Genomic DNA, 56,919 nt, shown 5'->3' with positions numbered 1-56,919 from the left:
CGTTTCACCCACCACTCGCGTGCCGGTCTCGACTTGCTCGTCGGCGCTCTTGGCGGCCATCGCGGCGCGGGCCGCAAAGTTTGCGACTTCACTGACAGTCGCCGCCATCTGATTGATGGCAGTCGCCACCTGCTCAGCCTCTGCGGACTGCTGCTGAATCTGCTGACTACTGTTGGACGATGAGGTAAGCAGTTCTCCCGACGCGACACCCAGCCCGTCTGCGGCAGCACGAACCTCGGCAATGATGCCGGTCAATCGACCGGCCATCTTCGCAGTCGCCCCCATTACGCTATCTGGATAGCGAGTTAGGATCACCTGGCCGAGATCGCCGTCAGCAAGGTTACCAATCACCCGCGCCACTTCATCAGGCTCAGCACCAAGGGTCGATCGCAACTTGCGGATGATCAGCATGGCGATAGCTGTGCCCAGCAAAATCGCTAGACCAGTGACCGTGATGATGAGCATTAGAAAGCCGCTAGCTGTATCGCGTACCACCGTCACCTGCTCGCTTATGGACGTTTCTTGGTGGTCGATAAAGGCATTGATCAGCCGAAGCCACTCGCTGTAAGCGCCAGCGACATTTTCCAAGAGAAAGGCGTATGCCCGCTCCGAGCCTTGAGCGAACCGCATGTCGATGACTTTTCGGGTCAGGTCGTTGGTCTTCGCTTCGATCGCTTCGATCTGCCCCATCAGCTGAAGCTCGACCGGGTCAGCCGTGCGCTGCGCAAGCATTGCCTTCATCGGGCCAGCGGAGTCGGCATATAACTTTGCAAGATGATCGATCTCCGCTACCCGACCTCGTGCGAAATCAGCGTCAGCCGCGCTAACCGCGTCCCGTACGGCAATTGCGCGATCATGAACGCTTCCCCGGAAGTTGATCGCGTAGCGCTGCTTCAGACCCGCCTGAGCGCTGATGCTCTTCATGGTCCGATCGATCGTGTCGACCTTGAGCGCACTGACCATGGCCACGACTGCCATCAACGCGAGAATGACGAAAAACCCGAGACCGAGGCGCTTGGATACTGACATCTGCTTGTTCATTGAGAGTCTCTGCATACGTGCTGCGCGGCAGCCGGGGATTAATGTCGTTACGCCGCGGCAAGAGAAAGCTCTAGGCCACCCATAACTTGTACAGCAAGATGTCACAATGACATACCTTTGTACAAGTATTTTGCTCTGACAACCCAAAACAGCCGATTTTTCGGCGCTAGAACACCTTCCAAGCAGTGCAAAGCGCTACTTTAAACCTGCGATGTACAACTTTTGAGGGTCGTCGGAGTTGACGACATGCAAGCGCATCGCGGCCAGACGCAAGCGCCCACGTTCGATGAAGCGAAGAGGAAATACAGACGATAGAAACGAAAAAAGCGGCCCTAAGGCCGCTTTTCGCGTGGCTTCCGCAGAAGGGAAGCAAATATGGCGCAGCGGACGGGACTCGAACCCGCGACCCCCGGCGTGACAGGCCGGTATTCTAACCGACTGAACTACCGCTGCGCGTCGGCTGGACTTTCGTCCGACTCGCAAGGCGTTTAGTGTCAACCGTTAAGGCTGATGGCTGATCGCCCTGCGAGGCGCGCAATTTACGCACCAAGGGAAATCAAGTCAACAGTGTGTCGCGATTTTTTCAAAATTATTCCGAGCCCTCGTGGCCCCATCGCTCATTCCACGACCTCCGGGCACCTTTTGCCTGAAAAACAGTCAGTTGCACTGGCATACTCAAGTGCTTCTTTGTCATGGTCCGGGTCTACACTGGCAGCCAAGCCCGCTGTTCATATATTCAGCAACCGCCGCCGCGAGTCAGCGTTCATGACCATCAAACATTTGGTTTCACGGAGTGCCTAGCTTGGCTTCCCCCGCAGCACTGCAGAAAATTCGCCGGTTTGCGCCCCTGATCCTCAGCGCAGTCATTGTCGTGCTATTTGGTCTCTACCTGGGCAGTCAGGTCATGGCCTGGCTCAGACTGACCCAAACGCCGCCTGCAGCCATCACGGACAGCAGCCAACCCGCCGGGGCCGCGCCTGATTTGGAGCGAATGGAAGGGTTGTTCGGATCCCCGGCCTCGAGCGGACAAAGCTATAGGCCCGGCGAATCGAGTTCTGATTTAACCTTGCTAGGCAGCTTCGTTCATGCCGACCCGGCTCGGTCGACTGCGATCATTCAGTTAAATGGCCAACCGCCACAGCTTTATCGGGTCGATCAAGAACTGGAGTCAGGGGTACGCCTGTACAGCGTTGAACCCGACAGGGTTGAGGTAAAGCGTGGCGGTCGTATTGACAGCCTATTCTTCCCAAGCGTCCGTTCTCCCACGGCCGTGCCCGATAGTCTGCCCGACTACAGTGAACCAGCGGAGATGGAAGCTCTCGATCCGCAAGCGGAGATGCTTCACCAGCAAATGGAAGCACTCCGGCAACAAATGGAAGGGGCTACAAGCCCGCCAGAAACCATGCCCTCCGACGAACAGACCACGGAAGACAACTGACCGATGCTGCCTTTTTCCTCCCGCCCGCTCATTGCATTGCTCGCCGCCGGTCTGCTCGCCGCCCCCCTGCCCCTGTACGCGGCCGATCCCGGAATCGAACCAAGCGAGACCCAACAGGACGGCTGGACGATCAACCTTAAGGACGCCGACATTCGGGCCTTCATTGACCAGATCAGCCAACTGACCGGACAGACCTTCATCGTTGATCCTCGCGTAAAGGGTCAGGTGAGCGTCGTATCGTCTACGACCCTCTCGCTGGAGGAGGTCTACCAATTGTTCCTGTCGGTCATGGCAACTCACGGCTACAGCGTACTCACGCAGGGTGAGGTCGCCAGAATCGTGCCGAACGCGGAAGCGAAATCGGAGGCCGGTGGCGGCCCGACTGGAGGGGATCTGCTGGAAACCCGCGTCATCCAGGTCCAGCACACATCCGCGACCGAGCTGATCCCACTGATCCGCCCACTGGTTCCACAGTACGGGCATCTCGCTGCGGTCAGCTCGGCGAACGCGTTGATCATCAGCGACCGTAGCGCCAACATCGCACGCATCGAAGAGCTGGTCCGACAGCTCGACCAAGCCCAGAACGACGATTACTCAGTGGTGAATCTGCAATATGGCTGGGCCGTCGACATCGCTGAAGTGCTGCGCAATACCCTGGCACGCGGCGAAGCTAAGGACACCGCAGGTGCGCAGATCATTGCCGATTCGCGCACCAATCGCCTGATCTTCACCGGACCGGAACTGGCGCGCCAGAAGCTGGCCAGCCTGGCCAAGACACTCGATACGCCCAGCACGCGCTCAGCCAATACGCGGGTGATTCGCCTGCGCCACAATGACGCCAAGTCGCTGGCCGAGATGCTCGACGATATTTCCGAAGGCCTCGCCGAACAAGGGGATGGCGAGGTCCAAGGGGGAGCGGGACGTCAGCAGAACATACTCATTCGCGCGGACGAGAGCCTCAACGCACTGGTCATGCTGGCGGAACCCGAACTGATCTCGACTCTCGAATCAATCGTTCGCCAACTCGATGTACCACGGGCGCAGGTGATGGTGGAGGCGGCCATCGTTGAAGTATCCGGCGATATCACCGACGCCCTTGGCGTGCAGTGGGCCGTAGATGCACGAGGCGGCACGGGCGGCGTAGGTGGAGTCAGTTTTGGCAATACAGGCCTTTCCATTGGTACCGTGCTCAACGCCATCAATGACAATGAAATCCCCAACAATCTTCCTGACGGCGCGATCATCGGCGTTGGCACTCGTAGCTTTGGTGCACTGATCACCGCACTTTCCGCCAACAGCAAAAGCAACCTACTCTCCACCCCGAGCTTGTTGACGCTGGACAATCAGGAAGCTGAGATCCTGGTTGGCCAGAACGTGCCGTTCCAAACCGGTACCTACACAACCGACGCTTCCGGCGCGAACAACCCGTTTACGACCATCGAGCGGGAGGACATTGGCGTCACGCTCAAGGTGGTTCCGCATATCAATGAGGGCGCCACGCTACGCCTGGAAATCGAGCAGGAAATCTCCTCGATTGCGCCATCCGCCAGCCTTTCTGCTCAGGCCGTCGACCTGGTCACCAACAAAAGATCCATCAAAAGCACCATCCTCGCTGAGGATGGCCAGGTCATCGTACTGGGTGGATTAATTCAGGACGATGTGACCCGAACCGATTCGAAGGTGCCACTGCTTGGCGACATCCCACTGCTAGGAGCGCTGTTCCGCTCAACGCAGGAAAGTCATATCAAACGCAATTTGATGGTGTTTTTGCGACCGACCGTGATCCGCGACCGCGCAGGTCTGGCAGCATTATCGGGCAAGAAGTACAGCGACATCCGAGTCATCGAAACCAACCCCGGCAGCCCGACCATTCTTCCGGCCACCCCGGAAGGTTTATTCGATGGACAGGGACAACCAGCCCCGGCAATCGACCTGCGCTCCAACGAGCCCGAGCAACGCAGCCGCATGCCCTCTACTCCCGCAACGCAACGTGCACCGCATAGCTTCACACCGCAAACGCAGCCGCCAATCCAGGCGTCCTCTCGCTCAGGCTGGGCAGTGCAACTAGCAAGCCTGCAAAACGGTGACAGTGCTCAGGCGCTGGTGAGCAAGCTACGCGAGGAGGGCTTTGACGCCTACCTGCGCATTACCGGCCGTACGCATCGGGTGTTCGTGGGCCCGATAGACAGTCGCCAGGAGGCCACTCGGATTCGAGAAGAACTGGCGACCGAACAGCGTCTTGACGGTTTCGTGGTGAACTTCGAGCCGGCAAAGGACTGAAGAGCCGGCAAAGGACTGAAATCGCAATTTCAGCCCCCCGACGCCCGCACTGATCCGGGTTTCATAAAAATGACCCTACTCTTAGCGGGGTCATTTTTTGCTCGAGCGTATTGTTTTAGAGCGCCGCCAACCCTCGGGCGAGATCAGCTTGTAGATCAACCACGTCCTCGAGCCCCACTGCCACCCTTATCAAGCTATCGCGAATGCCTGCTTTGGCACGGTCGTCGGCAGAAAGTCGCCCGTGGGTGGTCGAGCCAGGATGGGTGATGGTGGTCTTGCTATCGCCCAGGTTCGCCGTGATGGAAATCAAGCGGGTGGCATCGATGAAACGCCAGGCACCCTCCTTGCCCCCCGCTACCTCAAAGCTCAGCACCGCGCCAAAGTCTTTCTGTTGACGCTTGGCCAATTCGTGTTGAGGGTGGCTGGGCAAGCCTGCGTAGTAGACTTTCTCAATCCCCGGCTGTTGCTCCAGCCACTCGGCTAACGTACGAGCACTGGCGCAATGGGCCTGCATACGCAGGCGCAGCGTTTCCAGGCCCTTGAGAAATATCCAGGCGTTGAACGGGCTGAGCGTTGGTCCTGCGGTGCGCAAAAAGCCCACGACTTCCTTCATCTGCTCCGCACGACCGGCAACCACACCGCCCAGACAACGGCCCTGACCATCTATGTACTTCGTGGCGGAATGAATGACGATGTCAGCACCCAGTGCCAAAGGCTGCTGGAGAACTGGCGTACAGAAACAATTATCCACGGCGAGCATCGCACCATTGCTGTGACACAACGCCGCCAGTTCAGCGATGTCGACCAGCTCAGCCAGCGGGTTGGATGGCGACTCGACGAAGACCAACTTGGTGTTGGGCTTGAATGCCGGCGCCCAGGCTGCAAGCTCGGTAAGCGGTACGTAGTCGACCTCGAGCCCGAAGCGCTTGAGATATTTTTCGAACAACGAAACCGTAGCACCGAAAACGCTGCGCGACACGAGCACATGATCGCCAGCAGAACACAAGCTCATCACCATGGCCAGAATCGCCGACATCCCAGAGGCGGTCGCTACCGCTTGCTCGGCGCCCTCCATAGCAGCGATACGCTCTTCGAACGCTCGCACGGTGGGATTGGTATAGCGTGAATAGACATTACCCGACACCTCACCGGAAAAACGTGAGGCAGCGTCAGCGGCACTTCGGAACACATAGCTGGAGGTGAAGAACAGCGCTTCGCCATGTTCACCCTCAGGCGAGCGGCGCTGGCCCGCTCGAACAGCCAGCGTATCCATGCTCGCACCAGACAAATCACTGTCCAGCCGGCCTGCGTCCCAGTCGGTTGTCATAGTCGTTTTCCACCTTGAACCGAGGCGGCATGGCCGCCAGGTTGACGATCAGTTGTTATAGAGGTCGATTATCGCGCTGCCAGCGACACCCTTGCTCTTGCTGAGGTCATTGCGGGCCTGTTCGATCTTATGCAAATAGACATCATCGATGTCGCCAGTTACATACTTACCGTCAAACACTGCGCAATCGAAGTTCTCTATCTTTACCTTACCGCCACCAACTGCATCGATCAGGTCCGGCAGATCCTGGTAGATCAGCCAGTCGGCGCCTATCAGCTCTGCGACCTCCTCGGTGCTGCGATTGTGCGCGATGAGTTCGTGTGCACTGGGCATGTCGATTCCATAAACGTTCGGGTAGCGAACGGCGGGCGCTGCAGAACAGAAATAGACGTTTTTCGCCCCGGCTTCCCGGGCCATCTGGATGATCTGCTTGCAGGTCGTACCCCGGACAATGGAGTCATCCACGAGCATGACGTTCTTACCGCGGAACTCAAGGTCGATGGCGTTGAGCTTCTGCCGTACCGATTTCTTGCGTGCGGCCTGGCCGGGCATGATGAAGGTCCGGCCGATGTAACGATTCTTGACGAAGCCTTCGCGGAACTTCACGCCCAGTCGGTTGGCAAGTTCCAATGCAGCCGTACGGCTGGTGTCGGGAATTGGAATGACGACGTCAATATCGTGCTCGGGCCGCTCCCGGAGGATCTTGTCGGCCAGCTTCTCGCCCATGCGCAAGCGCGCTTTGTACACGGAAACGCCATCCATCAGCGAGTCTGAACGCGCAAGATAGACATGCTCGAAGATACAAGGCGCGTAGCGCGGATTCGGCGCGCACTGACGGGTGTGCAGCTTGCCATCTGCTGTGATGTATACGGCCTCGCCCGGTGCCAGATCGCGGATCAGCGAGAAGCCCAGCACGTCCAGCGCAACGCTTTCGGAGGCAATCATGTACTCCACACCCTGATCGGTGTGCCGCTGCCCGAACACGATCGGACGGATTGCATGCGGATCGCGGAAGCCAACGATGCCATAGCCGGTCACCATGGCCACCACTGCATAACCACCTACACAACGCTCATGCACCTTGGCCACGGCAGCAAACACATCCTCCTCGGTTGGCTGCAGCTTGCCCCGCACTGCCAGCTCATGGGCGAAGACGTTGAGCAGCACTTCCGAGTCGGAATTGGTGTTTACATGGCGCAGGTCGGACTCGTAAATCTCCTTGGTCAACTGGTCGACGTTGGTCAAGTTGCCGTTATGCGCCAGTGTGATGCCATAAGGCGAGTTCACATAAAACGGCTGTGCTTCCGCGGAGCTAGAGCTGCCCGCGGTGGGGTAACGCACGTGACCGATACCCATGTTGCCCACCAGTCGCTGCATGTGACGCTGCTGAAACACGTCCCGAACCAGCCCGTTGTCCTTGCGCAGAAACAGCTTGCCGCTGTCGCTGGTCACGATTCCGGCTGCGTCCTGCCCACGATGTTGCAGAACGGTAAGCGCGTCATACAACGCCTGATTGACGTTCGACTTACCGACAATGCCGACAATGCCACACATGCAAGGAACCTCTCAGTTGTTACAGGCTGATCCGGACGTCACACAGGTCTTAGCCGTGCAGAGTCCTTCTAAAGATTGCTCGTCTTAGCTTGAAGCATCGAGCGAGCCGGCCACCCACTGACTCCCAAACCCAAGGATTAGGTTCTTCGACCAGTCGGCAACCAACAGAAAATGCGGCAGCAATGTTGACTCTCGCCACCAGGGATCTTGCTGAACAGGGGCGAGGCTGAGAAGACCAACCAACACCACCACCAGCAAGCCCCCTCGAGCTGCCCCGAATACCATTCCAAGGAAGCGATCCGTACCGGAAAGGCCGGTGACGCGCACCAACTCTCCGACGAGAAAATTAACCAGCGCGCCAACTAGTAACGTCACTACGAACAGAATTACGCACGCTGCGATGACTTGAAAGGAAGGTGTGCTGATGAAGCCCGCGAGATGGTGCGAAAGCGCACCACCGAACATCCAGGCGATGACGCCGGCAATGATCCAGGTGAGCAGGGAAAGCGCTTCCTTGACGAAACCGCGTTTCAAACTGATCAGGCTGGAAATGACCACAACGGCGATGAACGCCCAATCGACCCAGGTGAATGCCACAGGGTTTCCTGCAAAGGAGAAAGGCGGCGCATTTTACCAGAGCGCAAGCCAGGGAGTAAGCACCGCGTAGGTGCCCACCCAGCTGCCGCTTAAACGAACTGGAACGCCGTTATATGTCAGCCTTGCTCTGGCTTGAAACGTACAACGAACCCGTCGAGCTTCTGCTGTCGCTGCAATTGGTCCCGCAGACGATTGGCTTCCGCCCGCTCCACCAAAGGCCCCACGAACACCCGGTTCATTCCGTCAGCAGTACGTATGTAGGCGTTGTAGCCTTGAGATCGTAGTGTTTTCTCGAGCTTGTCGGCGTTTTCACGACTGGAAAGACTGGCCAGCTGAACGGACCAACTGACCGGTAGATTGGCCGCGTCCAACCGCTGCTCATCATCCGCTGTCGGCTTGACCGATGGCGGCGGAGCGATTGCCGACTCGGGAGTGACCGGGACAGGCTGTGAACCCACAGGAGCAGGATTGATGGGGTCCGCTGGACTATTGGATTCAGCTACAGGCCCTTCTTCGATAATTTCGTAATTTTCTGGGAACGGATCGACCTCTGGCTCAGGTACCTCTACAGGCTGTGTCTCGATTACCGGTGTAACCGGTGCTTCTGGCATTACGGGCGCATCGACGGCAACCTGCTGGCCGGCATCATCGCGATTGAAAAGCATCGGCACGAATATCACTGCCAGCGCAACAAGCACCAACGCGCCGACGATACGCTGCAACAATCCTCTATCCACCAAGAGCATGCCCTCCACTCGATGCGTGACGATCAAGCCAGGCCAGCGCCTCAGCCACGCAATAAAAAGACCCAAACACCACTATCTCATCGCCCTCGCGCGCCTCATCACATTGCCGTTGGAGCGCCTCGGATATGCCAGTGTAGATAGTGACTGCCTCGCCGCGCTCCATCAATGCCGAACGCAACCCGTCCGCAGAGCGCGAGCGATGGGTGGGCAATGGTGCGACTGCCCAAGCATCAAAAACAGTCGTCAGCGCGTCAATGACGCCCACCAGATCCTTGTCAGCCAAAAGACCAAAAACCGCGAGGCGGCGGCCGGACTTCGACTCCCGAAGGAGCTGCTCAGCCAGATAGGCAGCTGCGTGCGGGTTATGCCCAACGTCTAGCATTACCGAAAGCTCAACGCCGCGGCAGTAGACGGTGCGGCGGTCCAGGCGTCCGGTAACTCGGGTGCTTTGTAGCGCCTCGACAAGTTGCTCAGGCCGCCAAGACGGCTCGAGCAATGCAAACGCCTGTAGCGCGAGCGCAGCATTATCCAGCGGCAGGGTGAGCATCGGCAGATCTAACAGCTCTCGGACGGCGCCTTGGGCGTCTCTGCCACGCCAATGCCAGCAGGTTGCTTCCCTACGCATGTCGAAATCGCGCCCACGGACCATAAGCGGCACAGCGGACCGAGCCGCACTTTCCAGCATCGATTCTGGAGGATCGGCGTCACCACATACCGCGGGCTTTGTAGCACGAAATATCCCGGCCTTTTCAAACGCCACGCTTTCGCGGGTCGTTCCAAGCCATTCGGCATGATCCAAGCCGATATTGGTTACCACAGCCACGTCGGCATCCACGATATTTACCGCGTCGAGCCGCCCACCAAGCCCGACCTCCAATACCACAGCATCAAGCGCCTCACGCTCGAAAAGCCAGAAAGCAGCCAGCGTGCCCATTTCAAAATAAGTGAGAGAAACAGAGCCACGCGCTTGCTCTACCACCTCGAACGCTTCGCACAATGCCTCGTCTGTCGCATCGACTTGGTTGAAACGAACCCGCTCGTTGTAGCGCAACAGATGCGGCGAGCTGTAGACACCCACCGTCTTGCCCTGCCCCGCCAACATTCGAGCAATGAAGGCGCAGGTGGATCCCTTGCCATTGGTACCGGTAACGGTGACGACCTGGCGAGCTGGACGCGTTAGCCCTAGCCTCGCGGCCACCTCTTGGCATCGTTCAAGGCCCATATCAATGGCAACGGGATGCAGCTGTTCAAGGTATCCGAGCCAGTCCTCCAGGCTCCGCTGGGTCATGCGTCAGCCGTGACCAGAGCGGGCTCACCTGGAGTAGGCATTTGCTGCAGCTGAGCCAGAAGACGCGACAGACGAGCGCGCAATTCGGAACGAGGAACGATCAGGTCAATAGCGCCGTGATCAAGCAAGAACTCACTGCGCTGGAACCCTTCCGGTAGCTTTTCGCGCACAGTCTGCTCAATCACACGCGGGCCAGCAAAACCGATGAGCGCTTTGGGCTCCGCGACAATGACATCTCCCAGCATGGCCAGGCTCGCGGATACGCCACCATAAACCGGGTCGGTGAGGACGGAGATAAATGGCAGTCCCTCTTCGCGCATACGAGCCAAGACAGCGGAGGTCTTGGCCATCTGCATCAACGAGATCAGCGCCTCTTGCATACGAGCACCACCGGATGCTGCGAAGCAGACCAGAGGGCAGCGTTGCTCAAGCGCCGCGTTCGCAGCACGCACAAAACGCTCCCCAACTATTGCTCCCATGGAGCCGCCCATGAAGGAAAACTCGAATGCACAGGCTACTACTGGCATATGCATCAAGGTTCCACGCATCGCAATCAGAGCATCCTTTTCCCCGGTTTGTTTCTGCGCAGCGGAGAGGCGATCCTTATACTTTTTGCTGTCCCGGAATTTCAATCGGTCAACAGGCTCGAGGTCTGCAGCTATTTCCTCACGCCCTTCCTTATCAAGGAAGATGTCCAGACGGGTGCGAGCGTCAATCCGCATGTGATGCTGACACTTTGGGCAAACGTCCAGAGTTTTTTCAAGTTCCGGCCGATAGAGGACTGCCTCACACGACGGGCATTTGTGCCACAGCCCTTCGGGCACTGAGCTTTTCTGCGTTTCCGAGCGCATGATCGAGGGGATCAGCTTGTCTACCAGCCAGTTGCTCATGCTTTTATTCTCCACAGCTTGTCAGTCCCGCGCGTAACGTCTGCACGCACCGGCAAATTCATCGTTGCGACCGGTCTCCAATCGGAGCTCACTGCGTCGCGTAAGCGATAGGCCGTAAGGCGCTGTCGCTGAGACTCGAGTCATCGCGCATCAACGGCGATGCATGAATGGCGGCTCGCCAGCACAGCGAACTGTAACTGGACGGCAAACGCCTTAGGTTCGTCACATCGACGCCCTTATCAACCGAACGAATTCCCTCACACAATCGGGATCTTTAATGCCTTTGCTGAGTTCCACTCCACCGCTGACATCGACGGCGAATGGCCGCACTCCGGCCACAGCTTGCTGGACGTTTTGGCACGTGAGCCCTCCAGCGAGTATCAAGGGCTTGGGCAGATCAGCCGGAATCAGTGACCAGTCGAAAACTTCTCCAGTCCCGCCTGGAACGCCTGCAACGAAGGTGTCGAGCAGAATGGCACTGGCTCCAGCATAGCGCGCAGCCTGTCGTCGAACATCCTCGCCTGCCTGGACTCGGAGTGCCTTGTACCAAGGCCGAAAGAACCCTTCGCAGTCGGCAGGTGCTTCGTCACCGTGAAACTGCAGCATGTCCAGCGGCACCGCTTCTAACGTTTCGTTGATCTCGCAACGCGACGCGTTAACGAACAAGCCTACAGTGGTGACGAACGGCGGCAGTGCGGCAACGATTCTCTGCGCCTGCTGAATGCTGACGGCCCGAGGGCTCTTGGCATAGAACACAAGGCCGATTGCGTCCGCCCCGGCATCAGCTGCGACAAGCGCATCCTCGACGCGGGTTATTCCACATATCTTGCTACGAACGATAGGCAACGGCGGACACCTGCAAAAGAAGACCCCGGATGGTAACAAAAGCACCAAAGGCTGCAACCTGCATCGTTCAGCCGGATCAACACCTGCACCGCGCCAGTTTCAGTTTGGACTTTTTACCTCAGCGCGGGAGTGCCCGTACATCCGGCAGACCGGACAGGAAGTGCGGCCCCAAATAGCGTTCAGGTAATTGGAACTGATCGGGATAGTCCACCTGGACGAGATACAGCCCGAAGGGATGAGCCGTCACCCCACCAGTTCGCCTTACGCGCGACTCCAATACGTCCCGCGCCCATGTCACTGGTTGCTCGCCGGCGCCGATTGTCATGAGAACGCCAGCGAAGTTCCGGACCATATGATGCAGAAAAGCGTTGGCACGTACGTCGAGCACAATAAGCCTGCCATGCTGGAGCAATTCAAAATGATGAATCGTCTTGATGGGCGACTTTGCCTGACATTGGCGCGCCCGAAATGCGCTGAAGTCATGAGTTCCGATGAAGGTTTTCGCCGCTTCACGCATTAGTGCGACATCCAGGGGACGGTGATTCCAGGTCACCTCCTCTGCTAGGTGAGCAGGCCGGATATGATCGTTGTAAATCACGTAACGGTAACGGCGGGCCATGGCACTGAACCGTGCATCGAAGCTGCTCGGCATTTCCTTGGCCCAGGTGACGCTGATATCGTTGGGCAGGTTTTGATTCGCACCCATCACCCAGGCGTGCATGGATCGTTTTACCGGCGTATCGAAATGCACGACCTGGGCACACGCATGAACGAGCGCATCGGTACGTCCAGCACAACTCAACGTGACCGGATGCCCTCCGGCGACCTTGCTCAAGGCGTCTTCTAAAGACAGCTGAATGGAGGGTACGCCGTCACGCTGCCTTTGGAAGCCACGATACCGGGCGCCTTTATATTCAACCCCGAGGGCAATTCTGAAAACGTCAGCGGCAGCCGATGAGGCTGCCGCTTGGTGTACTGCTTCGATCATAGTCAGGCTAGTTTAGCGAGCATCTCTCGCGCTTCTTGCTGCTGGTTGTCACTTCCCTCGCTCATGACCTCGTCAAGAATATCGCGAGCGCCCTCGGCATCGCCCATATCGATGTAGGCCCGCGCAAGGTCCAGCTTGGTGGTGGTTTCGTCGGTATCGGCAAAGAAGTCGAAATCATCATCCAGCGCCTCAGCCGAAGACGCGCTCGGTTCAACTGCGCTTTCCGTCACTACTGGCGATGGATCAAGCGTCTCATTGAAATCCCGTGAAAGATCCTCAAGCTCGGCTTCGACCACTCCCACCTCTGAAGAGAACGCTTCCGGCGCCGACTCTGCAACAGGCTCGTCATCCAATGAAAGATCAAATTCGTCAGGCATACCAGCAGGCTGCAGAGGATCAGCAAGCCCAAAGTCAAACTCTTCCACCGGCTCGGGTGATGCTGCCTTCGTGTCATCCTCTAGACCCAGCATCAGATCGTCGCCGCGAGCGGGACTGGTCAATTGCTCGTCAAGGTCAAGAGAGTAGCCGGCCAGTTCATCATCCATGGATTCATTGCCGGCTGTCGCTGGCTCGTCCAGATCGAAAGAAAAATCCTCGGCAGCTTGCTCCTGGCCTGCCGCATCGAGACTGAACTCTTCAAAGTTGACTTCATCCAGCTCCGCGGTGGCTTCGCTAGCTGGCGCTACGGGTGCAACCGCCAGGTCCTCGTCCAGCTCGAGATCATCGAGGTTCAGATCGAAGTCATCGTCCGCCTTTTGCTCCGTCACAGGGGCTGGCTCTTCCAGCTCGAGGTCATCCAGACTGAAGGTGTCAAAATCATCGCTTGTAGCGGCAGAGGCAGCCGCAGCACCAAAACCGGCCGCCGCCATCGCCGGATAACGCGCCTTTGTCTGCTCGATCTCCGCAAACGAACCACCTATTTCGCGAAGCTCAGCCTCTTGCCGCGCGAATCCATCTCGATCGCCCAGTTCGGCATAGACCTCCATGAGCTTCAGCCGCAGGTCGCTACGCTGCGGCTCGTCGTTCAACGCGTTCTGTAGCAGTTCGGCAGCCTGATTAAAACGACCGTAAGCAATATAGATATCCGCCTCGGCCAAGGGATCATTACCCGCGCCAGCAAGCGAATCTGCTGATACCTGTTCAGCATCGTGCGCGGCGCCTAGATCGGCCGAATCGCTCTCAGACGACTCCAGCTCCCCCTGAGCGACATAAAAATTATCAGTCGAATTGTCGGCAAGAAGGCTTTCCTGCAGTTCGGCCTCTTTCATCGCGTTACGACGTGACAGCACCATTAATCCGACCAGCAACAGCAGCAACGCGCTGCCGCCCAGAACGCCGAGCAGAACGGGACTGGCCAACAACTCGTCGATGTAGCCATCGGTCTCTGGATCTTGCGGAGCGACAACCGGCGCGGCCGGCGAAACAGGCGCCTGCTCGGCCGGCTTAGAAGGCTCTATGGCTTCGCCCTGAGGAGCCTGCGACGCTGCGTCCGGGCCAGCATCGGCCCCAGCGCCAAGTTGAGGATCCGCTTCAGTCGCGTCGGGCGCAAGCTCAGCGCTGGTGCCTGCCTCGTCGACCGAAGGGGTCAGGGGCGCAGCGACACCTGCCCCTGCTTCCGTCCCAGCCGCGAGCTGAGCCTGCAATTTTGCTAACTGGTCGTCTTTCAGTTGCATCAGACGCTGCAGCTTGTCCAGCTGCCCCTGCAGGTCGTTGAGACGATCCTTTAGGTCGAGATTTTCGCGACGGCTGGAATCGAGGCTCTCTTCGCTAACAGCTAGCTTGTCGCGCAATGCGGCCGCATCACCACCAGCCCCTTCATCACTTCCAATGGTTGACTTGCCAGGTTCTGGGGCAACTAGCCGGAGATTGTCACCCTGGTCGCTGCGCGACGGCGCAGCACCTGCCGAGCCACGCTGAGTGGCGTCGAGCTGACGAGCAGCAGGTGCTGCCGAGCCTGAAGCCTGGCGCCAGCTCGCGTTCTGCTGCGCGACCTGCTGAATCGCCTCGGCTTGCGAACGACTGCCAATTTGCTCGGCGTTAGGAAGACGGAGCACCTGACCATTCTTCATGCGGTTGATGTTATTGCCAATAAAGGCGTTGGGATTAAGATCCTGAATGGCCAACATTGTTTGATGGACCGTGCCGCCCTGGCGTGCACGCTCAGCAATCTCCCACAGCGTGTCGTTAGGCGTGACCTTGTACTGGTCGCTTGACGACGCAGCGCTGGAGGCGGACGAGGAAGCAGGTCGTGTCGCGACTTGCGGGGCTGCCGCAGGCCGGGAAATCGGAGCAGCAACAGGCAGTTGCGGCGCGACCGAAGCGGCAATCTCCGGCGAGTAAAGTGGTGGGTCCAGAAGCAACGTGTACTCACGCAGGAGCCGCCCGCTTGGCCAGAGCACTTCGATCAGGAAATTTAGATAGGGTTCGCGAACCGGTTTGGTCGAAGACACCCGAATGACGCTTTTGCCGTCTGGGCGCAAAATCGGGGTAAAAGTCAGGTCCGTCAGGAAGTATTGGCGATCGACACCTGCCCGATTGAAGTCTTCAGCGGACGCCAGAACCGGCACAACTTCACCGGGCGCTAACGTTTTCGCGTCCAGCAGTTCGATTTCAGCCACCAGCGGTTGATTCAGCGAGGACTTCAGCGTGACCTCGCCCAAACCCAGCGCATAAGCCATTTCGGAAGTCAGCGCGGTAGCAGCCGCGATTGCCAGCACCAGATTGCGAACCCGAACCATTGTGTAAATCCTTGTTTTTTAACTTTTCTCGGATCTTCGAGAGGGTCTTATAGTCACTGCCTGCGCCCGCCAGGTGGCGGTCCCCGTCAGCGATAAGCCTAAACAGCGTTGTTAGCTAGAATAATTCTTCGAACTTCCAGCAAGTATCTTTTACAGATAGTGTTTTATCAACAACTCACCAGACCAGGCAGCGTTGCCCACTACGCCTTTTCGCACGTTATCAGACCCAATCCACAAATTAGCTCCGCGAGCTTCAAGCAAGTCGCAACTGCTGGCGACCCGCGCTCGCCGAGTGCCGACTTTTCAAACCACCTAAAGCGCATCACTGTAGCGGAAAGTATTCTTGACACTGAACATTCGAGACTTAACCCGACGAAATACCAGAGAAACGCCACCTCGGCCATGCCAGCCCGCATGAGTCTCGGTGGGGTTCGGCACAAAAAAAGCGCCGCGGGGGTTGCCGAGGCGCTTCTGGTATCGCTTTTGTCTAGGATTAGCGCTCTAGGAGAATGCGCAACATGCGGCGTAACGGCTCGGCCGCCCCCCACAGCAGCTGATCGCCTACGGTAAATGCACCGAGATAATGCGAACCCATGTTCAGCTTGCGCAGGCGGCCGACCGGGACACTCAATGTTCCAGTCACCGAAGTCGGACTCAGCTCCTGCATGCTTGTGTCACGATGGTTCGGAACAAGCTTTACCCAAGGGTTGTGCTGGCTAATCATGCCTTCGATATCGGAGATAGGCACGTCCTTGTTCAGCTTGATGGTCAACGCTTGGCTGTGGCAACGCATGGCGCCGACACGAACACAAATACCATCCACCGGAATCGGGCTTTTGAATCGACCCAGGATCTTGTTGGTTTCCGCCTGGGCCTTCCATTCTTCGCGGCTCTGCCCGTTCGGTAGTTCCTTGTCGATGTAAGGGATCAAGCTACCGGCCAGTGGAACGCCGAAGTTATCGACCGGGAACGCCTCCGAGCGCTGGCATTCGGCAACTTTTCGATCGATGTCCAGAATGGCGCTAGCCGGGTCGGCAAGCTCGTCAGCGACCGAAGCATTGATGCTACCCATCTGTTTGATCAGCTCGCGCATGTTCTGCGCACCGGCACCAGACGCAGCCTGATAAGTCATCGCACTCATCCAATCGACCAGCCCATGCTCGAACAGACCACCAAGCCCCATCAGCATCAAGCTGACGGTGCAATTGCCACCGATATAGTTGAGTGTGCCAGCATCCAGCTGATGGTCGATGACCTTGCGGTTCACCGGGTCCAACACGATAACCGCGTCGTCGTGCATGCGCAGCGTGGAAGCCGCATCGATCCAGTAACCCTTCCAGCCCGCCTCACGCAGCTTCGGGAAGACTTCACTGGTGTAGTCACCACCTTGGCAAGTGAGAATTACATCGAGAGTTTTCAGCTCGTCGATGCTGTAGGCATCCTTCAGCGGCGCTATTTCCTTGCCGATCGAAGGACCCTGACCGCCGACGTTGGAGGTGGTAAAGAACACCGGCTCGATCAGGTCGAAATCCCGCTCCTCCAGCATCCGCTGCATGAGCACGGAACCAACCATACCGCGCCAACCGATCAGACCTACACGTTTCATCGCAACTACACCTATATATGTGGCCCGCGTGACAGGCCGTCGATAAACAAAGACGCTTTCGGGTTCGAAAGCGCGGGCGCGTTGTTCCTACACAGCAAACACCACGCCTCGCACTACTCGGCGTTTCCGCCTAGCCGTCGCCCACTAGCGCTATCAACGGCCGGTGCAATGGGGCCAGAGAGATTACAACTTCGCGAGCGCCGCGACTACCGCATCGCCCATCACCTGAGTATTCGCTTTTTCACAACCTTCGGACCAGATATCACCTGTGCGCAATCCCTGGTCTAGCACGTTGCTGACTGCCTTCTCGATCGCATCTGCGGCAGCGACCTGGTTGAAGCTGTAGCGAAGCATCATCGACACCGAGAGAATCGTTGCCAGCGGATTGGCGATACCCTTGCCAGCTATATCCGGCGCTGAACCATGGCAAGGCTCGAACATGCCTTTGTTGTTCGAGTCGAGAGAAGCAGAAGGCAGCATGCCGATCGAGCCGGTCAACATGGAAGCTTCGTCCGACAGAATGTCGCCGAACATGTTGTCGGTGACGATCACGTCGAACTGCTTCGGCGCGCGTACCAACTGCATCGCTGCGTTGTCGACATACATATGGCTAAGCTCTACATCGGGATAGTCCTCGCCGACCTCCTCCACAACAGCGCGCCACAGCTGACTGGATGCCAGTACGTTCGCCTTGTCCACCGAGCAGAGCTTCTTGCCTCGAACAAGAGCCATGTCGAAACCGACCTTGGCTATGCGGCGAATCTCGCTTTCGCTGTAGGGCAGCGTATCGAACGCCATACGCTCGCCATTTTCCAGCACTTTGCTCTCACGGGGCTGACCGAAATAGATGCCGCCAGTCAGCTCCCGGACGATGAGAATATCCAGACCGGATACGATCTCCGGCTTCAGACTAGAGGCGGCCGCCAGCTGCGGGTACAGCAACGCCGGGCGCAGATTCCCGAAGAGGCCCAGCTGGGAGCGAATTTTCAACAAGCCACGCTCGGGGCGGATGGCCGGATCAATGGCGTCCCACTTCGGCCCGCCAACCGCGCCCAGCAGAATGGCATCCGCTGCACGAGCACGCTCCAGCGTCTCGTCAGCCAGTGGTACGCCGTATTTATCGACCGCCGCGCCACCCAGCTCGTCATAGCTCAACTCGAAATCGAGTTGAAACTTGCTGTTGGCCAGCTCCAGCACCTTGACCGCTTCGGCCATGATTTCAGGGCCGATACCGTCGCCCGGAAGAATTAAAATCTGTTTGGACATTGAAGGATTTCCCTTTGGAATAACTGAAAGCTGCGAGTAACTTGCCTGTGTTCGCCGCTTCTTTATTTACTTAATAGCGCCAAACAGCCAGGGCTGCTTCTGTTGATGACGGGTTTCAAATGTCTTGATGGCCTCAGCGTCTTGCAGAGTGAGGCCGATATCATCCAAGCCGTTAAGCAGGCAGTGCTTGCGAAATGCATCGACGTCGAAGCTGTACTGAACACCGTCCGGACGGGTAACTGCCTGAGCAGCAAGGTCTACAGTGAGCTGATAACCCTCACTGGCCTCTGCCTGTTCGAACAGTTCGTCGACCTCTTCTTCCTTCAGGACGATCGGCAGCAGGCCATTCTTGAAGCTGTTGTTGTAGAAGATGTCGGCAAAGCTCGGCGCGATGATCGCCCGGAAGCCATATTCTTCCAGCGCCCAGGGCGCGTGCTCACGGGATGAACCGCAACCGAAGTTCTCACGCGCAAGCAGGACGCTAGCCCCCTGATAACGAGGAAAATTCAACACGAAATCCTGGTTCACAGGGCGAGCCGAACAATCCTGGTTGGGCTGCCCAACGTCCAGATAGCGCCACTCATCGAACAGATTGGGTCCGAAACCGGTGCGTTTGATCGACTTGAGAAACTGCTTGGGGATGATCTGATCGGTGTCGACGTTGGCGCGGTCGAGCGGCGCGACGAGACCGGTATGCTGGGTAAATGCTCTCATGGTGGTCTCCTCAGGCCTGCATCAATTCACGAACGTCTACGAAACGACCAGTCACCGCAGCCGCGGCCGCCATTGCCGGGCTCACCAGATGCGTCCTGCCACCGGCACCCTGCCGACCCTCGAAGTTGCGGTTGGAGGTGGACGCGCAGTGCTCGCCACTGCCCAGCTTGTCCGGGTTCATCGCCAGACACATGGAGCAGCCCGGCTCGCGCCATTCAAAGCCTGCCTCAAGGAAGATCTTGTCCAGCCCCTCCTCCTCGGCCTGCCGCTTGACCAGCCCGGACCCCGGCACCACCATCGCCTGCTTGACCGTTGCGGCAACCTTACGACCCTTCGCCACTTCCGCTGCGGCGCGCAGGTCTTCGATCCGGGAGTTGGTGCAAGAACCGATGAAAACGCGATCGAGTTGAATGTCAGTAATCGGTTGGTTGGCTTGCAACCCCATGTACTTCAACGCGCGAGTAATGGAGTCACGCTTGACTGGGTCAGCTTCGACAGCCGGATCCGGCACGTTCTGGTCAACCGCCAGCACCATTTCAGGTGAAGTACCCCAGCTAACCTGTGGCTTAATGTCTTCGGCATTCAACTCCACGACCGTGTCAAAAACGGCGTCTTCGTCGGAAACCAGCGTCTTCCAGAGTTCGACAGCCCGCTCCCAATCGGCGCCTTTGGGCGCAAAGGGCCTACCTTCCACATAATCGATGGTTTTCTCGTCTGCAGCTACCATCCCAACGCGCGCCCCGGCCTCGATGGACATATTGCAGATGGTCATGCGCCCTTCCATCGAAAGGTCACGGATGGCACTGCCAGCGAACTCCAGCGCATGACCGTTGCCACCGGCCGTACCGATCTTGCCGATCACGGCCAAAACGATGTCTTTGGCGGTCACGCCAAAGGGCAGCTTGCCCTCGACCCGCACCTGCATGTTCTTCATTTTTTTAGCGACCAGGCACTGCGTGGCGAGTACATGCTCGACCTCCGAAGTGCCAATGCCATGGGCCAGTGCAGCGAAAGCGCCATGCGTAGAGGTGTGCGAGTCGCCGCAGACCACTGTCATCCCCGGCAGGGTTGCGCCCTGCTCTGGGCCGATCACATGAACGATGCCCTGACGAACGTCGTTCATCTTGAACTCAAGAATGCCAAAGTCATCGCAGTTCTCGTCCAAAGTCTGCACCTGGATACGGGAAACCTCATCGGCAATCGCTTCCAGGCCGCCCTGACGCTCGCCCTTGGTAGTCGGCACGTTGTGATCCGGGGTGGCAATGTTGGCATCGATGCGCCATGGCTTTCGCCCGGCCAGGCGAAGCCCTTCGAACGCTTGCGGTGAGGTCACTTCGTGCAGGATATGACGGTCGATATAAATCAGTGACGAGCCATCATCGCGACGCTTGACCTCGTGCATTTCCCAGAGCTTGTCGTAGAGCGTTTTGCCGGCCATCGGACTTTCCTCATCAGTGCGTTGGGCAATAGCCCTTTTGCTTATGAGGGCATGCTAGGGACTTACAATGGATTACTCAAATTCATATTTTTCATCTTACTCATTCCTTGCTGGAATGCAGACACCTATCCTTAGGCCTATAACGTCTGTCAGAAACGATGACCGGAGCCAGCCATGGACCTCGCCAGCCTTAACGCTTTTATAGCAATCGCCGAGATGGGCAGCTTCTCCCTCGCCGCTGAGCGTCTGCATCTGACTCAGCCAGCCGTGAGCAAGCGCTTGGCTTCGCTGGAATCACAGCTGAGCGTGCGACTGTTTGATCGGCTTGGTCGGGAGATCGGGCTGACTGAAGCTGGCCGCGCGCTGCTACCTCGCGCTTATCAGATCCTCAACGTGCTGGACGATACCCGTCGTGCACTGACCAACCTCAACGGCGACGTCAGCGGACAACTAAGTCTGGCCACCAGTCACCACATCGGGCTGCATCGTCTACCACCGTTGCTGAGAGCATTCACGCGTGCCTATCCGAAGGTGAATTTGGATATTCGTTTCCTTGATTCGGAGGTCGCTTACGATGAAGTTCTGCACGGCCGAGCCGAACTGGCCGTAATCACGCTGGCACCGCAGACTGCATCGCCGATTCGCGCGGTCAAGGTCTGGGACGATCCACTGGACTTCGTCGTCGCCCCCGAACACCCGCTAGCCCAGAAGCCTGACATAACGCTGGCCGACGTCGCCGGCTTCCCCGCGGTATTTCCAGGCGGCAACACGTTCACCCATCACATCGCCCACCGGCTGTTCGAACGTGAGAGGCTGACGCCCAACATCACGATGAGCACCAATTACATGGAGACGATCAAGATGATGGTTTCGATTGGGATCGCCTGGAGTGTGTTGCCCCGCACGATGCTTGATGATCAGGTCGTACGATTGCCCCTCTCGGGCATTCAACTGGCGAGGGAGCTCGGCTACATCATCCATACCGAGCGCACTCTGTCCAACGCGGCAAAGGCCTTCATGTCGTTGCTGGAGGCCGACTAAGCGCACTTGCACTTTGCCATTAGCTACGGATAAGTTCGCGGGACAACAACAAGATCCAAGAGAGCCATGAGCATCGCATACCGTCGAAACATCACGCAGACCCAGCTCTTCGAGGCCGCTCATGTTGCCGCCTGATAACACGGCCAATGCCTCCCCAAGCGGCGCACCACAACCATGGCAGGACGTTGCGCGCCTATTATCGATGCTTGACGGTGCAGGGCTCGGCCTGTGGTCCTGGAATGTTCAACGCGGCGCCATGCATTGGTCCCTTGGCACGGGGAAGCTGTTCGGCCTGAGCGCGCCGCTCTTAGAGCTTTCTCCAGATCGGTATCTCGAACTCATCGTCCCTGAAGACCGGCCGCATATCCAGACTGCAGTATGTTCGATGCTCACTGGCGCCGAATCACGATTCAGCTTCCGCCATCGCGTCTGCTGGCCAGATGCTAGCGTGCGATGGCTTGAAATCGATGGGCAACGACAGGTCAATGAGGATGGGCAGACGGTACTGGTGGGCGTCATCCGCGATATCACCGACCGCCACATTCAGGCGCAGGCGCTTGAAGACAGCCAAGAACGCCTTGAGCTGGCACTCGCCTCCGCAGAGCTGGGCAACTGGGAATGGCACATTCCAAGCGACCGGCTCTATGCCTCTTCCAGGGCATCCGAGCTGCAAGGTCTGGTAGAAGGCCCATTCGATGGATCGTTTCGTGAGTTTTTCCGCAGCGTCGCTGCGAACGACCGCAAGACCATGCGGGCGGCATACAGCGACCTCCTCGCCGGGCGTCGGCAAACCTATCAGGCCACGTACCAGGCCAACCATCCAGACGGCACGATTCGGCACCTCGAAAGCACCGCCAAGCTCTACCGAGACGAGCGTGGCACGCCCTTGCGCATGGCCGGAATTATCATCGACGCCACCGAACGGGTCTTACGTGCGCAACACCTGGCGGCGTCGGAAGCGAAGTTCTCAGCTTTGTTTCAAGGCAGTCCAGACCCGATCTCCCTGTCCCGCATCCGCGACGGAGTTTTCATGGAGATCAACCCGAGCTTTAGCGTGGTGTTCGGCTGGGAGAGTGCCGATGTCGTCGGCCGATCTGCTCCGGAAATCGGCATATGGCAGGACGAACGGCAGCGAAAATATCTGTTCGAGCAACTGATGCGTGATCAGCGGCTGGAGAACGCCGAGGCACAGTTCCGCACCAGGACAGGACAGTTCGTGACTTGCGTGGTTTCCAGCCGGTTCATCCGAGTCGACCGCCGCCTGTGCATCGTCACCACTTTTCGTGACATTACCAAACGACAACAGGCCGAGGCGGCGCTGAAGGCCAGCGAGGTTAAATTCGCCAAGGCATTCCATTCGAGCCCTGACGCCATCATCATCAGCGAGCGCGGCACTGGACGATTCATCGAGGTTAACGAAGGCTTCCAACGCCTCTCAGGCTACAGTCCCGAAGAAGCCATCGGCAGAACCTCATACGAATTGGGCGTCTGGCCCAGCACGCAGCGCCAGGAAATTCTCGAACGGCTCGAACGTGACGGCCGGGTGACGAACTGGGAGATGGTCGGCCAGGATCGTCACGGTCGTTTAAAGCACATTGAAGTGTCGGTAGAGCCTATCGTGCTGAACAACACAGACTGTCTGCTGTTATCCGCACGGGACATCAGCCAACTCAAGGCCGCCCACGCGCAAATTCACCACCTGGCCTATCACGACCCGTTGACTAACCTGCCTAACCGAACGCTGCTGATGGATCGCCTAACTCAGCAGACGGCGTTGCATAAACGCCACAAGCTGCGTGGCGCCCTACTGTTTCTCGACCTCGACCATTTCAAACACATCAACGACTCGCTTGGACATCCGGTCGGTGACGCTGTATTGAAGATGATCACTGCCCGCCTCGAGGCCAGCATCCGACAGGAGGACACCGTAGCCCGCCTGGGTGGCGACGAATTCGTTGTGCTACTCACTGGTTTGACTGGCAAGCGCTCGGAGGTGACCCGCCATGTCCGCCAGGTTGCCGAAAAACTTCGCACCCTTCTCGCCGAGCCTATGGTGTTCGAAGGCAACAGGCTGCAGGTAACGCCCAGTATCGGCATCGCCTTGATGCCTGATCACGGCGAGACGCCTGCCGATCTGCTGAAGCGCGCCGACATTGCGCTCTACCGGGCAAAGGACGCCGGACGCAATGCGATTCAGCTGTTCCGCACCACAATGCAACAAGCCGCCAGTGCACGCCTGCAGCTTGAGAGCGAACTGCGTCTTGCGCTGCAGCGCAACGAATTCGAGTTGTACCTTCAACCACAGGTCGACGCGCGCTCCGCCAGGGTGATAGGCGCCGAGGTCCTGTTGCGCTGGCATCACCCGGTGGATGGCGTGCGTTCTCCTGCCCAGTTTATCGACGTGCTCGAAGAAAGCGGCCTGATTGTCGAAGTGGGCAATTGGGTCATCAGGGAGGCGTGTCGCATCGCCGCATCGCTCTTGGTCGACGGCGTCGTTGATTCGGACAGCTTCAGCCTCTGCGTCAACATCAGTCCACGGCAGTTCCGCCAGAGTGATTTCGTCGAGCGGGTTCTCGAAGCGCTCAAAGCCGTTAGCCTCCCGCACGCGATGATCAAGCTGGAAATCACCGAAGGCATCGTTATCCAGAACCTGGACGACACCATTGCCAAGATGCGCCGCCTCTGCCGACAGGGCGTGAGCTTCGCCATGGACGATTTCGGCACCGGCTATTCTTCCCTCACCTACCTGAAGCGGCTACCAGTCGATGTCCTTAAGATCGACCAGTCCTTCGTTCGCGATGCACTGGATGATCCAAACGACGCCGAGATCATTCGCGCCATCGTCGCAATGGCTCGAAGTCTAAGGCTGGAAGTGATTGCCGAAGGGGTCGAACAACAGGCGCAGCTTGAGCTGCTCCAAGCGCAAGGCTGTCACCTGTATCAGGGATATCTCTTCAGCCGCCCTATTCCACCGGCAGATTTCGGAGAACTGCTCAAAACTCATTCACTCAGCTGAAAGGCGTTGCCAGAAAACGAAAACCCCGCCGTGCGAACTGCGTAGGCGGGGTTACTGTTCAAGCTACGTGCTGGCGGCTCGCTCAGCCCTCCAACGCCAAACGCTCACCGTTAATTGGGATGCGCTTGGGTTTGGCCTCCTCTGGCACGACACGCTCGAGCTCGATGCTGAGCAGCCCATTTCTCAGCTCTGCGCCCTTCACTTCAATATGGTCGGCGAGGCGGAACGAGAGCTTGAAAGCACGCTGGGCGATACCCTGATGCAGGTAGGTAACGTTTTCGCCACTGCTCTCACGCTTGCCACCGCTCACGGTCAGCACGCCTCGCTCGACCTGCAAATCCAGATCGGACTCCTGGAACCCAGCGGCGGCTACGATGATGCGGTACTGGTCATCGCCGTGCTTTTCCACGTTGTAGGGCGGGAACGAGCCGTTTGCATCATTGCGCAGCGCGGACTCGAACAGATCGTTGAATCGATCGAAACCAATGGACTGACGAAACAGTGGGGCCATCGAAAAACTAGTCATTTTGCTATCTCCTGATATTCAGCGAGTGGTTCATACAGGACCCGAATTCGGCATCCTGTGATGCCCTAATTAGGACCTACTCGCCTGTTTTCAAGACCGGTCGTCGAGGATCTTTTATGTCGAAAGTGATGTTGATAACGGGGGCCAGCCGTGGCATCGGCGCTGCCACACCAGGCTCGCAGCGGCTGAAGGCTACGCGTTGTGCTTGAACTTTCGATCGCGCCAGGACGCAGCCGACCAGCTACTGAACGAGCTGCGCAGCCGGGGCGCGCGCGCAATTGTGGTCGAAGCGGACGTAGCGGAGGAGTCGCAAGTCATACGCTTGTTCGAAGCGCTTGATGCCGAATTCGGCAGGCTCGACGTACTAGTCAATAACGCCGGCAGGCTCGAACGCCAGACGCGCCTCGAAGACATGGACAAAGCACGCCTGGAACGCGTATTCGCGGTAAATGTATTCGGTAGCTTTCTCTGCGCCCGCGAGGCGGTCAAGCGCATGTCCACTCGCAACGGTGGTACCGGCGGTGCCATCGTCAACGTCTCCTCAATTGCAGCCAAACTCGGCGCGCCCAACGAGTACATCGACTACGCGGCCGCCAAGGGCGCGATAGATAGCATGACCCTCGGGCTGGCCAAGGAAGTCGCTGCAGAGGGCGTCCGGGTCAATGCCGTACGGCCCGGCGTGATCCATACAGAAATTCACGCCAGCGGTGGCGAGCCTGATCGCATCGAGCGCGTAAGGAGCAGCGTGCCCATGGGCCGGGGTGGTGAAGCGAAAGAGGTCGCTGAAGCGATCCTCTGGTTGGCCAGCGACAAGGCCAGCTACACCAGCGGCGCTCTTCTTGATGTGAGCGGAGGACGCTAAACAGCCGCCTTAAAACCCTGCGCGTTTACGTCTAGACCCAGCAGTGCGTCGAGCCGATCGCAGCCGTTTTCCCGCCGAACCTGAGCGAACAGCGTAACGGCTTGCGGATAGTTACGGGTAAGCAGGGATAACCATTGTTTGAAACGACCTGGCGCATAGCGCGGAGACATCTTGCGTCGCGCCTGCATCCAGAAATCGGCCAAAATCGGTTGCAGATCTTCCCAACTCAGCGGCTCGAGCAGCGCACCGGCCTTTGCCGCCGCGATCTGCCGAGCCAGATCCGGCCGACAAACCAGTCCGCGGCCTAGCATGATGTCCTCAACTCCGCTGACCTCACGGCAACGTCGCCAGTCCTCGACCGACCAAATATCGCCATTGGCAAACACCGGCACATTGACGACGTCCCTAACCTTAGCCACCCACTCCCAATGCGCTGGAGGTTTGTATCCCTCGACCTTGGTCCGCGCATGCACAACCAGTTGCGCAGCACCGCCATCAACCAGTGCACGGGCACAGTCGAGCGCGCCGTCCTTGTGGTCAAAACCCAAACGCATCTTCGCGGTAACCGGTATCTGCGCCGGAACCGCCTTACGTACTTCGAAAAGGATGGAATGAAGCAGATCCGGCTCCCTGAGCAGAACGGCGCCACCGCGGGATTTATTGACCGTTTTGGCTGGGCAGCCGAAATTGAGATCGATTGCAGGGGCGCCGAGGCTACACGCGAAGGCCGCATTGTCAGCCAGGCAGAGCGGATCCGAGCCCAGCAACTGCACACGCAACGGCGTACCTGCGCGGGTTGCAGCGCCGTGTTCAAGCTCGGAAGCAAGCTTAAGAAAACTGGATGCCGGTAACAGACGATCCGACACTCGGATGAATTCGGTCACGCACCAGTCAACAGCGCCAACACGGGTGAGAACGTCGCGGAGAATGTCATCAACGAGCCCTTCCATAGGCGCCAAGGCGATCTGCATTAGAAACGACCCAACCGAGAAAGCGCTGCATTGTACGGACGCCAGCCATGGTAAGAAATGTCCGCGTCACGCCAATCGGCAGAACATCCGACGCCAAGCGATAAGCAAAAGGGTACTAGGGTTGAGCCTGCAAACGCGGACGCTTTATCTCAGTCACAGGGAATCAAAGTCCGAGTCTGGCCGCGCTGGCCTTGTAATGTTCGGCCTGCTGCACGTCTCGTGCGAGCCCATGGCCGCCCGCCATGTACAGCTGAGCCAACCTGGCCGCCGCTAAGGGGTGCCCTGCGTCGACGGCAAGCTTCCACCAATGCGCGGCCTTGGCGCCGTCTGGGCCGTGAGTAGCGTCTTCGCCCAGGCTGATGACACCCATCTGGTAAGCGGCCTTGGCATCGCCCTTTTCGGCGGCCAGACGCAGCAGACGTATGCCCTCTTGCCTGGCACCAAATCCCTGTCCTCTAAACAGCAGAATATGGCCGTAAAAGCTTTGCGCCTTCGAATCGCCAATCGCAGCCATACGCGAAAATTGGCCCTCCATCCAGCGCCACAGTTTCGGTTGCCGAACGGCCCAACGTGAGCTCATCAATTTGCGAGCAAACAGATAACCGACTCGCGCACGGATGTTATTCAGCATTACGGAATCCCTGGATAATCAAACTCGAACACTCGCGCAACCTCACCTGCGTGCCAGGATGCGGCAGCAGAACCGTCTGCCGGACCAGAAAAGCGCCCGAGGCGAGTAGCACATTCGAAAAAACCGGTTCTTGGCAGACGACTTGCCCCTTGGCTCACCACTAATGCACTACGTAGCGGCCGATCCGCACGGGCATCCAGGGCAGCCAGATGTTCCAGCGCGGCTGTCAAGGTTTGCATGGCCGGCGCCGGTAACTGGAGCCGCTCGACCAACGCGCGGTAAGTAACCAGATGGCGCTGTCGCCGGACCTCAGCCAACTCGTCCAACAATGCCTGCCAATGTGGACGGCTGATGCGAATTGACGCTGCGGTGCCTGTCACGCCTCCTGCTGCCATCCTTCGATCTCCAATGCGCGGGCGAGTGCGCGACGTATCGCATTATCGGGATCGCGTTCACCGCTTTCGATGAGGGCGAGATAAGCAGGGCTGATACCCACCGAGCGCGCCAGCGCTTCTTGGCTCAACCCCTTAGCCTCCCGCAACATCGGCAACGTTCCGAAAGTTGGCAATGCGCCTAGAGCAGTATCACTTGCTTCCACTGGCTTTGCGGCGCTTACGTTACGCCCGTTCGTCAGCAGAGCCTGATACTCCTCCCAAGGCAGCACGGCATACTCTGGCTTACCGTCCCGCATGATGACTTGAACACTCATCCGCTACCCCGACCGTAGTCTCAAATTGGAAAGTCGGGATCTTACCAGTCCGCGCGTCTATTTTTTCGACACCAGCCGGTCGCACCAAAGAATGAGGAAAGGGGCTGCACGAGCCATTCGAAAGAACTAATCCAGGGTCTTTTTAGCGCCCGACATTCCGCCCGTTGCTAACGTCACTATCCATTGGCTCGTCCAGGGTGGGTAACCGGTCGATACTTGCTCGTATATCCGCTGACTGGCTGTCTCTCCAGGTCCGAAACGCCTGCAACTCGCCAGACCACTTGCGGATTATCCAACCCAGTACTGCTAGATCATCAACGAAGCCAAGACCTGGAATCCAGTCTGGGATAGCGTCCAAGGGGGACAGGAAATACAACAAGCCAGCCACCGCAGCCACCAGTGCGGGCCTGCTGACCTGCCGATATTCGCCTCTCCACCACGCCACACACAGTTGCTGCAGCAAACCAAGATCTTCACGCAGACCTTTCATCAACCCACCCTGAGCCGAGCGTTTGCGCGCGACCGCAAGTAGCACGATGGGCAACCGGCCCCGAGCGAGCACACGTTGCGCCATCGGTAGGTATTTAAAGAAATTCCAAGGTGTTTTCATCAGATACCTCCGACTAGAGCTGCTTTGCTCGTTCTCTGAAAATATCCACAGAACCTGTGGATAAGCTTGTGAACAGCGGCTGGATGACTGGCTGGAACGCCCGCGTGACGTGCCTCTAAACAGATCGGCGGTTTTTTACTCAGCGAAAATAATCTTTTACAATCAGTAAGTTAGCAAAACCCAGTGAGTTGCTGCGCCGCGTACAGGCGTCTTCTCAGAAAAGACGGTATCAATGTGAATAACCGTAACATGTCAACACCTTTTTAAGGCTAGTTCGGCCTCAAAGGCGGTAGACAAAGTTAGCTGAGCGTTCTAACAAGGACAGCGCGCGTAGGCCCGCGTTCCTACCTACCGGACCGGGATAGCCAACGCAGCAGAACCGGCCCGATTTAAGACGGGGCTTCGCTTCACCGTTACGGACATAAAAAAGCCGATCGACTGACCGGCTTCGTTTATTCAAAAATAGGCTGGTCAGTTAACGCCCAGTTTGGTTCGATTTTTTTCTAAAGTGGCCGCACCGATTCCTTTAACTTCGAGGAGCTCGTCGACGGAGGTGAATGGGCCATGTGCTTCGCGATAAGCAACAATCGCCTTGGCCTTTGTTGCGCCAATACCCTTGAGTTCGCGGGTAAGGGTTTCGGCGTCGGCCGAATTGATGTTGATCGGCGCTGCTTGCTGGGCCGCTGCAACCACCACGGGGTCAGCAGGCTTGGTCGGGCCAGCGAAACTGCTGAGAGACACGCTAGCGAGCAGAGCGAATATGGAAGCGGATATCAAAGACTTAAGCATTGTTCATGTCCTTATGAGTGTTGAATTAGCGACGCGGTACTCCATGCGCCGCTAGGACACTCTAACCGCCGTCGCAGGGCAGTCAAATCCTGATCGGAATTCTGTGACCTGCTCCCCGCTATGCCGGCTACTACATCTTGTTGAACAAACTCAGTCCGGCGATCTTGACGTAGCTTTGCTGGGCGGCTTCGAGTATCACCGTCTGCATGGACAGGCGCGACAAGGCCTCGGCATAGTCCAGCTCGCGGAGATCGGCCTGGATGCCTTTGTTGACCAGCGTGACGTCCTGGTTATCTGTTTGCGTGGTTTCGATGGTATTCAGTCGCGCACCGATATTGCCGCGCGCCGCATCGACACTAACCATGCCGTGATCGAGGTTGGTCAGCGCTACTCCAACGGCGTCCCGGACGCCGATGTTTCCGTTAGCGGGGTTTTCCAGAGCGGAGCGGAGGTTGGCGATGGTGTCGAGGATGCCTTGTTTCTGCTCGTTAACGCGAGTTAACGACAGATCGCCTGCAGGAAAATTTTCCTTCAGCGTCATCGACAGGCCTATTCCTTCAAGCGCCTTGACATCCTGTGGACTAAGCGTCCCATCGGAAGCAGGCTCAAGCTGCACTATCGGCTCACTAAAGATAGTTATTTTGTTAACGCTGCCTGTAAGGGCCGGATCTGCCAATTCGACCTTAAAGTTAGCAGTGCCGCTTGGGAACTTAGCCGCAAAAGCAGTAGCGTCAGTAATGCGCAGATTCAGCGCTTCCGGCAGGCCATCCGTTAAGCTTGCGGTTCTGCTACTTGACACCGCCGGTGCCACCACAATGCTCTCGCCACCAACCGGCACTCCATCAAACTGAAGGTGCACGCCTCGAAAGGTCAAGGTATCCGATTTGTCTTGGTTGTCATCAAGGGTTCCGGACGCCAGAACCAGATCTGACTCACCCTCTATGACAGGGAAGGCTGTGGGCGGCGCAGCCAAGTCGTACACAACGTAGTCCGTACCCGACGTGAAATGAATGCCGATCCCGCCTGTTGGAAAGGACGGATTGCCACTGAACGCCACCTCATCCTGAACTAGAGGCGCTGAGACGCTCAGTGTCGACCCAGGCTGGGCGGTAGCCACAGCGCTCGTCAGCCGCCCGGCATTTGTCACGTTTTCGAAAATTGATTTGCCGTTATCGCTGATCGGAATATTCAGCGAGCTGGCAATCTGTAGCTTCCTCTGCCCTTCGTCGCCCTGATAGCTGTAACTGCCATCGGCGGCGCGAACGAACGGCTGAGTCTTGCCTTGAAAGCCGGAAAATAGATACTCCCCCCGGGCGTTACGCGTATTCATCAGCGACAGCAACTCATCCTCACGCTCGCCCAGTTCGGCGGCGATGGATTTGCGGTCTTCAGCACTCAATGCTCCGTTGCCCGCTTGTACTGCGAGTTCGCGTACCCGCTGAAGGATCGTGTTTACCGAGTTCAGCGAGACCTCTTCTTGGGTCAGGCTGTTCTTTGCCGCGGTCAGGTTCGAGTTGTACTGACTTAGCACATTCTGTTGCTGTTCAAGCTGAAGCAGACGTACCGACGCAACCGGATCGTCAGCGGGCGTCAGGATACGATTGCCCGTGCTGATCTGCTCCTGTGTGCGGGTTGCATTGAAGTAGTTGCGCTGAATACCGGCTACGCCGTTATTGAATGCTTGCAGAGTCGAGATGCGCATGGGCGGGCCTGTTACCTAAAGGTATTGATCAATGTATCGAACAAGGAGCGGGCAACTTGAATGATCTGAGCCGAAGCGTTGTAGTACTGCTCGAACTTGATCAGGTTCGCGGCCTCCTCATCGAGGTTCACAGCCGAAAGCGAATCGCGATTATCCGTGGCCTGCTTGAGAATCGCGCCGGTCGCTTCGCTGTCCATACGGGCCTGAGCCGTCAGTGTCCCGACGCGCTCGACCAACTCCCCATAGCCGTCGGTGAAACTGAAACCGGACCCCGCTGAGCCTGGGTCAACTCCAACGGTCTGCTTCGTTTGGAGGTCAACAAGCTTTAGCGCGTTGCGGTTGTCTGAAACCCCACCTTGGTTGTAAGTCAGCGAAAAGCTGTCGCTTGTTTGGGGTCTTCCGCTGACATTGATTTCAAACTGATAGGTTTCTCCTGGCGTGGCCGTGTATGCCAAGCGAACAGTGTTGGTCGTACCGGACTGAAGTGTTGGGGCCAGTAGGTTGCCACTACCGTCGACCAGCGGATTGCCCTTCGCATCCACGTAAGCCCAACCTGTGGGTAGGGCGCCAGCATCGGTCAAGGTGTAAGTGCCGTCGGTGTTGGCAGTTGTGGTTAGGCTCAGCCCGCTGCCAAATCCCGTTTTCAGGGAACTGATGTCAATCGGAGATGGAGCCGATGTCATATCCGGTTGGCTGATAGCACCCGTTCCGCCATTTTGAAGATTGCTCTGTCCGCTTGCTACCGCAGCGAAGGCCAATTGATCGGCCTGATCCAGGGCCACTCTGACGTCCGCCGCGCCACGACGGGTTGACTGAAGGTTGAACTTGTCACCCGCAGCCGGCAATGTGCTGCCCAAGGCAACCTGGAAACCCTGATCGCGACCATCCTTGTCGGTAAAAGACAAGGGGCCACTCGGAGCACCGGCTACGGTCATCAGCTGATTGTCGCTTAGCCGACGTACCTTATAGGCAGCACCGTCGTACTCCATAAGGTAGTCACTGGTGGTCAGCGCACTTGTATTGGTAATGTTTAGCGCTGGCTGTGCATTGGAGCTGTTGCTGGGAAAAGCGGTGACCCTTAGCTGCGCTAAGGCCGCAGCATTGTAGTCGCCGAACAGCGCCTTACCTACCCGGCCCTTCAGATCCAGCCCCTGCCCCAGCTGCGAGTTGACCTGATCACTTACAGCCAGCGCCAGCCGTCCTAACGAATTCATCGTCGAGTCCAACACCTCGCCGCGATAGCGAATCAACCCGCCCAACTCACCACCGGTGATCTGCGAGGTAATGCCCTGCTCCGAGCCACCGCTGACAAATCGAATCTCATGACGGTTGGGATCGCTCAGCCCCGGGACAACCTTGAGCTGACTCACCGTCTTGCCCACCACCAACGGCTGACCACTGCCAACCGAAATATTCAGACTGTTGTCATCCTGCGGCGTCACGCTGATGCCGATATACGTCGACAATTGCCGCACGGCCTCGTCGCGCGCGTCGAGTAAATCGTTGGGCTGTTTGCCGTTGGCCGAAGCGGTCGCGATAGCGTCATTCAAACTGCCGATACTGCCAGCGAGCCGATTGACTTGGTCGGTCACAGCCGCCATCTGCTTATTGGTGAAGTTGTTCTGCTCAGTCAGACGGTCGGACACGGTATTGAAACGGCGTGCCAAGCCTTCGGCTTCAGCCAACACCAGCTGACGTGCCGGAATATTGGCTGGGTCTTCCGCCGCCGTTTGCATCGCTGAAAAGAACTTCTGCAACGATGGGGTGATACCTGTCGTGCTACCGGCTAGCAGCGAATCAAGCTGGTCAATCTGGCTTTTGTACGCTTCAACGTCACTGCTCAGCGACGTGCTGCTGCGCAGCTGACTGGTGAGGAATTCGCTGTAGCTACGGCGGATCTCGACCAGCGTCGTACCTGAACCGACGTATCCAGCACCACTGAATTGCGGCGTGCGGGTCGCTTGGGAGGCATCCTGCCGGCTGAAGCCTGGCGTGTTGACGTTGCTGATGTTATGGCCAGTAATGGACAACTGGCTCTTGCTGGCACTCAGGCCAGACAGGCCAATATTCAGTAAGTCAGCCATGTTTAACCCCTAGTCCGCATCGCGGGCGACGTGCTGGCGTCGGCAATTGTCTGATAGGTCTGCACTTTACGAGCGATCTGATTGATCTTATTCGCGTACTGCGGATCGGTTGCGTAACCGGCCCGCTGCAATTCGTTGACGAAACGCTCGGAATCACCAGAGACGCTGGCGACCTGGATCGCGGGCTTATAGCGCTCGTTGTTCTCCAACAGCCGGACGTAATCGTTGAAGCTCTGCTCGAACGAGTCGTAAGCCCGGAACCCGGCTACCTGCTTGGTCGCTTTGCCGTTTACGTATTCGGTCGTGGTGACTTTCGCCGACTCCCCGCTCCAGCCATTAGCCTTAATACCAAACAGGTTGTGGCTGTTGCTGCCGTCTTTCTGCTTGATCATCGACTTGCCCCAACCTGTCTCGAGCGCAGCCTGGGCCACGAGGAAACGCGGTTCTACGCCGAGACGCTTGGCTGCTTTTTCTGCCATGGGCAACATGGTCGCAATGAATTCAGCCGGAGAGCTGAAGCGCGTCTTGCTCGGGGCGCTCGCCTCGACGCCATTGATGGTCAAAGCTGCTTCTTTGGGCGCCGCGAAAGCGGTGGCTGGCTTCCAGTCGAGATTGACCAACGGCTGAGCCACTCCCGCTTGGTTTGCTTGCTCGGCCTGGGGACTCGCGGCAGCGAGATCCGCCTGCGCCCGCTCGGCCAGACGGCCCGGCAAGGCCAGACGACGCTGGTTGAGCAACTGGGTATCGTTACGGGCCGGGTCAACCTTAGCGAGCGTCGTGTTGGCGTTAGGGTTGCTCGACCATTTGGCACCTTCAGTCTGTGCAACCTGTGCGAACGGATTGGGCTTCTCGACAGGTTTCTGATCCTTGCTCAACTGGCGAATCAGTACATCGGCCAGCCCTATGCCACCGCCTTCCTTGGACAGCGTGACTGAGAGCTGCTGGTCATGCATATCTTGGTACTGCTTGCTGGCCTGGCTGTTGAACGGATTGTCCTTCGCCATGACCTCGGTGGCCGAACGCATCGACTTGAGCATCTCGTTCATGAACAAGGACTCGAACTCCTGAGCGACCTTGCGCACGTTCTCGGCGCCGTCGCGGTCCTTGCCAACCTTGAGCTGGTTCAGCCGGTTGAGGTCGGAGTAACTACCGCTATCAGGGGTACGACGACCCAGTCCCAGACGATTTTCCATGTCCCGTTCCTCAGATAACGATCAGGTCGGCTTGCAGCGCACCGGCTTGCTTGAGCGCTTCGAGGATCGCCATCAGGTCGCTGGGGGCAGCACCTACCTGATTCACGGCGCGGACGATTTCATCAAGCGTGGTGCCAGGGCCGAACTTGAACATCGGTTTGGCCTCCTGCTCCGCCTTCACTTTGGAGTTAGGAACGACCACTGTCTGGCCGTCTGAAAGCGGGTTCGGTTGGCTCACCAGCGGATCTTCCGAAATGGTCACCGTCAGGCTGCCGTGGGTAACAGCTGCAGGTTGAACTCGGACGTTCTGGCCGATCACGATGGTGCCGGTGCGCGAGTTGATGATGACCTTTGCGACCGCCTGACCCACGTCCACCTCCAGATTTTCCAGGATGGACAGGTAATCCACACGTTGGCTTGGATCCAGCGGTGCCGTGATGCTGATCGAGCCACCATCGAGTGCCTGAGCCACGCCTGGGCCGAGCAGCTCATTGATATGATCGACAACGTTCTTGGCGGTAGTGAAGTCGGGGCGATTGAGATTCATCGTCAGGGTCGTACCCTGGTTGAAAGCGCTCGGCACTGGCCGCTCCACAGTCGCCCCTCCAGGGATCCGACCGGCCGACGGGATGTTGACGGTAATCCGCGAACCATCCGCGCCGCCAGCATCGAAACCACCAACGACCAGGTTGCCCTGGGCAATGGCGTAGACGTTTCCGTCAATCCCTTTAAGCGGTGCCATCAACAGACTGCCGCCGCGCAGGCTTTTAGCGTTACCGATCGACGAAACGGTGATATCGATCGTCTGGCCCGGCTTGGCGAACGGCGGAAGCTCGGCGTGTATCGACACGGCCGCCACGTTTTTCAACTGAACGTTGCCGCCCGCGGGCACCTTGATACCAAACTGCGCCATCATGTTATTGAAGGTCTGCACCGTGAAAGGCGTTTGGGTCGTCTGGTCGCCGCTGCCGTTCAAACCAACCACAAGACCGTAACCGATCAGCTGGTTGCTACGTACGCCTTGAATGGTGGCGATGTCCTTCAACCGCTCGGCATGGGCAGGAAGCACTGCAAAGCAAAGCAAGGCAATCAGAATCGAGCTGAACAGTTTCATTGCCTGCACCTGCTTAGAACGGCCACAACGGGCTGATGAAGAAACGGTCCAGCCAACCTGGCTGGCTGGCATCAGCGAAAGCGCCGGTGCCAGAGTAGGTAATGCGGGCATCAGCGATACGGGTCGACGGGACGGTGTTGTCGGTGGCGATATCGTCCGAACGTACCAACCCGGCAATTCGCACCAGCTCATCGCCCGTGTTGAGCGTCATCCATTTTTCTCCACGGATCGCTAGGATTCCGTTGGGCAGCACGTCCGAGACGGTCACCGTGATCGAACCGGAGAGACTATTGCTCTGCCCGGCCTGACCAGAACCAGAGGTATCACGCGCCGCTTCATACTCGGCGCCCAGGCTCATGTTGTTGCCGGTCAACGGATTGGCCATCGAAACAGCACCGCCGAACAGCGATCCAAGGCCGATATTGGCACTGCTGTCCTTGGAGATTTTCGAGTTTGAATTTTTGCTGGCCTGTGTCTTCTCGTTGAGCGTGACGGTGATGATGTCGCCAACCCGGTAGGCCTTCCGATCGTCGTAGAAATTAGTCTCGAAGCCCGCCTGGTAAATCGCCCCGTTGTTTTGTGCAGCAGGCAGCGGTGTGCGCGGCAGAACTGGCGAGTAGTAAGGATCGTTAGGCTTCGGAGCTGGCGCCATGCAACCGGACACAATCACGGCGGACATCAGCGGAAGAACAATCAACAAGCGGCGCATATTCACCTCAATCCAGCGGCTGACAGCGGTTAAAGCTGCTGGGTGACAAAGGACAGCATCTGGTCGGCCGTGGAGATGACTTTCGAGTTCATCTCATAGGCGCGCTGAGTGGTAATCATGTTCACCAGCTCCTCGACCACGCTAACGTTGGAGTTTTCCAAGGTGTTTTGCAGCACGGTACCCAGGCCATTGAGACCAGGTGTACTGACTTGTGGCGCACCGCTTGCGGCGGTTTCCAGAAACAGGTTGCTGCCCATCGCCTGCAGACCGGCCGGGTTGACGAAGTCAGCGGTCTGGATGTTGCCAATGATTTGTGGTGCCGGGTTACCCAGCGTTGTGACGGAAACAGTGCCGTCCTCGCCCACGGTGAATGTCTGCGTTTCCGGCGGTACGACAATCGCCGGCTCCAGTGAGTAACCGTTCGAGGTCACGATCTGGCCTTCAGCGTTCAGATGGAAACTGCCGTCACGCGAGTAGGAAACTGTTCCGTCGGGTAGCAGCACCTGAAAGAAGCCACGGCCGTTGATGGCCATGTCGAGCGGCTGTTCGGTGGTCTGCAGACTGCCGGCGGTGAACTGCTTCTGCGTACCGACGATCCGCACACCGGTACCCAATTGCAGACCCGATGGCAGCTCACTGTCCTGGCTGGACTGGCCACCAGGCTGGCGGCGGATTTGATAGAGCAAATCCTGAAACTCAGCCCGATCTTTCTTGAAGCCGGTGGTCGAGACGTTGGCCAGGTTGTTGGAAATGGTGGTCAGGTTCATATCCTGCGCGGACAGACCGGTCTTACTCACCCACAGTGCTGGAAGCATGTCGTTCTCCTATGGCGCCGGAATCTGGTCGCGCCGACTAGTTTGATTAGCTGATCTGCAAGACTCGGGCCGCAGCGGCACCATCTTCTTCGGCAGTACGCATCATTTTCACGTGCAGCTCGAACTGCCGGGACAGGGCCAGCATCGATGTCATCTCGGCAACAGCGTTGACGTTACTTGCCTCAAGGAAGCCGGAGGTCACACGAACCGCGGCGTCAGCCTCGACAGGCTGCCCATCCTTCAATCGAATAAGGCCGTCGGTACCCTTCTCCAGCTGCTTTGGATCGGGATTGACCAGCTTCAGGCGATCGACCGTCACCACCACATTTGGATCTTCACCCAGCGCGCGGATGCTGATCGAGCCGTCAGCGCCGATCTCCACTTTTTCCTCTGGCGGCACGGCGATCGGCCCGGCATTGCCGAGCACCGGCAAACCGTCGCCGGTCCTGAGCATGCCAAGCGTGTCGATATTGAGGCTGCCGGTACGGGCATAGGCTTCGCTACCATCCGGCGCTTGCACAGCTATCCAGCCATCGCCCTCAACCGCTACGTCCAGGTCCCGACCGGTCTCTTGCAAGGTGCCGGAGCTGAAGTCCGTACCCGGCCGCTCGGTCATGGCATACACACGTGCTGGAAAAGTGTCGCCAAAGACCTGCATGGAGCGCGCCTGCTCGAAGTCACGCCGGAAGCCCGTGGTCGAGATGTTTGCCAGGTTGTTGGCATGCGCCTGCTGGGCTTGAGCGTTCTGGCTCGCGCCCGTCATCGCCACATAAAGCATCTTGTCCATGGAACCTCCGCTGCACCCGAATTGACACTAAACAGACCTATGCTGCAAAACAAAGCAAGCCATGTGCCAACTACTCAAATTAGGCTTAAGCCTTTGAAAAAAAAAGCCTTTTATAACAAAAAAAAGGCCCCGAAGGGCCTTCTGAAAACGAAGCGGCAGTTTCCCGCCACCCCGCGCAGTGCTAGGTAGCAATTACCGCAGATTGATGATCGTCTGGGTAATTGCGCTTTCAGTTTCGATGGTCTTGGCGTTCGCTTGGTAGTTGCGCTGCGCAACGATCAGGTTGACGAGCTGATCTGAAAGCTCGACGTTGGAATCTTCCAGTGCGCCAGCCTGAAGAGCGCCCATGGTGCCGGACATTGGGGTACCGACTACCGGTTCACCCGACTCGTATGACTGAACCCATTGCGTCTTGCCCGCCGGAGTGAGGCCCTGCACGTTGGCGAAGTTGGCCAGAACGATTTGCCCTTGCACTTTTGACTGTCCGTTGGTGTAACGAGCAAAGATCAGCCCGGTGTCGTCGATCTCAAGCCCGGCCATCTCACCGGTGGTGTAACCATCTTGGGCGACACTATTAACCGCGAAAGAGCTTGAGAACTGGGTGGACTTAGTAAAATCCATCACGATGCCCTCGGGATTCGCTAGTGCGCCGTTTGGCGTCCACTTTGCTGGCGTGCCGCCATCGGAAATGGCTGGGACCCAACCGTTACCGTTTCCAGCTGCGATCTCGCCTGCAGTTGCGCTGCGAAGCGTTACTTTCAAATCGGGCCCCACGGAAAATGGACCGTTTTCCGGATTGGATACTCCGGTTAGGTTACCAGCAGAGTTGAAAGTAAGCCCCATTACATACTCTGAATCATCGCTAGGATTTCTTGGGTTGCGCCCATCAACCAATACCCGCATGTCCCACGTGTTCGCACTCGTCTTAACGAAGTACTGGGTCATAACGTGGGCGTTACCCTGCGAATCATAGATATTCAATGATGTGGAACTGTTATAGGTGGTCGGATCAGTCGGGTTGAATGTATTAGCAGCTGCAGTGGAAGCAGCTAGTGTATTAACAGGCAAAGCCTTTGCGGCGGTTCCATCAGCCTGAGCTTGAGCAATATTAGTCGCATCGAGGAGAGCAGCACTGCGCGCAGCGTCAGCGTCTGCCGGTGGAGCACTGTCATATGCAGCCTGGCCTGCGGCTGTTAACGAGTCGTTATAGGCCGTTTCATACGCCGATTGAAGAGTCGCGTCATAAGTAGCCTGCCATGTAGCGGGCGGACTTTGCGTTGAGTTCAGGTTGAATGCCGTATCAATCTTACTGCTAGCTTTGGGCGCCTGGTTGGCAGTTTGAATCTGCAAGTCGCCTACAACTCCGTTCTGCAGATTTCCATTCTTATCTACAGGAAAGCCCTGCAGCTTATAGCCGAAGTTATCAACCAAAGCTCCTTCCCGATCCGTACCAAAATAACCCGCTCGTGTATAACTCAACGCGCCGTTATTACTGACCTGAAAAAAACCATTGCCATTAATCGCAAGGTCCAACGCATTCTGGGTGTAGTTGATGTTTCCCTGGTTGAACTGCTGGGAAATATTTGAAAGTAATACACCACTACCGACCGGATTTTTACCTGTCCCCATCACCGACGCCGCGTAGACGTCTGAAAACTCCGCCCGCGACTGCTTGAAGCCAGCCGTGCCAGCGTTGGCAATGTTGTTACCCGTGACATTGAGGTCTTTGCTGGCGGCACGCATGCCGCTAAGGCCGATATTGAACGACATGAATTGCTCCTGTTACCGGGCGCGCCGGTAGTTACTGACCGATAACCTGGACTTGAGATAGCCCGATGCTGCCGACACCGGCCAGATTGAGCTGAAGCTCACCGCCGTTTTGTCCGAGAGTGACGCTGTCTACGTTGGCAGGAAGCAAGGTGTACAACCCCTTCGTCTCGCCTTGATAAGTGGCTTGTGCTTCGAATCGATAGGTACCCGGCGGCAAGGTTTTGCCGCTCGAGTCTTTGCCATCCCACATAAACGAAACATTGCCAGCTTCCTGCTGACCCATGTTGATCCGATTCACTACCGTACCGGCGCTGTCATAGACGTTGACCGCCACGTTGCTGCTGGTCGTCGGAAGCACGATGCTGGCCTTGAATGTCTCGCTGGTATCAACCACCGCCTTGTCAGTCGGCACGATTACTTTGCGGCCGACGAGTGAAGATGCTTGCAGCGCTTGGGATGACTGATACCCGGACAGCATGGTTTCCATGCTTGAGTTCAGTTTTTCCACACCTTCAACGGTGCTGAACTGTGCCAGCTGCGCGATGAACTCACCGTTCTCTTGCGGCTCCAGCGGGTTCTGGTTGTTCAACTGAGTAACCAGCAATTCGAGAAACTCGTTTTTGCCGAGGTCGTTGCTTTTAACTTCGCGATCTTTGATCTGGTATTGGTCAAGTACCGAGCCGGTACCGCTGACGCCGCCTGTCGTGCTCATGGCTATATCTCGTAGTGGTTACTGGCCTAGGGTCAGAACTTTCTGCAACATGGTCTTGGCTGTATTCATCAGCTCAGCATTGGTTTGAAACGACCGGCTGGCAGAAATCATGTCGGCCATTTCTTCAACGACATTGACGTTCGGGTAATACACGTAGCCTTCGGCATTCGCCGCCGGATGGTTGGGCTCGTACCGGGCTTGCAGTTCGCTCTGGTCTTCCACCACTCCCAGCACCTGGACGCCGGCCCCCGCCTGGTCCTGCTCAGCGAATAACGACCCGTTCGGCGACCCGTCGGCCTGCTGCAGCATGGTTGCGAACACGGGGTGACGCGCGCGATAAGTCTGGTCGACGCTAGACGACACCGTTTCGGCGTTAGCAATGTTGCTGGAAATGGTGTTGAGACGAGTGCTCTGGGCACTCATGCCGCTGCCGGCGATGCTGAATACACTGCTGAGGGACATGGTTTTGCTCCTTTTATTCGCCGCGCAGGGCGCTCATGAGCCCCCGAAATTTACTGTTGAGCAAGGTGAAACTCGCCTGAAAGTCGATAGCATTCTCGGCATAGGCCGCTTGCTCAACCTGGGCATCAACAGTGTTTTGATCGAGCGACGCGTGTGCCGGCGTGCGGAAACGCAAGCCGGGATCGGCAATCTCCATGCCTTCGGCGGCAATATGCTTGCTGCTAGTCACCGCCACACCGAATCCGCCCTGGTTCTTGCTGTTTTGCGCAGCAAGCACTGAGCTGAATTCCAGATCACGCGCCTTGTAGTTGGGGGTGTCAGCGTTGGCGATGTTGTTGGCAAGCACCTCGGCACGCTGAGCGCGAAAACCGAGCGCCTTCTCATGGATACCGAGTGCCTTGTCGAAACTGATGCTCATGATCTAGCCCTTTGCCGGGTACAAGTCTGCTTAGCAAACACACAGCAAAGCCCATGCCATTTCGGCAACTGACTGATTTATAAGCTTTTTTGAAGAGTGGATTGGACTAGGCGTCAAAAGCGGCAAAGCGTGACCTATGTTTTTGCCGCTCATCCAGCCGATAGCGACAGATTCCTGCCGCCTTTGCTAAGAACCAACCATTACTTTGCTTTGTAGATGATGCCCGGGCTGCATTGCACCATCTGATACAGCTCAGGAAGACCGTTCAGCGCTTCGGATGCTCCCAGAAAGAGGTATCCGCCTGGCTTCAACGTCGCGTGGATTCGTTTGAGGATGTCTTTCTTTACATCAGCGGAAAAATAAATGAGCACGTTGCGGCAGAACACCACATCGAACTTGCCGAGCACGGCATAGCTGTCGAGCAGGTTCTGCACCCGAAACTCAACACGACTACGAATTGCCGGCTTAACCACCCAACGACCCGGGCTTTTCACCTCGAAATGACGCTGCAGCCGCTCACTGGATAAACCTCGAGCGATAGCGAGACTGTCATATTCGGCTGCCTTCGATGCAGCAAGCATGGCGCCTGACAATTCAGTAGCCACGATCTGAACTGCCGTTTTCGGGTGGCTAGGACTACTGCGCTCGTACTCGTCGATGGTCATCGACAGCGAGTAAGGCTCTTGCCCTGATGAACAAGCGGCCGACCAGATACGCAAACGCTGTCCCGGCGCGTTTTTCAGCAGCTCAGGCAGAACGCGGTTTTTCATCACCTCAAAAGGATAGGTGTCACGAAACCAGAGCGTCTCGTTGGTTGTCATGGCGTCCACGACCTGCTCGCGCAGGCCGCTACGCGGCTGGGCCTGAATCTTCCTGACCAAATCGCCAAGCGTTTTGAGCCCTTGCTGCTCCATAAGCTTGTTCAACCTGCTGGACACCAGGTACTGCTTGTTGCTGCCCAGCAGAATGCCGCACGTCTTCTCGAGGAATATTCGGAACTGATCGAAATCCGGATCACCTGACACTAATAATGCCCACCAGTCATATTAAGAGGACGACGCCTCAATTCTTATCCGTAGTCCGGATCCGCTCTATCACTCGATTGGCCAGATCATCTGCCTGAAACTTGGCGAGAAAATCGTCCGCTCCGACCCGCTTGACCATGCTCTGGTTGAACACACCGGAAAGCGAAGTATGCAGCAGAATATGCATATCACGCATAGCCGGATCCTGACGAACCTCCGTCGTCAGGGTGTAACCATCCATTTCTGGCATTTCGATATCGGAAATCATCATTATGAATTCGTCAGACGGCTTCTTGCCCTCAGCTACAAGCTTTCGCAGATAGGTGAGCGCCTGCCGCCCATCATTGTGCGCAACGACCTCGATTCCCAGATTCTGCAGACAACGCATGATCTGCTTACGCGCCACAGACGAGTCATCGACAATCAGTACCCGACTGGTTGACGCCTTGTTACTGGTTGCCTCGTCCGCAATGCTGACCGAGAGCACTTCGGACACCGGCGCCACTTCGGCGAGTATCTTTTCAACGTCGATGATTTCCACCATCTGTTGATCTACATGAGTCACGGCCGTCAAATAATGGTCGTGCCCAACACCCTTAGGGGGCGGAAGAATATCTTCCCAGTTCATGTTGACTATCCGCTCCACCGAGCGGACCAAGAAACCAAGCACCTTGGTGTTGTATTCGACAATGATGGCAAAACTATTCGGCAAATCCTGTAGCACTGGCTTTCCGGTAGCAGCGGACAAATCGAGGATAGAAAGCGTGCTTCCCCGAATGTTCGCCACCCCTCTCACCACCGGGCTCGACCGAGGCATGACCGTGAGCCGAGGGCACTGCAGCACCTCTTTGACCTTGAACACGTTGATGCCATAAAGCTGCTTGCCGTCCAGTCTGAACAACAGCAGCTCCAAACGGTTCTGTCCCACCAGCTGCGTACGCTGGTTAACCGAATCCAATACACCGGCCATGCCAGTTCCTCTTGCGTGTGAGATGGGCGGGCAGACATCTGTAGCTCAGACTATCTGGCGCTGAAGTGGCATGCATGCCAACACCGATTTGCAAAATACCTGTCTCGCCTGCCCAGTCAGTTTCTGAACGGTCAACAAACGGCACGTCCCTTGCTTCAACCAACACATGAGCAAACAGACGACTTTTTTCCGGCATCCGTGCAAGACGCTTTTCCAAACGTTTCTGTTGGCGACTCTGTGCGCGCTGAGCCAGCTGGCTGACTCAGCAAGCTTTACGCGACCTGAACAGCTTATCGACGCGACCCGCGCTTTTCTTGAGCGGGAAGTAACTGACTATTTACAGCGTAGTCAAATCCAGGCGCGCTACGAGATCGAGCTGAACAGGCTGGACCCGCGCCTACGGCTAGCGGCCTGCGATCAAGGATTGACGACCAGACTCGAAAGCCCGGCACAACCCGTTGGTCGCATTACCGTGCGAGTTAGCTGTGAAGCTACTTCGCCCTGGTCCGTTTTCGTCCCTGCACAGGTCCATTTGTTCCGGGAAGTAATCGTAGCCAGACGGCCCCTGGCCCGAGAGAGTGTCGTAGAGCTAGCCGATGTTACCCTTGCCGAGCGCGACGTCAGCCTGCTCAATCAAGGCTATCTGACCTCGTTCGACCAAGTGCTGGGCAATAAGATTACCCGTAGCGCCCTCCCCGACCAGGTGCTACCTCCAACCTACTTATCACCAGCTGAAATAGTCCGAAAAGGCGACCAGGTGGTAATCAGCGCGAAAAACTCTACGATAAATGTAAGAATGCCTGGCGAGGCGCTGTCCGACGGCGCGCTTGGCTCTCAGATCAGAGTCAAAAACCAGCGCTCCGGACGGACCATCAAAGCCCGCGTCGTTGGTCCCGGGCAAGTAGAAGTCGCAATGTGAAGGCGGGCGCCGCTACGCCAGCCGCCCGTATGAAAAAAGACTAAAGTTTTATTTGGATTTGCCGAAAAGCAGGCAAGCGTCCTGACTTATTCGAGGTTTCGATCATGGTTATCGATTTCAATCGGCCTAACAGTGCCGTCAATTCAACCAGCAATGGGCGTAGCAGCAACGTCCAGAACACTGAGCGACCAACGGCTCAGCAGCCCTCTACTGACGAAGCAAAGACCACCGGCAACAGCCCGGTATCGGGGGAGAGCGTTCAGCTGAGCCCCGAAGCCCAGCGCCTTCAGCAGACCACCGAGAAGTTGAACCAGCAGCCCGCCGTTGATCAAGAGCGTGTTGCTCAGATCAAGCAGGCAATCGCCGATGGTAGCTATCAGGTGGACAGCCAGCGAGTGGCATCGAAGCTACTGTCGTTCGAAAGCCAGCGCTGAGCCTGACACCAATGCGAGCGGGCGTGAGTGCAACAGAGGCCACTATGCTAGATTCCGAATTGCTCCAGCAGCTGACCAACGATATCGACACCGCCAGAACGCTACGCGAGCTCACCGACGCGGAATATCTGGCCCTCTCTGAGCGTAATCTCGGTGGGCTGGAGCAGCTGCTCACGCAAAAACAGGCACTGCTGGCACTTTTGGGCCAACACGGCACGCTACGCAGCCAGGCATTAGCTAGGGCACAGCTGAGCGCCGACCGCAACGGCTTGGCACAGTTTGCCGCAGCTTCGGAGATAGGCGGCGAGATCCTTGCCCAGGCAGAACAGCTGGAGATCATCCTTGAGGACTGCCGCAAAGCCAATGAACGCAATGGCAAGCTTATCCGGGCCAACCAGAGCGCCGTAGGGACCATGCTGCAAATACTGCAAGGCACGTCCCAGACCCCGGACGTTTATGATCGCCGGGGAGCTGCCGCCAAAAGCACTCATCATCGCCCGCTCAGCCAGGCCTGAACCATCCGCAGCCGTATAGCATCAAAGTGCTATCATTGGTCTGTCGTCGTTACATGCCGGAGAGCAACGCCAAGTGTCTAGTCCTTTCGCTGAGGGAGAAGGCCCTCAGCCCCCTCAGATACTCAAGACTCCAGTCGAAATTCAGGCAAATTTACGCCCCCTGCTGGATAACCATATCCCACTGCAGGTCCGTTTTGCCGAGCGCGCTCAGCGGTACCAGACTTACCTGGTAGAGATAAACCGCGAAAAGGGCTGGCTTGCGTTAGACGAGCTGATACCTAGCGATGGTGAGCGACTAATGGCGTCAGGAGAAGCTTTCCAAATAGAAGGCTTTTACGAGGGCGTGCGAATCGCTTGGAATAATCCACATCCAGTGCATCTTGGCGAACTGGACGATGCGCGCTGCTATTGGGCTCACCTGCCAGACGAAATTCTTTACCACCAAAGGCGAAACGCCTATCGCGCCACACTGAGCGGGCAGCCAATCGCAGCGCAACTGAACGGAAAGACGATCAGGAAACCTCTGGTGGGCAAAGTCTTGGACATGTCGGCAACGGGTTGCAAGCTGAGCTTCCCAGGGAATCTACAAGCTGGCCTACAGTCCGGCCAAGTCTATGATCAACTTTCCGTACACTTGCCTTTCGGCGCCATAACAACCGCAGCTGAGCTGCGCCACGTTATCTACGATGAGAAACTTGATCTAACGTTCTGCGGGATACGCTTCCACCGAATCAGTGGCTTAACGCAGAGACAGGTTGAACGGTTCGTCTATCAGCTACAGCGCGAAGCCCGACGTGATCAGGTGACCGACCGGTTTAGTTGATACAGCAACGCGCACGCTTCTGATCGGCGTTGATCAAAAGCCACCCTCCCTACCCGGCACCTACTCGTCAGCTCGCGACCAAAGCAAACGGCGAGTCAGTCTGAGCATGGGAACCGACGGCGCAAGACACCGGCTTGTATTGATAGCTGACCCTATGCACGGTGTGATTAGCTAGAGGCTCGAATGTTGAGCCAATGTGACGCCTGGCGCCCATCTTCAAATGCCCCCGCAAACGCGTCCCGCACGTTCAGACCACCTTGGAAGGCCTGAACTATCGGGCACTCGGTACGTGTCGATGGTGCTTGGTAGTTGGCTGAGACAGAGATCGACCCGATCGGTGGCAGCAGAGACGATGGCAATGGCACGTCTTCTCCGAATCTTGCCAGCAGCGTGAAAGGACCTGCTGGTTCGCGGTCCGTTATGGAGCCGCCAAGCGTCCGTGTAGCTGGGACACTGTAGTAGGTACGTAGGACCAGCACTAAGCGCCAGTTGTGAGGATAGGCAGGAACGGAGGGTCCGAAGCCGGCTTCAATCAGCACGGAGATGCGCCATCGAAGCAGACCTAAAGGCAATGACCTGCACGACCTGTCCATCTTGGCCAGATGGGCAAATGCTCTCATGTGGTGTCCCAGGCGAGGTTCGAACTCACAACCTTCCCCTTAGGAGGGTCAAAAGACCCTCTTACATATCAAGCACTTACCTTGCAAATCAACGACTTAGCGTCCCGTTGCATCCGGTAAATCAGCCCCGTATAGTCTTTCATGCTGGTACGTTGCTGGTATGGAAGATGAAAGCCAAGATCACTCAAAAGCTAATCAACAGTCTCACCCCTGAGGCGAAGCATTACCGCGTATACGATACCGAGCAGCCGGGCCTATTCATTCGCGTCCAGCCCAGCGGTCACAAAAGCTATATGGTGACTTGGGGGCGCAACCGTGAGCGCTCATTAGGTCAAGTCGGAACTCTGACGCTCGCCCAGGCGCGCACCGATGCCGCTCGATATCTTGCCGATGCCTACGAGCACGGCGAACCGCTGGCAGTCTCCCAGGGCCGCAAGGGTGCCGGCCTCCCTACCCTGCGCCAGTTCATCGACGATCAATATATGCCGTGGTTCGAGGCCCACCACAAAGGGCACGAAAAGACACTGCACACCCTGAACACCAGCTTCGAGCCGATCATGTTCCGCCGTCTCGATGAGATCGCCGGCCGCGACCTGGAGCAGATCCGCACCGCCTGGCTGAATGCAGGCAACAAGCCGTCAACAGCGAATCGCAAGATGGGCAGCATCAGCGGAGTATTCAGCCGCGCCGTCGAATGGGATTACCTGCCCGCCTCGCCTCTCGACCGGATCAAAGCACTCAAGGTCGATTCGATTGGCCGCATTCGCTACCTGTCGAAAGAGGAAGCTATGGCCCTCAGGGGCGCGCTAGAGGCACGGGAGAAGATCGCCCGAGCACAGCGTGACAGTGCGAACGAATGGCGAGCCAAGCGCAACCGGGAGCCTTTGCCGGATCTTCACGCCCTCGCCTTCGCAGATCATCTGAAGCCCATGATTCTGCTGTCACTCAATACGGGAATGCGGCGCGGCGAAGTGTTCAACCTACGCTGGCAAGACGTGAGTTTGCAGGGCAAGACGCTGACCGTAGCGGGCGAAGGGGCGAAGACCAGCGAGACGCGACATATCCCGCTGAACGCCGAGGCGCTGGCTACTCTCAAGGCTTGGAAGGAACAAGCGAGCGGAACGGGTTACGTTTTCCCAGGCGAGAAGGACAAGCCCATGACAGACGTTAAAACGGCCTGGCTGGAGTTGCTGAAGAACGCCGGCATCATCGGCTTCCGCTGGCATGATATGCGCCACGACTTCGCGTCGCGGCTCGTGATGGCTGGCGTACCGCTCAACACGGTGCGCGATCTGCTAGGACACGCAGATATCAAGATGACGCTGCGCTATGCCCACCTTGCACCGGATAGCAAGGCGGCTGCGGTGGAGCTGATCTAGAGCACCTCGAAGATTTCGTCGAGCTCGCCGCTTTTGCGAAGCATATCGACATAATCAGGGAAGCTGAGATTGAGCGAGTTGTTCGCCAAGAAGCGAGCGTAATCATTCAGTAAAGGCCAGTAAATGCTGACCAGTGAAAGGCTGAGCTTAGGAATTGCCGGGCTATCCACAACCAGCTCCCGAGCCCTCTTATCGAATAGATCGTCGTCACCAGCGAAGATGTCGAGATTCTTAAATACCGTTCCGGTAACGACCTGATCCCTATCGTTGAGCGCTGCAGGCTCAATCAAATGCAGCCTCAGCTTAAAAAGCTCCGAATCCTCTGTCCAAACGGCTCGCATTAGCTCGCCTAACAGAATCCGCGGCTCGCCTTGCTTTGAGAGCTTGTCCTGCCGAATAAATGCCGGCGGCGCGATCGACTTCCGGTCAAAAGCGTGCTCAAGCAAACCCTCGATGGCGTCCGGAAGACTCTTCTGCTCGATAGCTGCAAGCACGTCCAAGCATGACTTGGCATAGCCGGACACCCTAACCGATAGCACCGTTTTCTTTGATCTGTTCGCCATTACCATCTCCTTAGTGCAGCCAGAGTAAGCGACGATAAAGAAAGTATCAAGACACGCTTGCATCAACTGTTACTTACACATAGGATGCACACATCTGGCCCGCACCCCTTCCCTCCAAACTCAACCGGCCAGATGGAGAAAAAAACATGAGCCAGCTCGCGACCCTGCAACCCATTGCCGTCGGCCCCGAAGAAGCCGCCCGCGCATCCGGCACCACCCGTTCCGCCGTATATGAAGCTATTGCCCGTGGCGATCTGATTTCCTTCAAAGCAGGCAAGCGCCGGCTGATCCTCGTCGAGGAATTGCGGGCTTGGCTGAATAGGATGGCAAAGGAGAACGCTCGGTGAACACCGAAACGCTGAAGGTGAAACTGATTGGAAAGGCCGGCGCCGTGCTGGGCTGGCTAAACCTACCAGGGACCGCCAAGTTGGCGGATCTCGAACTGCTCCGAAATCTTGGAGCGCATCGACTGGAGGTCGTATGAGTAAAAACGAAGAGAGGACGCTCGAGGCAGAGCTGCAACTCTGCCCAGAGCAAAACCACATTGGCGAGCACCAACGCGAGGTTCACATCGTGCCAGATATCCCCTCCCCGGTAAACCACACAACTGAGGCGCAGGCGTTGCGACTCGTTCAAGCCCTCCGCACTGGACCAATCACGACGATTCGTGCGGCCCAGGAGCTAGACATCGTCCACCCGCCAAGCACCGTTCGTTATCTCCGCCGTAAGGGCTGGGGAATTCTCACCGAATGGGCATACGAGCCAACCGAGCGCGGTCGCCGACCTCACCGGGTTGGCCTGTACGTGCTTGTAAAGGAAGCGGCCTAAACGCGAGTGCCGGCAGCTAAACCTGCCGGCATCAGCCGAGAGCACTTATGGCGGGCAAACCCACAAAGAAGTCGACGGCGCCGTTCTTCAAGCTTGAGCGAAGGCTTGTGCAATCACCTGGTTATAGGTCGCTCTCAGCAACCGCCAGGCTTGTTCTGGTCGAGCTCATGGCGCAGAGCAACGGCAAAAACAACGGTGACTTATCGGCCACGCGAACTATGGCGAAGGAATGGGGCATTGGGTCGCCTGCAACCCTACAGAAGGCGCTAACCGAACTAGGGAACGCCGGCTGGATCGTCCAGACGAGAAGTAGCCTGTTCAGTAGGCACGGCTCGAGATGTGCGCTCTATGCGTTGGCTTGGCTACGTATCGACGAGTGCCCCGGTAAAGGCCTTGAGGTAGCGCCGACTAATGCACCGCCGCGGCCGCTGCCCACCCTGCTCGGTTCGATTTCTTCCGGTTCAGAAAGTGAACAGGGACCGGTTCAGAAAGTGAACACGTAGAAATCGAGGATCGTCCGGCTTCGTCCGGCTCTGTTTCTGACGGCTCGCTACGTGTTCAGAAACTGAACCATCCCATCCGTTCTACGTGTTCACAATCTGTACACCTTTTTAGATCTGCCACCCACTACAGGTTTTGCTCACCGACGAGCTGCTTCAAGTAAGACATCCACAGACAGATAACCAACACACATTCACGCGGCACCGTGAACCTAGGGAGGGGGACCGGCGCCACGACAGGAGTAACACCATGAACGCACCAATTGAAAACAATGCTTGCCCCATCGACGCTATCGACAACGTGACCCAGGCTCGCGAAATCCTGCAATGGATGGAGGCGCTAGGGGCTGCGACGCGTGACGCGCTAAATAACAATCAGCTATCACGCGCTAAGGCGCTCGCCAGTCTGACCTCCTATCTAGGGTGCGACTGGTCGAATCATTTCGACTGCAAGGCCGAAGAACTCAATGCGGCCCACGGGGTGGCCAAATGAGCCACCTTGACTGGAGTGAGCTGCTGCCTTCCGACGCCACTCTTTCAGCAATGTCGGCCGAGGAGCTGAGGCGAGTCTCAAACCTGGCCGAAGGCGAGGCCGCGACAATAAGGTTCGGGATCTCGGCTATCGGTCATCTCATGGCGCTCACTGCTGGAGCCAACCAGCTTAGCCAAGAGACCGCGGTCGACATCGGCTGGCTGCTGAAGTCGCTGGGCACGCTAGCGGAGCGCTTGACAGAAACCGAAAACCGAATCGATGAAGTGCGGGGGCTAGCGAGCAAAGCGGCTTAAGCAGTAATTCACCAAACCCCGCCATCGAGCGGGGTTTTTGTGGCCGAAACCCAGCCGTAACCGGCCGGGTTACCGCTGGGTTTCCAGGATGCCCCACAAGTCGATCAGAACGGTCGAGATTACCAAAGTTGGTAGTGTCGACAGCCTGCCACCACCGTGTCGAAATCAACACACTGTGTCGTTTTCAACACTAAGTGCCATTTCCGGCACGGCCAGACAGACCAACCTGTCCGACTCGGACCAGATTGGCGGTTTCACTCGATCAAGTTAGAGGGTTTCCCGCTATCAAGGCAGAGGGTTTTCCCCAGAACTGGGGATATCTCACCGAGACCAAATCGTCTCAGTGAGACCAAAACGCCTCACTCGCCCGCCCAACGATGACCGTTCGTCGGGTTTATTCGCTGCAGTTTTCATGTCGAAACAAGTCCGGACAAAGCCGGACAGATTGGCTGGAGGCCCCGAAATATCGAGGTTTACGCCCCGTAAATAAAGCCTAATATACGTGCATCAGGCGACGACATGACGCCAAACACGACATATCGAGGCTTTACAAAATGACCCATCCAATCCCGACCAGGGGCCGTCAGCGTCGACCGACTAAGGCAGAGATCAACAAGGCGATGGACTTCGTTCGGTCGCAGGCGGATCTGGGAAACCTAGACGCCGCCGCACTCCTGATCGGCCTCGATGCGTCCCGCAAAGCTCATGAGGATCTGCTGGAGAAAGTCCTAGCCCCGGTAATCAAGGGGCTCGACAAATGAAGCTGACGCTCGACCTGCCTATGCAGCTGAAGGGTCTCGGCGAATCAGGGGAGTTCTCCGCAGTCGCTTGGGATTACGCGAAGGTCGACCGTCACGGAGACATGATCCTGCCAGGCGCATTCGACAAGTCGCTGACTGATCACGCCGAACTGGGCTCGATGCCCGCGATGCTCTGGCAGCACAAAGGAGACGAGCCTATCGGTGCGTGGCTTGGCCTTGAAGATACCGGCCAGGGTCTAGAGGCCCACGGCAAGCTCGAGCTTTCAATCCCGCGAGCTGCTGAGGCATACGCCCTGCTCAAGTCCAGAGCGCTGAGCCTGTCGATCGGGTTTCAGGCGAAGGCCTCAGACGTCTACAACAAAGACGGGATTCGCTACTTCAAAGGCGTCGACCTGACCGAGATATCGCTGGTCAGCGTGCCGGCTAACCCGGGCGCCGTGGTGCGCTCCGTGAAGTGCCTGTCCGACTGCGAATCACCTCGAGATTTCGAAGGCCTAGTGCGCGATGCGCTGGGTCTCTCACGCCGCCAAGCCAAAACGCTCACCGGCTTGGCGTGGCCCGCTCTCTCTGGCCGGGATGGCGAGGAAGCGGAAGAACAAGAGCGAGACCTTGCCGCGGTCGCGGCCCAAATCAAAAACATCACTGCGCTCATTCAAAAGCGCTGAGGAATAAGCATGACCACTGAAATCATCACCAAGGCCCTGGAAGAGCACGGCGCCGCAGTTGCAACCATGAAAGACGAACTCACCAAGGGCGTTAAGGGCGTAACTGCACGCATCGAAGATCTCGAGCAGAAGATGGCGCGCCGCGGCGGGGATATCGAGCCAGGATCGTTCGGCCGCAAGTCCAGCCCGGTTGACTCGTTCATTGAGTCGAAGCAACTCGAAAGCCTGCGCGATGGCGCCAACAGCACCGGCCGCGTGGTGCTCAGCAACGGCGATCTTCCGTCCCTGCGCAAGGCCTTAACTAGCGCCGGAGTTGACGTACAACCGCAACGCGCCCCCGGCCTTTTCAATAATCCGCAGGTGCGTCTGTCGCTTCTGGATCTGCTGCCAGTCGTACCGGTTAACAGCTCATCGTTCGAGTTTATGAGCTTGGCCACCGCGGCAAACGGTGCCGCTGTGCAAGTCACCGAAGGCAGCCTGAAGGCAGAGTCCGCGCCCGCCTTCGAAGTGAAGAACGCCAACATCATCACCATTGCGCATTGGGTGCGCGCTTCGAATCAGATTCTTTCTGACGCGCCGGCACTGCAGAATCAGCTCGACAACCTGCTGCGCTACGGCGTCCAGGCCAAGCTCGAGGCGGAGCTGATGAAAGGTGATGGTACTACTGGCCACATCCTCGGCCTTGAGCTGCAGGCCACCGCTTACACCCCAACCGCCACCCACGCATCTGATCGTGTCGGCCAAGCCAAGACCGCCCTGGAGGCCGCTGGCTGGAACCCGTCTGTAATCGTGATGCACCCCGCCGACTGGTTTGCCATCGCTTCCGAGCGCGCCGAAACAGGCAACGGCCAGTACGTGCTCGGCTCCCCTCGTGACCCGTCCGGCCAGAACCTTTGGGGCCTGCCGGTCGTGACCGCGCCGGGCATTACCGTCGGTACTGCTCTGGTCATGGATACCTCTCAAGTCGCGCTCCTGGACCGTGAGCAAGTCACTGTCATGGCAAGCCGTGAGGATAGGGACAACTTCGTAACAAACCAGACCACCATTCTGGCCGAGGGACGTTTCGGTCTGGCTGTATTCGCCCCCGGTGCTGTGCTGAGCGTAGCTCTGAACCCTACCCCGTGAGTTGACGGGTTGGTACCGCTGCCGGAGCGGCCCGCGAGGGAAATCCGGCCCTGGGTAAAGTCGTGAGTCACCAGGCGGAAAAAGAACCGCGACAGCCTGCGCAGCAGATTCCTAGCCGAATGCAAACGGCGCTGGCGGCAGGCACCTAATCATCAATCGAGGCAGACATTATGCGACGGAACGATCTGCTCGACTTCCTGCATATCTACAAAGCTAGAACGCTCCACAGCGACCATACAAGCGAGACGCCGCCGTACCACTACCAGGCATCAACGAAAGCCCTAGAAGAGCTCCATCGCTGGCCTGTGAGGCAGGGGGCGGGTGAAAAGCTGAATGGATCGGCTGCCCGAACGACGGGGGGAGCCTCTTTTCCACGTCGTCACTTCAAACATTCCGGACGGTGACTGATGGCTAACCGGCGAACCCCTGACAACGTGCTCAAACTGAAGGGCACTTATAGAGCAGACCGGCACGGTTTGAAGGCCGAAGGGTACGAACCCCCGGCCGCTGGCTATCCAACAGCACCGGACTACCTGAAAGGCCCCCAACTGGCCGTATGGCGCGAAGTAGAGGCGGTTATGGCCCGCTGCAACCTCTATACCCAGGCCGACGCCGCCAAGCTTGCCCGGTACTGCTGTATCGAGGCTGAGTTTCGGGCAGATCCAGCTGCTTTCCCCGCTTCAAAGCTGGCCCAGCTGCGCCTAACCGAGCGTGACCTATACCTAGATCCTGAATCCCGGGCGCGTATTGGCTCCGGCACCAGGCAGAAGAAGACCAACCCATTCGCGGATCTTGGCTAACCATGACGAAAGAGCAGATCGCCGAAGCCCGACGCGCAATCGAGTGGCGGGCAAACCTGTACGCGCTAGCCGCCGAGATCCTTGCCGACGCCGAAGCCGGCGACCCTCTCTCCCTACGAATCGTCCAGCGCGTCGGGCTCGGTGAGCCGCTGCGCCTGGTCACCAACGACGGAAACGACCATGACCATTGATTACCTTGACCCTACTGATGAAGCCACGCTCGACGAGATCCTGCGTGCCGCCTTGATTGAGCTAGAAGAGCGCGCCCCTTACATGGACCCTGCCGACGTTGCCCGCTCACGGCATGAGATTGAGAAAGCCCTAGCCCGTGAGCCTGAGGCTTGGAAAAGAGCCCTCCAAATGGCCAAGCAGCTCCACATCGATGAGCTCGGAGGCTCAATCCAATGAGCACGATCAAAACCCAGCTGGTCATCGACGGTAAAAACAACTCGAAGAAGGCATTCGACGAGGTAAACACCCAGCTTGAGACGATGAACAAGCGGATGGCTGCGAACGGCAAGGCACTGGTCGCGCTGCTGTCCGGTGCCGCCGTCGTTGGGGCAGCCAAGGGCTACGCCAGGCTAGCCGATGAAAGCAACCAGCTTCAGGCCCGTCTGAAGCTTGCCACCGACTCACAGCAAGAGTTCAACAAGGCGCTGGAAGACGTGCGGCGCATAGCCAACGAGAACGGGGCCTCTCTGACCGCGGTGACGCAGCTTTATGCCCGCCTGACTCCAGTGCTCCGCGAAGCCGGACGCAGCCAGGACGACGTTGCGAAGATCACCGAGGCGATGACGAAGGCGCTGCGCATCTCGGGTGCATCGGCTGCTGAGTCTGAAAGCGCAATCACCCAGTTCTCCCAGGCTCTCGGTGCCGGCGCGTTCCGAGGTGAGGAGTTCAACAGCGTGGCCGAGGCGGCGCCGCGTCTGATGCAGGCACTAGCGGATTCGATAGGCGTTCCGGTTGGCAAGCTCCGAGAAATGGCGGGAGCCGGTGAGCTCACGGCAGAGGTTGTATCGGGTGCGCTGCTTGACCAGCTGCCGAAGCTGACCCGAGAAGCGGCCGAGATGGGCGAAACGTTCGGCGCTTCCGGTCAGCAGCTATCAAACTCCGCCGTCGAGATGGTCGGCGCGTTCGACAAGATGACCGGGGCCTCCCAGAAGGCGACCCAGGCCATGAATGATCTGGCCTCGGCAATGGCGAAGGTTTCGAGCGGAGAGTTCGCCGATCACTTCAGGGAAGAGAAGCAAACGATCGGCGGCCTCAACACTGCTATCTCGCTGCAGATCAACAATCTGCGCGAGCTCAACAACCAGCGGAAGAAGCTTCAGAACGGTAATTGGTTCGAAAAAATGGCGTTGCAAATGCGCGGCGTCACCGAGGAATCGATTGATGCTGAAGAGCGCCAAACGCGTCGGCAGATCCAGGCGCTGCGTGACCGGCTCGACGAACGAAAAGGTATCAATCAGGAGATCTCTGCCGAGGAGCAAGCGCATAACGCCCGAATGGCGACCCTGAAAGGCCAAAGCCTTAAAGATCTGCGGAGCAACCTGGCAGCCGAAGAGAAGGCTCAGAAATCGGCCAACACTGCAATGGAGCGACTTAAGGCCGACCGCCTGAAGATTGAGGAAGAGTTTTCCAGCTCAATCGCCAAGACGCGCTCCGGTGCTGCTGGGGACCCGACTTTCAGCGGTGCGATGGACCTGAAAGTGGGAGCGAAACAGGCTCTCGGTGGGCAGGACGGCGAGCGAGCCCTTACGCAGGCCAGGCAAGCACTTTCGATTCTCGAAGAGCTGGAAGCATCAGGCGTGAATACCTATGGTTTCGTGGGCATTAAGCAGGAGCTTCAAGAGATCGCCTTGGCTGCGAACGATCTGCAGCAGAAGCAGGCTCAGGCGAGCATTGAACAGATTGGCAGCAGCATCGACTCGCTCAAGAGCAAGATCGAGAACGTGCCAAAGGTGAAGGTCGGGTTCGAGTATTCGGACGCTGACGACGCAGCGATCAAGCAAATGGTGGACGCGCTGGCTGCAGATTTGAAAAAGCGTCTGACAATACCGGTTAGCGTTACAGGCCAGGGCGCATCAGTAAGCAGCGACGTACCGGATTTGCCCCAGTTCGCCACTGGCGGCTACATCCGAGGCCCCGGCACCGGAACCAGCGATAGCATCCCGGCGCTGCTCTCCAATGGCGAGTACGTCATTCGGGCGGCTGCAGTACGCAAGCTGGGGTTACCGAACCTGGATTGGATAAACAAAGGGCTGCCCATCCCGCGCTTTGCTGACGGCGGAATGGTCGGCACGGTCGCGACCGTCTGGACACCAGTGCTTCGCATATGGGGAGCATCGACATCAGCTTCGGCGGTGGCGAGCCAGTCACTATAGAAGGGCCGTCTGACGGACTCCGCCAGCTGGCTATAGCTGCCCGTAAGTTCGGCCGCACCAAACGATAACCGGAGAAACCCATGACTATCGCTTACGGCCGACCAGAGCAAGAAACCACCAAGATTCCGACTGAACTCGCGGTTC

General features: G+C 57.6%; 57 protein-coding genes, 1 tRNA gene and 2 pseudogenes (1 of these 60 only partly in view). 22 read left to right on the top strand and 38 right to left on the bottom strand.

Going from position 1 to position 56,919, the window contains the following annotated elements:
* From ACIGHL_RS02605 to ACIGHL_RS02595, 3 genes and pseudogenes are all read right to left on the bottom strand, one after another.
* Positions 1-60, bottom strand: partial view of a methyl-accepting chemotaxis protein gene (locus tag ACIGHL_RS02605; RefSeq protein ID WP_499143849.1) — the beginning only. It extends 597 nt beyond the left edge of the window; 60 of the gene's 657 nt are visible here — the first part of the coding sequence; its start codon is at positions 58-60; the stop codon falls past the left edge of the window.
* A gap of 468 nt (positions 61-528) precedes the next feature.
* A pseudogene (locus tag ACIGHL_RS02600) lies at positions 529-1,029 on the bottom strand (MCP four helix bundle domain-containing protein); the annotation flags it as partial.
* A gap of 388 nt (positions 1,030-1,417) precedes the next feature.
* Positions 1,418-1,494, bottom strand: a tRNA-Asp gene (locus ACIGHL_RS02595).
* A 349-nt stretch (positions 1,495-1,843) separates the two neighbouring features.
* Between ACIGHL_RS02595 and ACIGHL_RS02590 the strand changes: the two genes are divergently transcribed.
* Positions 1,844-2,479, top strand: a complete 636-nt coding sequence (locus ACIGHL_RS02590; RefSeq protein WP_128119219.1) for a type II secretion system protein N — start codon at positions 1,844-1,846, stop codon at positions 2,477-2,479.
* A gap of 3 nt (positions 2,480-2,482) precedes the next feature.
* On the top strand, positions 2,483-4,759 hold the full coding sequence (gene gspD, locus ACIGHL_RS02585) for a type II secretion system secretin GspD (RefSeq protein WP_128119218.1): 2,277 nt from the start codon (positions 2,483-2,485) through the stop codon (positions 4,757-4,759).
* A gap of 115 nt (positions 4,760-4,874) precedes the next feature.
* Here the strand turns inward: gspD and ACIGHL_RS02580 are convergent, their stop codons facing one another.
* The 14 genes and pseudogenes from ACIGHL_RS02580 to leuC all read right to left on the bottom strand — a co-directional run bounded on the left by ACIGHL_RS02580 (position 4,875) and on the right by leuC (position 20,757).
* On the bottom strand, positions 4,875-6,086 hold the full coding sequence (locus ACIGHL_RS02580; protein WP_128119217.1) for an O-succinylhomoserine sulfhydrylase: 1,212 nt from the start codon (positions 6,084-6,086) through the stop codon (positions 4,875-4,877).
* Positions 6,087-6,134: 48 nt separating this feature from the next.
* Complete coding sequence (gene purF / locus ACIGHL_RS02575; RefSeq protein WP_045426111.1) at positions 6,135-7,640, bottom strand: amidophosphoribosyltransferase; 1,506 nt, start codon at positions 7,638-7,640, stop codon at positions 6,135-6,137.
* Between the two features lie 84 nt (positions 7,641-7,724).
* Entirely contained in the window at positions 7,725-8,237 is a 513-nt protein-coding gene (locus ACIGHL_RS02570; RefSeq protein WP_128119216.1) for a CvpA family protein, read from the bottom strand.
* A gap of 116 nt (positions 8,238-8,353) precedes the next feature.
* Entirely contained in the window at positions 8,354-8,983 is a 630-nt protein-coding gene (locus ACIGHL_RS02565; RefSeq protein ID WP_181689947.1) for an SPOR domain-containing protein, read from the bottom strand.
* A complete protein-coding gene (gene folC, locus ACIGHL_RS02560) occupies positions 8,967-10,271 on the bottom strand; it encodes a bifunctional tetrahydrofolate synthase/dihydrofolate synthase (protein ID WP_128119215.1) in 1,305 nt (434 codons plus the stop codon). Before folC ends, ACIGHL_RS02565 begins: the two co-directional genes overlap by 17 nt.
* On the bottom strand, positions 10,268-11,161 hold the full coding sequence (gene accD, locus ACIGHL_RS02555; protein ID WP_045426099.1) for an acetyl-CoA carboxylase, carboxyltransferase subunit beta: 894 nt from the start codon (positions 11,159-11,161) through the stop codon (positions 10,268-10,270). Before accD ends, folC begins: the two co-directional genes overlap by 4 nt.
* 222 nt (positions 11,162-11,383) lie before the next feature.
* A complete protein-coding gene (locus ACIGHL_RS02550) occupies positions 11,384-12,007 on the bottom strand; it encodes a phosphoribosylanthranilate isomerase (RefSeq protein ID WP_128119214.1) in 624 nt (207 codons plus the stop codon).
* A gap of 118 nt (positions 12,008-12,125) precedes the next feature.
* Entirely contained in the window at positions 12,126-12,995 is an 870-nt protein-coding gene (gene truA, locus ACIGHL_RS02545) for a tRNA pseudouridine(38-40) synthase TruA (RefSeq protein WP_128119213.1), read from the bottom strand.
* A 2-nt stretch (positions 12,996-12,997) separates the two neighbouring features.
* Positions 12,998-15,733, bottom strand: a complete 2,736-nt coding sequence (locus ACIGHL_RS02540) for a motility hub landmark protein FimV (RefSeq protein ID WP_128119212.1) — start codon at positions 15,731-15,733, stop codon at positions 12,998-13,000.
* A gap of 150 nt (positions 15,734-15,883) precedes the next feature.
* A pseudogene (locus ACIGHL_RS02535) lies at positions 15,884-16,033 on the bottom strand (hypothetical protein); the annotation flags it as partial.
* Between the two features lie 193 nt (positions 16,034-16,226).
* The gene (asd, locus tag ACIGHL_RS02530) at positions 16,227-17,339 is read right to left on the bottom strand and encodes an aspartate-semialdehyde dehydrogenase (protein WP_128119211.1); all 1,113 of its coding nucleotides are present in this window, start codon (positions 17,337-17,339) and stop codon (positions 16,227-16,229) included.
* Positions 17,340-17,522: 183 nt separating this feature from the next.
* Positions 17,523-18,605, bottom strand: coding sequence for a 3-isopropylmalate dehydrogenase (leuB, locus tag ACIGHL_RS02525; protein WP_128119210.1), 1,083 nt, complete (start codon positions 18,603-18,605; stop codon positions 17,523-17,525).
* Positions 18,606-18,671: 66 nt separating this feature from the next.
* Positions 18,672-19,319, bottom strand: coding sequence for a 3-isopropylmalate dehydratase small subunit (leuD, locus tag ACIGHL_RS02520; RefSeq protein WP_128119209.1), 648 nt, complete (start codon positions 19,317-19,319; stop codon positions 18,672-18,674).
* Between the two features lie 10 nt (positions 19,320-19,329).
* Positions 19,330-20,757, bottom strand: a complete 1,428-nt coding sequence (gene leuC / locus ACIGHL_RS02515; protein WP_128119208.1) for a 3-isopropylmalate dehydratase large subunit — start codon at positions 20,755-20,757, stop codon at positions 19,330-19,332.
* Between the two features lie 174 nt (positions 20,758-20,931).
* Between leuC and ACIGHL_RS02510 the strand changes: the two genes are divergently transcribed.
* Complete coding sequence (locus tag ACIGHL_RS02510) at positions 20,932-21,798, top strand: LysR family transcriptional regulator (protein ID WP_128119207.1); 867 nt, start codon at positions 20,932-20,934, stop codon at positions 21,796-21,798.
* Between the two features lie 121 nt (positions 21,799-21,919).
* Entirely contained in the window at positions 21,920-24,814 is a 2,895-nt protein-coding gene (locus ACIGHL_RS02505) for a GGDEF domain-containing phosphodiesterase (protein ID WP_128119206.1), read from the top strand.
* Positions 24,815-24,896: 82 nt separating this feature from the next.
* Here the strand turns inward: ACIGHL_RS02505 and ACIGHL_RS02500 are convergent, their stop codons facing one another.
* Positions 24,897-25,340, bottom strand: a complete 444-nt coding sequence (locus ACIGHL_RS02500; RefSeq protein ID WP_128119205.1) for an Hsp20 family protein — start codon at positions 25,338-25,340, stop codon at positions 24,897-24,899.
* Between the two features lie 199 nt (positions 25,341-25,539).
* Between ACIGHL_RS02500 and ACIGHL_RS02495 the strand changes: the two genes are divergently transcribed.
* On the top strand, positions 25,540-26,202 hold the full coding sequence (locus ACIGHL_RS02495) for an SDR family oxidoreductase (protein ID WP_499175699.1): 663 nt from the start codon (positions 25,540-25,542) through the stop codon (positions 26,200-26,202).
* Here ACIGHL_RS02495 and ACIGHL_RS02490 read toward each other — a convergent pair.
* The 19 genes from ACIGHL_RS02490 to ACIGHL_RS02400 form a co-directional block, all read right to left on the bottom strand.
* The gene (locus ACIGHL_RS02490; protein WP_128119204.1) at positions 26,199-27,173 is read right to left on the bottom strand and encodes a tRNA dihydrouridine synthase; all 975 of its coding nucleotides are present in this window, start codon (positions 27,171-27,173) and stop codon (positions 26,199-26,201) included. The two genes, ACIGHL_RS02495 and ACIGHL_RS02490, sit on opposite strands and share 4 nt — an antisense overlap.
* Positions 27,174-27,336: 163 nt before the next feature.
* Positions 27,337-27,804, bottom strand: coding sequence for a tetratricopeptide repeat protein (locus ACIGHL_RS02485; protein WP_128119203.1), 468 nt, complete (start codon positions 27,802-27,804; stop codon positions 27,337-27,339).
* Positions 27,804-28,199, bottom strand: coding sequence for a hypothetical protein (locus tag ACIGHL_RS02480; RefSeq protein WP_045426063.1), 396 nt, complete (start codon positions 28,197-28,199; stop codon positions 27,804-27,806). The genes ACIGHL_RS02485 and ACIGHL_RS02480 overlap by 1 nt, the downstream gene beginning before the upstream one ends.
* Complete coding sequence (locus ACIGHL_RS02475; RefSeq protein WP_128119202.1) at positions 28,181-28,513, bottom strand: helix-turn-helix domain-containing protein; 333 nt, start codon at positions 28,511-28,513, stop codon at positions 28,181-28,183. The genes ACIGHL_RS02480 and ACIGHL_RS02475 overlap by 19 nt, the downstream gene beginning before the upstream one ends.
* A 142-nt stretch (positions 28,514-28,655) precedes the next feature.
* Positions 28,656-29,123, bottom strand: a complete 468-nt coding sequence (locus tag ACIGHL_RS02470) for a YkvA family protein (RefSeq protein ID WP_128119201.1) — start codon at positions 29,121-29,123, stop codon at positions 28,656-28,658.
* Between the two features lie 471 nt (positions 29,124-29,594).
* On the bottom strand, positions 29,595-29,912 hold the full coding sequence (locus tag ACIGHL_RS02465; protein ID WP_128119200.1) for a ComEA family DNA-binding protein: 318 nt from the start codon (positions 29,910-29,912) through the stop codon (positions 29,595-29,597).
* 130 nt (positions 29,913-30,042) lie between these two features.
* Positions 30,043-31,614, bottom strand: coding sequence for a flagellar hook-associated protein 3 (locus ACIGHL_RS02460; protein ID WP_128119199.1), 1,572 nt, complete (start codon positions 31,612-31,614; stop codon positions 30,043-30,045).
* Positions 31,615-31,625: 11 nt separating this feature from the next.
* A complete protein-coding gene (flgK, locus tag ACIGHL_RS02455) occupies positions 31,626-33,698 on the bottom strand; it encodes a flagellar hook-associated protein FlgK (protein ID WP_216706776.1) in 2,073 nt (690 codons plus the stop codon).
* Positions 33,699-33,700: 2 nt separating this feature from the next.
* A complete protein-coding gene (flgJ, locus tag ACIGHL_RS02450; protein ID WP_128119198.1) occupies positions 33,701-34,891 on the bottom strand; it encodes a flagellar assembly peptidoglycan hydrolase FlgJ in 1,191 nt (396 codons plus the stop codon).
* 10 nt (positions 34,892-34,901) lie between these two features.
* Entirely contained in the window at positions 34,902-36,005 is a 1,104-nt protein-coding gene (locus ACIGHL_RS02445) for a flagellar basal body P-ring protein FlgI (RefSeq protein WP_128119197.1), read from the bottom strand.
* Positions 36,006-36,018: 13 nt separating this feature from the next.
* Positions 36,019-36,714, bottom strand: a complete 696-nt coding sequence (gene flgH, locus ACIGHL_RS02440) for a flagellar basal body L-ring protein FlgH (RefSeq protein ID WP_128119196.1) — start codon at positions 36,712-36,714, stop codon at positions 36,019-36,021.
* Between the two features lie 29 nt (positions 36,715-36,743).
* Positions 36,744-37,529: a flagellar basal-body rod protein FlgG gene (gene flgG / locus ACIGHL_RS02435; protein WP_046162214.1), complete on the bottom strand. Its 786-nt coding sequence runs from the start codon at positions 37,527-37,529 to the stop codon at positions 36,744-36,746.
* A gap of 46 nt (positions 37,530-37,575) precedes the next feature.
* The gene (flgF, locus tag ACIGHL_RS02430) at positions 37,576-38,316 is read right to left on the bottom strand and encodes a flagellar basal-body rod protein FlgF (protein ID WP_128119195.1); all 741 of its coding nucleotides are present in this window, start codon (positions 38,314-38,316) and stop codon (positions 37,576-37,578) included.
* A 192-nt stretch (positions 38,317-38,508) separates the two neighbouring features.
* Entirely contained in the window at positions 38,509-40,086 is a 1,578-nt protein-coding gene (locus tag ACIGHL_RS02425; RefSeq protein WP_128119194.1) for a flagellar hook protein FlgE, read from the bottom strand.
* Positions 40,087-40,117: 31 nt separating this feature from the next.
* A complete protein-coding gene (flgD, locus tag ACIGHL_RS02420) occupies positions 40,118-40,798 on the bottom strand; it encodes a flagellar hook assembly protein FlgD (RefSeq protein ID WP_045426030.1) in 681 nt (226 codons plus the stop codon).
* Between the two features lie 18 nt (positions 40,799-40,816).
* Entirely contained in the window at positions 40,817-41,260 is a 444-nt protein-coding gene (gene flgC, locus ACIGHL_RS02415) for a flagellar basal body rod protein FlgC (RefSeq protein ID WP_128119193.1), read from the bottom strand.
* 13 nt (positions 41,261-41,273) lie between these two features.
* Positions 41,274-41,678, bottom strand: coding sequence for a flagellar basal body rod protein FlgB (gene flgB / locus ACIGHL_RS02410; RefSeq protein ID WP_128119192.1), 405 nt, complete (start codon positions 41,676-41,678; stop codon positions 41,274-41,276).
* A 200-nt stretch (positions 41,679-41,878) separates the two neighbouring features.
* Entirely contained in the window at positions 41,879-42,703 is an 825-nt protein-coding gene (locus tag ACIGHL_RS02405) for a CheR family methyltransferase (RefSeq protein WP_128119191.1), read from the bottom strand.
* A 37-nt stretch (positions 42,704-42,740) separates the two neighbouring features.
* Entirely contained in the window at positions 42,741-43,673 is a 933-nt protein-coding gene (locus tag ACIGHL_RS02400) for a chemotaxis protein CheV (RefSeq protein ID WP_046162218.1), read from the bottom strand.
* A gap of 166 nt (positions 43,674-43,839) precedes the next feature.
* Between ACIGHL_RS02400 and flgA the strand changes: the two genes are divergently transcribed.
* The 5 genes from flgA to ACIGHL_RS02375 all read left to right on the top strand — a co-directional run bounded on the left by flgA (position 43,840) and on the right by ACIGHL_RS02375 (position 48,363).
* On the top strand, positions 43,840-44,592 hold the full coding sequence (gene flgA, locus ACIGHL_RS02395) for a flagellar basal body P-ring formation chaperone FlgA (protein ID WP_128119190.1): 753 nt from the start codon (positions 43,840-43,842) through the stop codon (positions 44,590-44,592).
* A 104-nt stretch (positions 44,593-44,696) separates the two neighbouring features.
* Positions 44,697-45,026: a flagellar biosynthesis anti-sigma factor FlgM gene (gene flgM / locus ACIGHL_RS02390; protein WP_045426013.1), complete on the top strand. Its 330-nt coding sequence runs from the start codon at positions 44,697-44,699 to the stop codon at positions 45,024-45,026.
* A 44-nt stretch (positions 45,027-45,070) separates the two neighbouring features.
* Positions 45,071-45,541, top strand: coding sequence for a flagella synthesis protein FlgN (locus tag ACIGHL_RS02385; protein WP_045426010.1), 471 nt, complete (start codon positions 45,071-45,073; stop codon positions 45,539-45,541).
* Positions 45,542-45,614: 73 nt separating this feature from the next.
* Positions 45,615-46,364: a flagellar brake protein gene (locus ACIGHL_RS02380; RefSeq protein ID WP_128119189.1), complete on the top strand. Its 750-nt coding sequence runs from the start codon at positions 45,615-45,617 to the stop codon at positions 46,362-46,364.
* A gap of 787 nt (positions 46,365-47,151) precedes the next feature.
* A complete protein-coding gene (locus ACIGHL_RS02375; protein ID WP_128119188.1) occupies positions 47,152-48,363 on the top strand; it encodes a site-specific integrase in 1,212 nt (403 codons plus the stop codon).
* On the opposite strand, the gene ACIGHL_RS02370 is transcribed toward ACIGHL_RS02375, so the two are convergent.
* Positions 48,360-48,989, bottom strand: coding sequence for a hypothetical protein (locus ACIGHL_RS02370; RefSeq protein ID WP_499175693.1), 630 nt, complete (start codon positions 48,987-48,989; stop codon positions 48,360-48,362). The genes ACIGHL_RS02375 and ACIGHL_RS02370 overlap by 4 nt on opposite strands.
* 83 nt (positions 48,990-49,072) lie before the next feature.
* On the opposite strand from ACIGHL_RS02370, the gene ACIGHL_RS02365 reads away from it, so the two are divergent.
* From ACIGHL_RS02365 to ACIGHL_RS02310, 12 genes are all read left to right on the top strand, one after another.
* Positions 49,073-49,273 (top strand): helix-turn-helix domain-containing protein, encoded by a 201-nt coding sequence (locus ACIGHL_RS02365; protein ID WP_128119186.1) that lies wholly within the window; start codon positions 49,073-49,075, stop codon positions 49,271-49,273.
* Entirely contained in the window at positions 49,270-49,410 is a 141-nt protein-coding gene (locus ACIGHL_RS02360; RefSeq protein WP_181689951.1) for a hypothetical protein, read from the top strand. The genes ACIGHL_RS02365 and ACIGHL_RS02360 overlap by 4 nt, the downstream gene beginning before the upstream one ends.
* Positions 49,407-49,754 (top strand): helix-turn-helix domain-containing protein, encoded by a 348-nt coding sequence (locus ACIGHL_RS02355; protein WP_128119185.1) that lies wholly within the window; start codon positions 49,407-49,409, stop codon positions 49,752-49,754. The genes ACIGHL_RS02360 and ACIGHL_RS02355 overlap by 4 nt, the downstream gene beginning before the upstream one ends.
* Before the next feature lie 750 nt (positions 49,755-50,504).
* Positions 50,505-50,747 (top strand): hypothetical protein, encoded by a 243-nt coding sequence (locus tag ACIGHL_RS02350; RefSeq protein WP_128119184.1) that lies wholly within the window; start codon positions 50,505-50,507, stop codon positions 50,745-50,747.
* A complete protein-coding gene (locus tag ACIGHL_RS02345) occupies positions 50,744-51,040 on the top strand; it encodes a hypothetical protein (RefSeq protein ID WP_128119183.1) in 297 nt (98 codons plus the stop codon). The genes ACIGHL_RS02350 and ACIGHL_RS02345 overlap by 4 nt, the downstream gene beginning before the upstream one ends.
* Positions 51,041-51,594: 554 nt before the next feature.
* Positions 51,595-51,801, top strand: a complete 207-nt coding sequence (locus tag ACIGHL_RS02340) for a hypothetical protein (protein ID WP_128119182.1) — start codon at positions 51,595-51,597, stop codon at positions 51,799-51,801.
* Positions 51,798-52,466 (top strand): HK97 family phage prohead protease, encoded by a 669-nt coding sequence (locus tag ACIGHL_RS02335; RefSeq protein ID WP_128119181.1) that lies wholly within the window; start codon positions 51,798-51,800, stop codon positions 52,464-52,466. The genes ACIGHL_RS02340 and ACIGHL_RS02335 overlap by 4 nt, the downstream gene beginning before the upstream one ends.
* A 9-nt stretch (positions 52,467-52,475) precedes the next feature.
* Complete coding sequence (locus tag ACIGHL_RS02330) at positions 52,476-53,591, top strand: phage major capsid protein (protein WP_128119180.1); 1,116 nt, start codon at positions 52,476-52,478, stop codon at positions 53,589-53,591.
* 407 nt (positions 53,592-53,998) lie between these two features.
* Positions 53,999-54,391 (top strand): hypothetical protein, encoded by a 393-nt coding sequence (locus ACIGHL_RS02325; protein WP_128119179.1) that lies wholly within the window; start codon positions 53,999-54,001, stop codon positions 54,389-54,391.
* Between the two features lie 2 nt (positions 54,392-54,393).
* Positions 54,394-54,582 carry a hypothetical protein gene (locus ACIGHL_RS02320; protein ID WP_128119178.1) on the top strand — a complete coding sequence of 63 codons (189 nt, stop codon included), beginning with the start codon at positions 54,394-54,396 and terminating at the stop codon, positions 54,580-54,582.
* Positions 54,572-54,799 carry a hypothetical protein gene (locus tag ACIGHL_RS02315; RefSeq protein ID WP_128119177.1) on the top strand — a complete coding sequence of 76 codons (228 nt, stop codon included), beginning with the start codon at positions 54,572-54,574 and terminating at the stop codon, positions 54,797-54,799. Before ACIGHL_RS02320 ends, ACIGHL_RS02315 begins: the two co-directional genes overlap by 11 nt.
* Positions 54,796-56,775 carry a tape measure protein gene (locus ACIGHL_RS02310; protein WP_216706775.1) on the top strand — a complete coding sequence of 660 codons (1,980 nt, stop codon included), beginning with the start codon at positions 54,796-54,798 and terminating at the stop codon, positions 56,773-56,775. The genes ACIGHL_RS02315 and ACIGHL_RS02310 overlap by 4 nt, the downstream gene beginning before the upstream one ends.
* Positions 56,776-56,919: the final 144 nt, after the last annotated feature.

The sequence above is a fragment of the Pseudomonas sp. NPDC077451 genome, from assembly GCF_044543345.1.
Classification (GTDB): Bacteria; Pseudomonadota; Gammaproteobacteria; order Pseudomonadales; family Pseudomonadaceae; genus Stutzerimonas.
This window is presented reverse-complemented; position numbering and strand designations above follow the sequence as displayed.

Coding starts and splice junctions, on each gene's coding strand:
- gspD (WP_128119218.1), top strand. CDS start 2,483: ATGCTGCCTTTTTCCTCCCGCCCGCTCATTGCATTGCTCGCCGCCGGT.
- ACIGHL_RS02580 (WP_128119217.1), bottom strand. CDS start 6,086: ATGACAACCGACTGGGACGCAGGCCGGCTGGACAGTGATTTGTCTGGT.
- purF (WP_045426111.1), bottom strand. CDS start 7,640: ATGTGTGGCATTGTCGGCATTGTCGGTAAGTCGAACGTCAATCAGGCG.
- ACIGHL_RS02565 (WP_181689947.1), bottom strand. CDS start 8,983: ATGCTCTTGGTGGATAGAGGATTGTTGCAGCGTATCGTCGGCGCGTTG.
- folC (WP_128119215.1), bottom strand. CDS start 10,271: ATGACCCAGCGGAGCCTGGAGGACTGGCTCGGATACCTTGAACAGCTG.
- accD (WP_045426099.1), bottom strand. CDS start 11,161: ATGAGCAACTGGCTGGTAGACAAGCTGATCCCCTCGATCATGCGCTCG.
- truA (WP_128119213.1), bottom strand. CDS start 12,995: ATGATCGAAGCAGTACACCAAGCGGCAGCCTCATCGGCTGCCGCTGAC.
- ACIGHL_RS02540 (WP_128119212.1), bottom strand. CDS start 15,733: ATGGTTCGGGTTCGCAATCTGGTGCTGGCAATCGCGGCTGCTACCGCG.
- asd (WP_128119211.1), bottom strand. CDS start 17,339: ATGAAACGTGTAGGTCTGATCGGTTGGCGCGGTATGGTTGGTTCCGTG.
- leuB (WP_128119210.1), bottom strand. CDS start 18,605: ATGTCCAAACAGATTTTAATTCTTCCGGGCGACGGTATCGGCCCTGAA.
- leuD (WP_128119209.1), bottom strand. CDS start 19,319: ATGAGAGCATTTACCCAGCATACCGGTCTCGTCGCGCCGCTCGACCGC.
- leuC (WP_128119208.1), bottom strand. CDS start 20,757: ATGGCCGGCAAAACGCTCTACGACAAGCTCTGGGAAATGCACGAGGTC.
- ACIGHL_RS02510 (WP_128119207.1), top strand. CDS start 20,932: ATGGACCTCGCCAGCCTTAACGCTTTTATAGCAATCGCCGAGATGGGC.
- ACIGHL_RS02505 (WP_128119206.1), top strand. CDS start 21,920: ATGTTGCCGCCTGATAACACGGCCAATGCCTCCCCAAGCGGCGCACCA.
- ACIGHL_RS02500 (WP_128119205.1), bottom strand. CDS start 25,340: ATGACTAGTTTTTCGATGGCCCCACTGTTTCGTCAGTCCATTGGTTTC.
- ACIGHL_RS02490 (WP_128119204.1), bottom strand. CDS start 27,173: ATGCAGATCGCCTTGGCGCCTATGGAAGGGCTCGTTGATGACATTCTC.
- ACIGHL_RS02485 (WP_128119203.1), bottom strand. CDS start 27,804: ATGCTGAATAACATCCGTGCGCGAGTCGGTTATCTGTTTGCTCGCAAA.
- ACIGHL_RS02480 (WP_045426063.1), bottom strand. CDS start 28,199: ATGGCAGCAGGAGGCGTGACAGGCACCGCAGCGTCAATTCGCATCAGC.
- ACIGHL_RS02475 (WP_128119202.1), bottom strand. CDS start 28,513: ATGAGTGTTCAAGTCATCATGCGGGACGGTAAGCCAGAGTATGCCGTG.
- ACIGHL_RS02470 (WP_128119201.1), bottom strand. CDS start 29,123: ATGAAAACACCTTGGAATTTCTTTAAATACCTACCGATGGCGCAACGT.
- ACIGHL_RS02465 (WP_128119200.1), bottom strand. CDS start 29,912: ATGCTTAAGTCTTTGATATCCGCTTCCATATTCGCTCTGCTCGCTAGC.
- ACIGHL_RS02460 (WP_128119199.1), bottom strand. CDS start 31,614: ATGCGCATCTCGACTCTGCAAGCATTCAATAACGGCGTAGCCGGTATT.
- flgK (WP_216706776.1), bottom strand. CDS start 33,698: ATGGCTGACTTACTGAATATTGGCCTGTCTGGCCTGAGTGCCAGCAAG.
- flgJ (WP_128119198.1), bottom strand. CDS start 34,891: ATGGAAAATCGTCTGGGACTGGGTCGTCGTACCCCTGATAGCGGTAGT.
- ACIGHL_RS02445 (WP_128119197.1), bottom strand. CDS start 36,005: ATGAAACTGTTCAGCTCGATTCTGATTGCCTTGCTTTGCTTTGCAGTG.
- flgH (WP_128119196.1), bottom strand. CDS start 36,714: ATGCGCCGCTTGTTGATTGTTCTTCCGCTGATGTCCGCCGTGATTGTG.
- flgG (WP_046162214.1), bottom strand. CDS start 37,529: ATGCTTCCAGCACTGTGGGTGAGTAAGACCGGTCTGTCCGCGCAGGAT.
- flgF (WP_128119195.1), bottom strand. CDS start 38,316: ATGGACAAGATGCTTTATGTGGCGATGACGGGCGCGAGCCAGAACGCT.
- ACIGHL_RS02425 (WP_128119194.1), bottom strand. CDS start 40,086: ATGTCGTTCAATATCGGCCTTAGCGGCATGCGTGCCGCCAGCAAAGAC.
- flgD (WP_045426030.1), bottom strand. CDS start 40,798: ATGAGCACGACAGGCGGCGTCAGCGGTACCGGCTCGGTACTTGACCAA.
- flgC (WP_128119193.1), bottom strand. CDS start 41,260: ATGTCCCTCAGCAGTGTATTCAGCATCGCCGGCAGCGGCATGAGTGCC.
- flgB (WP_128119192.1), bottom strand. CDS start 41,678: ATGAGCATCAGTTTCGACAAGGCACTCGGTATCCATGAGAAGGCGCTC.
- ACIGHL_RS02400 (WP_046162218.1), bottom strand. CDS start 43,673: ATGGCCGGTGTATTGGATTCGGTTAACCAGCGTACGCAGCTGGTGGGA.
- flgA (WP_128119190.1), top strand. CDS start 43,840: ATGAGCAAACAGACGACTTTTTTCCGGCATCCGTGCAAGACGCTTTTC.
- flgM (WP_045426013.1), top strand. CDS start 44,697: ATGGTTATCGATTTCAATCGGCCTAACAGTGCCGTCAATTCAACCAGC.
- ACIGHL_RS02385 (WP_045426010.1), top strand. CDS start 45,071: ATGCTAGATTCCGAATTGCTCCAGCAGCTGACCAACGATATCGACACC.
- ACIGHL_RS02375 (WP_128119188.1), top strand. CDS start 47,152: ATGAAAGCCAAGATCACTCAAAAGCTAATCAACAGTCTCACCCCTGAG.
- ACIGHL_RS02370 (WP_499175693.1), bottom strand. CDS start 48,989: ATGCAAGCGTGTCTTGATACTTTCTTTATCGTCGCTTACTCTGGCTGC.
- ACIGHL_RS02365 (WP_128119186.1), top strand. CDS start 49,073: ATGAGCCAGCTCGCGACCCTGCAACCCATTGCCGTCGGCCCCGAAGAA.
- ACIGHL_RS02355 (WP_128119185.1), top strand. CDS start 49,407: ATGAGTAAAAACGAAGAGAGGACGCTCGAGGCAGAGCTGCAACTCTGC.
- ACIGHL_RS02350 (WP_128119184.1), top strand. CDS start 50,505: ATGAACGCACCAATTGAAAACAATGCTTGCCCCATCGACGCTATCGAC.
- ACIGHL_RS02345 (WP_128119183.1), top strand. CDS start 50,744: ATGAGCCACCTTGACTGGAGTGAGCTGCTGCCTTCCGACGCCACTCTT.
- ACIGHL_RS02340 (WP_128119182.1), top strand. CDS start 51,595: ATGACCCATCCAATCCCGACCAGGGGCCGTCAGCGTCGACCGACTAAG.
- ACIGHL_RS02335 (WP_128119181.1), top strand. CDS start 51,798: ATGAAGCTGACGCTCGACCTGCCTATGCAGCTGAAGGGTCTCGGCGAA.
- ACIGHL_RS02330 (WP_128119180.1), top strand. CDS start 52,476: ATGACCACTGAAATCATCACCAAGGCCCTGGAAGAGCACGGCGCCGCA.
- ACIGHL_RS02325 (WP_128119179.1), top strand. CDS start 53,999: ATGGCTAACCGGCGAACCCCTGACAACGTGCTCAAACTGAAGGGCACT.
- ACIGHL_RS02320 (WP_128119178.1), top strand. CDS start 54,394: ATGACGAAAGAGCAGATCGCCGAAGCCCGACGCGCAATCGAGTGGCGG.
- ACIGHL_RS02315 (WP_128119177.1), top strand. CDS start 54,572: ATGACCATTGATTACCTTGACCCTACTGATGAAGCCACGCTCGACGAG.
- ACIGHL_RS02310 (WP_216706775.1), top strand. CDS start 54,796: ATGAGCACGATCAAAACCCAGCTGGTCATCGACGGTAAAAACAACTCG.